The sequence below is a fragment of the Telluria sp. PB2R4 genome, assembly GCF_059685695.1.
Genome location: NZ_JCASIC010000002.1, coordinates 57,672 through 112,929 on the forward strand (window position 1 = coordinate 57,672; position 55,258 = coordinate 112,929).

Here is a 55,258-nt window from a genome sequence, read left to right on the forward strand (position 1 = left end):
GGACGGGGCGCCGCTGGCGGTGCGCAAGAGCGGTTCGGGACAGGTTCGCCTGGCAGGGAAGGTCGACAGCCTGCAGGCGCGCGTGAGCGGCTCGGGCGTCCTCGATGCGGCGGATTTGCGCAGCGCCAGCGCCGACCTGAGCCTGGCGGGTTCGGGCCGCATGCACATCGGCGAGATCCGCGGCGACTACGTGCGCGCCAGCGTGGCCGGTTCCGGCGTGCTGCAGGCCGGCGGCGCGGTGCGTTCGCTGAATGCCCGCGTGGCGGGGTCCGGCAGCGTCGACCTGGCCAAGCTGTTGACGCAGGACGCCGACCTGGCGGCCGACGGTTCGGGCGGGATCCGCGCCACCGTCAAGCAGTCGCTGGTGGCCCATGGCGGCGGGTCGGGCGGGATCCGGGTGTACGGGCATCCGGCGCAGCGCAGCGTCACCGGACGGAACGTGCATTTGCTCGATTGATGTTGCAAGGTGGCCGGCGATGCCAGCCACCGCCAGAGATTACAGCAGGTTGTCCAGCAGGTCCGGCCCGAACACCTCGCGGTGCAGGCGGCTGGCCGGGGCGCCGGCCGCCAGCAGCGCATTCCACTGCGCCTGCATGAAGGGAAGCGGGCCGCACATGTAGACGTCGGTCTCGCCGCGCGGCCACGAGGGCAGGCGCGCCAGTTCCATCTTCCCTTTCAACACGCCTTCCGCTTCGTCTTCCTCATGGAAGCTCACCACGTGCAGGTGCGGCATGCGCGCCTGCGCGGCGGCGATGTCCGCCCGGTGCGCATGGTGCGCCGCGTTGCGCGCGGCATGGGCGAAGATCACGCGGCGTTCGGGATTGACCATCGCGATGCGGTTCAGCGCCGCGATCATCGGCGTGATGCCGACGCCCGCCGACAGCAGCACCACCGGCTCGTTCGATTCGGTATCGGGCAGGAAGTCGCCGAACGGATGGGTCACGTGCAGCACGTCGTCCACGTTGACATTATCGTGCAGCCAGGTCGACACCTCGCCGGCCGGATGGGCGCCGCCGTCCTCGCGTTTCACCGAGATGCGCAGGCTGTCCTTGTCGTTCGCATCCGACAGGCTGTACTGGCGCAGCTGGCGGTGGCCGTCCTTGAAGTCGACCGCCACGCTCACGTACTGGCCGGCCCTGAAAGGCGGCAAGGCGCCGCCGTCCGCCGGGACAAAGCGGATCGAGATCACGTTGTCGCTCTCGCGCAGCACCTCCGTCACACGCATCGCGCGCGTCTCTCCCGGCTGCACGCCGGCTTCGGCATACATCTTCGCTTCCGCATCGATCAACAGGCGCGCCAGCGAGGTATAGGCTTCTTCCCAGGCCTTGAGCAGCGGTTCGGTGGCGGCGTCGCCCAGCACGGTCTTGATCGCGCCGAGCAGGTGGTGGCCGACGATCGGGTAGTGGTCGGCACGGATGCCCACCGAGGCGTGCTTGTGGACGATGCGGCTCACCACCGGGCCGAGCGCGCCGGCGTTGCCGATGTTGGCGGCATAGGCGAATACCGCCGAGGCCAGCGATTGCTGCTGCGCGCCGTTGGCCTGGTTGCCCATGTTGAACAGGTTTTTCAGCTCCGGATGGGCTTCGAACATGCTGGCATAGAAGGTGGTGGTGATGGCCACGCCGTGCTCGCGCAGGACGGGAACGGAAGCGTCGATGTAGGGGCGGGAAGCGCTCGAGATCATGGTGTTTTCCTTAATTGAAGTATTGCTGATGCATGTTTAAGGCCAAAAAAATGGTCCGGACTGGAGGGTGAGTGGGTGCGGACGCAGCTATTCTATCAAAAGATGTTTAAGAAATGCATCTTTGGGCAAACAAATTTATTGGGAAAACACAAGTACAACTATAATCGCTGGTTTTGATTGGCAGCCGAACAAGCCGCCGCCGAAGTCTCCACACAAAGGACACGCCGTGAATCTGACCCTGGGCCAAAAGCTGATCCGCACCAAAACAGCTGAACGTCACCACGACGATGGGGACGGGGCAGGCGGGCTGCAACGGTCGCTGGGCCTGTTCCCGCTGACGATGATCGGCGTCGGCGCCACCATCGGCACCGGCATCTTCTTCACGATGGTGGAAGCGGTGCCGAAGGCCGGTCCGGCCGTGATCCTGTCGTTCTTGCTGGCCGCCCTCACCGCCGGCCTGACCGCGCTGTGCTACGCCGAACTGGCGGGCCGCGTGCCGGCCGCCGGGTCCTCGTATTCCTTCGCCTATGCCACCGTCGGCGAGTTCGCCGCCTTCATCGTGGCGGCCTGCCTGCTGCTCGAATACGGCCTGGCGGGGAGCGCCGTGGCGATCGGCTGGTCGGACTACCTGAATAACTTCCTGGTGAACGCCTTCGGCTGGGAGATCCCGTCCCACCTGCGCTCGCCGATGTTCGTGTCGGACCACCACAACGTCCATTTCACCCCGGGTAACTTCAACCTGCCGCCGGTGATCCTGATCGCGATGTGCTGCATCCTCCTGATCCGCGGCACCAAGGAATCGGCCACCACCAACGCCGTCATGGTGCTGGTCAAGCTGGCGATCCTGATCTTCTTCGCGGTGATCGCCTTTACCGGCTTCGACGCCGCCAATTTCACCCCCTTCTTCAATCCGGCCCCCGACAGCGGGTTCGTGGGCATGGCCGGCGTGACCGCCGCCGCCGGCACCGTGTTCTTCTCCTTCATCGGCCTGGACACCATCGCCACCGCCGGCGAGGAAACCAACAACCCGCGCCGCAACGTGCCGATCGGGATCCTGGCCGCGCTGCTGATCGTGACCGCCTTCTACATGCTGGTGGCGGTGGCCGCGATGGGCGCCCAGCCCGCGCACATGTTCGCGGGCCAGGAGGCCGGCCTGTCGGTGATCCTGCAGAACGTGACCGGCCAGGCCTGGCCGGCGCTGGTGCTGTCGGCCGGCGCCGTGGTGTCGGTGTTCTCGGTGACCCTGGTGACGATCTACGGCCAGACGCGCATCCTGTATGCGATCAGCCGCGACGGCCTGATCCCCAAGACCTTCCAGAAGGTGAACAAGCGCACCCTGGCGCCGGTCAGCAATACGATCATCGTCTGCCTGGTGGTGGGCACGGTGGCCGGCCTGGTCGACTCCGGCTTCCTGTGGGACATGGTGAGCATGGGCACGCTGACCGCCTTCATCGTGGTGTCGATCGCGGTGCCGGTGATCCGCGCCAAGCAGGGCCGCGGCGAGCCGGGCCACTTCCGCGTGCCTTTCGGTCCCTACGTGATCCCGGGCCTGTCGGTGCTGGCCTGCCTGTACATCATGAAGGACCTGTCGCCGGCCACCTTCCGCGTGTTCTTCATCTGGATCGGCGTGGCGGTGGCGACCTACTTCCTGTACAGCGTGCGTCACAGCCGCCTGAACAAAGCCCGGTAAGGTGGAGACGAGTCTGGAACATTTTGAACGGCGGCGCGACCGCTTCGACCTGTTCAACGGCATGGACAGCGCCGCGGTCAACATCTGCTTCCCGCTCGCGCTGCCGGATTTCCGGCCCTGGTGCAAGGAACAGGGCCTGGCGCCTTTCCACGTGCTGCTGTGCGCCGTGCTGCGCGCGGTGCTAAAGGTGGAAAACTTCCGCTACCGGATACTGGACGGCGAGGTGATCCGCATCGACCGCCTGATCCCGTCCTTCACGGTGGTCAACCAGCACAATGACCTGAATTTCGCCCAGTTCGACTGGAGCGACGACCTGCGCGAATTCGTCGCGCGCGGCATCGCGGCGCGCGAGCAGGCCAGCGGCATGGCGGCGCTGAACATGGAGTATGCCGCGCGCACGCCGCTGCAAGCGAAGGAGCAGGTGTTCGTCACCTGCATTCCCTGGCTCGCGTTCACTTCGATCCAGCATCCGAGCGCCTCGCTGGCGCAGCCGGATATTCCTTCGTTCGCCTGGGGGAAGTTCCGCGACCTGCCGGACGGCCGCCTGGAACTGCCTTTCTCGGTGCAGGCGCATCACGGCTTCGTGGACGGTTTCCACATTCATCAGCTGGCGCAGGGAATCGCGGCCGAGCTGGAAGCGATGATCGGCTGAAGCGCCTTAAGCCTCGAGCAGGGACTTCAGGCGTACCAGGGCGCCGCCCCAGGCCTTGCGGTAGCCATCGGCTTCGGGGCGTGTCTGCAGGCGATCGATCGTCACGGTCACCGTGCATTTGTCCGCGACGGACTGGAACTTTACTTCGACCGGCGCGGGGATGCCCAGTGCCGGGTCTTCCCACACCATCCGGATGTTCTTTCCCGGCGTCGCCTTCCTGATGGTGGCGGCATTGCCGTCGCCGTTGGTCCAGCGCCCGCCGGGAGCGACCTCGATCCGGTTGCCAGGGCCAAACCAGCGATCCAGCTGCGCCGCGTCGGCAAACGCGGCGTAGCATGCCTGCGCATCCGCCTTGATGCTCTTGGTGGCGCAGATCGTATAGCCCGCGGGTTTGCCGTCCTTCTCTAACTTGCCGCGCGCACGCTCGTATTCGTTGGCGATGGTCGTGACCCACCACATATCGATCTTCAGCTCGCCGTACATCCAGCGCGCGATGCCATGCCGGCCGAGCGCCAGGCCGCCCTGTGCGTCGATGCGCCCGAACCAGCCGGCCAGCGTGTCGCCCGTGGCCGCCTGCGCGGCCGCGTCGCTGACTTCGTGCTCGGCCTGGAAATCGATCTTCATGTGTCCCCTTCTTGAATGTGTTTATTGCGCGGCGATCATAGCATGTGGATTTTCCGGCCAAGGCATGCGCGATAACGTAATGCTGCGTCCGTTCTTGCCCGGCTTGGACGCGCGCACGGCAAAACCGCGCACCCTGCAAAACCAGAATTGCGTAGTGTCCGAACGAAAAAAAGCCACGCGGCCTTGCGGCGGCGTGGTTTTTTCATGCATGGCGCCCGCAGGCGCCGGCAGAACGCTTTATTGCACGTTCATTTCCTTCAGCAGGTTGTCGGCCTTGTCCACATGCTTCATGTTCCACAGCATGTAGCGGCTGTCGACCTGGATCGAGCGGGTCATGGCCTTGTTGAAGTCCCAGTCCGAGATGATCGAATCCAGGGTGCCGTCGAAGGCCAGGCCGATCAGCTCGCCCTTCGAGTTCAGTGCTGCCGAACCCGAGTTGCCGCCGGTGATGTCCAGGGTCGCCAGGAAGTTGACCGGCACGGTCTTCAGCTTCGGATCGACGTACTTGCCGAAGTCCTTGGACTGGATCGCCGCCAGCTGGGCCGCCGGCGCATTGAACTCGCCTTCGCCGGTGTGCTTGGCCACGATGCCTTTCGGGGTCGTGAACGCGGTCCAGGAACCGGTGCCGTCGGCGCCGACGTCACGGCCCATGATCTTGCCGAAGGTGACGCGCAGGGTGCCGTTGGCGTCCGGGTAGACGGCCTGGCCCTTGCTGTTCATGTAGGCGATCTTGGCGCGCATGTAATTGCCGTAGGCTTGCTGGATCTTGCCAGCCATTTCCTCTTCCTTGGCTTCTTCTTTCATGCCGGCGTCGTACATCGCGACGGCGGCCTTGATGAAGCTGTCGTTCGAGGCCTGGAATTCGGCCGGCGACTTCTTCAGCCAGGTCACGCGCTCTTCCTTGTTGGCCAGCTTGGAACCGGCGTAGATGCGGTCCAGTGCGGCCTTCAGTTCGGCTTCGCTCATGCCGGCGCGGATGCCCAGGGCGGCGTCGAAGGCGGCGTCGTGTTCGGCAGCCGGCTGCGCGTTGTACTTGGTGAGGAAGTTCAGCACCAGCGCCTTGTCGACCTTTTCGTCGTAGGTACGGTCCTGGCCCGTCACGACCGAGGTCCAGCGCGGCAGGTCGCGTTCCTGGAAGCCCGACTTGCGCTCGGCGTCCGGCTTGGTGCGCTCGTTGGCCAGGCGGTACAGCGAACGCGCCGAGGACAGGAACTTCGGCTGGGCGTAGCTCAGGTAGAAGCCTTTCTTGGCGTTGGCGTCGCGCTCGGCGATCAGCTTCTCGGCCTGCTCGATGTCGGCGGCGTACTGCGCCTTGCGGGCCGGGTTGGCGTTGACCCAGGCCTTCAGGGCGTTGTGCTCGGCCGTCTTGCGCTGCAGGAAGTCGCTGCTCGCATAGGAGGTCAGCATGCCCTTGCGGTTCTTGTAGTAGTTGTTGACGCTGGCGATCTGGCCGGCGTACTTGAGCTTGGCGGCCGGGTCGGTCTTGGTCTCGCGCTCGATGATCGCCAGGGTCTCGCCCGATGCGGCAACGAAGGCCGGGTAGTTCCAGTCGAAGGTCGAGGCGACTTCCGACGGCAGGCGGTGGCGGTTGGTGCGGCCCGGGTAGCCCAGCACCATGACGAAGTCACCTTCCTTGGCGCTGGCGCTCGGGTCGGCGATCTTCAGCACGTGCTTCGGCTGGTAAGGCACGTTGTCCTTCGAGAACTCGGCGGCCTTGCCATCCTTGCTCACGTAGGCGCGGTAGAAGCCGTAGTCGCCGGTGTGGCGCGGCCACATCCAGTTGTCGGTATCGCCGCCGAACTTGCCGACGCCGGCGGCCGGTGCATGCACCAGGCGCACGTCACGGATCTCCAGCTGCTTCAGGCGGTAGAACTCGAGGCCGCCGTAGTAGCTGGCCACGGTGCAGCGGTAGCCGGCCGACTGTTCGCAATCGGCCACCAGCTTCTTCTGGTTCTTCTCGATGGCGTCGATGCGTGCCTTGCCGGTCAGCTTGGCGACTTCCGGGGTGATGATCTGGCTGGTGACGTTGGCCACTTCCTCGGTCACGTAGACGCGGCTGCCCGGCGCGGCCGGCAGTTCTTCAGCGAGGGTCTTGGCGAGGAAACCGTTGGCCAGCAGGTCGCGCTCCGGGGTCGAATTGACCGCGATGCTGTTGTACACGCAGTGGTGGTTGGTGACGACCAGGCCCTGCGGCGAAACGAACGACGCCGAGCAACCGCCCAGGCTCACGATCGCGCCCATCGGGAACTCGGTCAGCTTGGTCAGGGTGGACGGATCCAGCTTGAGGCCGGCGGCTTTCAGTTGCTTGGCTACTTGTGGCAGCTGCTGCGGCATCCACATGCCTTCGTCCGCGTGTGCGGCGAAGCTGGTGAGGATGGCCAGCGAGAGGAGGGTCTTTTTCATTCGCGTCTGTCGTGTATGAGGAAGGGAACTCTGGCGCTCCAGAGAGCAGCCAAGAGTATCCGTAATCCACATACGTATCGTCAACCAGTATTTCGTACTGACAAATTGAGTAGTTTCCCCTGAGTAAATCAGCGTTACAGCTGGGCGCTGAATATGGACGCCGCGCCCGTCGTCAGGCGCTCCCACCAGGACCGCTCGCGATGTTCGGCTTTCGTCACCGGGTTCGAGCGCTTCCAGTCGTCCTCGAAGATCGCGGTCTGTTCCCGCGCGAAGCCTTCATGCAGGACATTCAGGTTGGCCTCGTCATTGATGCTGAAGGAGCGGTTGTCGAAATTGGTCGAGCCCACCGACACCAGCAACTGGTCGACGATCAGTCCCTTGACGTGGAACATCGTGGGCTGGTATTCGGCCAGTTTCACCCCGGCCGCCAGCAGTTCGCCCCAGCGCTCGCGCGAGGCGGCCTTGACCAGATCCGAATCGATGAACTTGCCCGGCATCAGGATGCGCACCTTCACGCCGCGTTTTGCCGCCTCGATCAGGGTGCGGATGGTCAGGTCGTCGGGCACGAAGTAGGCCGCCGACAGGTCGATGGTCTTGCGCGCGGAGGTGATCGACATCAGGTACATCAGGTGCATCGACTCGGCGCCGCCAGTTGGCGAGCTCGAAAACATCTGGGCCGGCATGTCGCCCACGGCCTGCAGGGCAGGGAAATAGTCGGCGCCGTCGAGCACCGTGCCGGTCGCCTTGGTCCAGTTGTCGTTGAACACGGCCTGTACCTGGCCGACCACCGGTCCTTCGATGCGGAAATGGGTGTCGCGCCAGTGATTTTCGTCCTGGGCATTGCCGCGCCACAGGTCGGCAATGCCGACCCCACCGGTGAAGCCGACCTTGCCGTCGACGACCAGCAGCTTGCGGTGGGTGCGGTTGTTCAGGCGCGCCAGCTTCCACCATACCGGCTTGTGGTAACGCTGCACCTGCACGCCGGCCGCCTTCATGGCATCGATCTGCGCGAGGTCCAGCTTGATACTGCCCATGAAATCGAGCATCACGTGTACCTTGACGCCGGCGCGGGCCCGTTCCATCAGGGCCTCCGTGAATTCGCGTCCGATCGAGCCGGACCAGTAGATATAGGTTTCGAAGGTGATCGTCTTCTTGGCCGAGCGGATCGCTTCCAGCATGGATGGGAAGATCTGGTCGCCGTTCAGCAAGACATCGACCTTGTTGCCTTCCAGGATAGGCGGGCCCAGCAGGACGCCGAGCGAGCGGCGGAATTGCGGGTCGTTGGTGTCATACAGGCGGGGCAGGCGGGTTTCGATTTGCGTCTCGCTCGGCATAAAATTGAGCGCAAGAACGCCACCGACCAGCGTCAGCGCGGCCGTGACCAGGATTGTCCAGAATCGTTTGGGTGACATGAGAAATGCGGGCGTAAAAAAACCAACGCGTGAAGCGTTGGTTTTTAGAAAGCGCTGTGCTGATTAACGAACACGGCCGCGACGCAGCAGGTTCACGATCGCCAGCAGGATGACAGCGCCCAGGAACGACACCAGCAGCGACGAGACGCTGAAGTCGTCCGAGTTGATGGTGCCCGAGCCAAACAGCGGCGACAGCAGCCAGCCACCCAGGAAGGCGCCGACGATACCAACAACGACGTTGAGAATCATGCCTTGTTCTGCGTCGGTCTTCATGACCATGCTGGCCAGCCAGCCCAGAATACCACCGACAACGATCCAGATGATGAATAACATGGTGAACCTCCTTCAAGTGTAAGAAAACATACCCCCAGGCCCTTGAATTGCCGTGACCATGGAGAAAAGTCTAGAGACCAGTGCTCTTCAAGTCGGTGCGGCAACGAACGTTAGACGGCGAATCTGCAGGCCTGTTTTGGCCTCGCGAATTGTTGAGTAAAAAGAACCCTGCATGGTGCGTCAGCGAACAGAAGAGGTCTGGTGCGGGGCATAAGGTTTCAATACTTGCAATTCTGTTTTGTTTGCAGGACCACAGCACCTGAACCTTCTGAAAGGATTCGCCATGAGCAACTACGATTCGAATAACAACCAGAATTCCCGCATGGTTACCGGCCTGTTCCCTGACCGTGCCAGCGCCGAACGCGCCTATAGCTCGATCTCGACCCGTGGCTACACCAAGGACGACGTCAACCTGATGATGTCCGACGACGCCCGCAAGACCCATTTCAAGGATACCGATACTGAACTGGGCAGCAAGGCTGCCGAAGGCGCCGGTATCGGCGCCGGTATCGGCGGTACCATCGGCGCTGTGCTGGCAGGCATTGCCGCAGTCGGCACCACCCTCGTGCTGCCGGGCGTCGGCCTGGTGGTGGCTGGCCCGCTGGCAGCGGCCCTGGCCGGCGCCGGCGCCGGCGGCATCACCGGCGGCCTGATCGGTGCACTGATCGGCGCCGGCATTCCGGAAGATCGCGCTGCGCACTATGAAGAAGGCATCAAGCGCGGCGGCATCGTGATGGGCGTGAACGCACGTTCGGACGAAGACGCTCGCCACATCGAGCAGTCGTTCACCGACAACGGCGGCAGCCACGTGATCGGTGCCGGTATCGGCGCCCTCGGCGGTGCAGCGGCTGGCGCGGCCATCGGCTCGGCGGCCGGTCCGATCGGTACCGTGGCAGGCGCTGCCATCGGTGCGGTCACCGGCGGCATGGCCGGCAAGGGCGTGGGCGAAGTCGTGAACCCGAAAGCGGGTGACGACCTGTCGGAACACTACCTGGCCAAGGGCACCGGCGCCGGTACCGGCGCTGCAGTGGGCGCCATGGCAGGCCTGGCAGCCGGCCCGATCGGCATGGCCGCGGGCGCCGTGGTCGGCGGCCTGGCCGGCGGCGCAGCCGGCAAAGGTGCGGGCGAAGTCGTGAACCCGAAAGCGGGCGACGACCTGAACGACCATCACCTGGCCCAGGGCGTCGGTGGCGCCGGTGGCGCTGCGGTCGGCGCGGCGGTTGGCTCGGTGGCCGGCCCGATCGGCACCGCTGCGGGCGCCGTGATCGGCGGCCTGGCAGGCGGCGCAGCCGGCCAGGGTACGGGCGAAGTCGTCAATCCGAAACCAGGCGACGAACTGCGTGACCACCACCTGGCAACCGGCGCCGGCGCTGCTGGCGGCGCTGCCGTCGGCGGTGCGGTGCTGGGCGGCGCGGTCGGCGGCCCGATCGGCGCGGTGGCTGGCGCCGGCATCGGCGCGGCAGTCGGCGGCATGGCCGGCAAGGGCGTGGCCAAGATGGTCAACCCGGCCGAGGAAGACGCCCACTGGCGCGGTCAGTACCAGACCCAGCCGTACTACACCCCGGGCTACACCTACGACGACTACGCTCCGGCCTACGCGCTGGGCTACAACTCGGCAGGTCGCTACCCGGGCGGCTACGACATGCACGAGAACGAGCTGTCGAGCGAATGGGAGCGCACCAAGGGCAGCTCGCGCCTGAACTGGGACCAGGCCAAGCACGCTTCGCGCGCCGCATGGCACAAGGTCGAGCGCGCCATTCCTGGCGATTTCGACCGCGACGGCCGCTAAGCAGCTGAACCGGTAAGGAAATAAAGAAGCCCCCGGCGCCTGACGGTGCCGGGGGCTTTCTCTTTGGCGCGTGGATTACTGCTTGACCGCTTCCACCTGGATCGCCAGCTTCACTTCCGGCGAGAATGCCGGCAGGCCGAAGGTGATGCCGAAGTCGCCGCGGTTGAACTGCGCGCTGGCGTCGGCGCCGCACACTTCGCGCTTGAGGCGCGGATGCTCGATGCACTTGAAGCGGTTGATGGTCAGGGTCAGCGGCTTGGTGACGCCGTGCAGGGTCAGCTCGCCCGCTGCCGAGGTCGGCACGTCGCCGGTAAAGGTGATCGACTTGGCCTTGAAGGTCGCGGTCGGGAATTTTTCGACATCGAAGATATCCGCCTTCTTGGCATGCGCATTCATGCCGTCGTGGCCGAAATCGATGGTGGTGGTGTCGATGACGATGTCGATGCTGCCGGTCTTGGCCTTGCGGTCCAGGGTGACGGTGCCTTCGGTCTTGTTGAACTTGCCGCGCCAGACCGAGATGCCCATGTGGTCGGCTTCGAAGCTCGGGTAGGTATGGTTCGGGTCGATCTTGTAGGTGTCGGCGGCGAAGGCGATGCCGGCGCCGAGGGTGCTCGAAGCAGCCAGGGCCGCGATCAGGTGCTTGATTTTCATGGGATTATCCTTGTGTGTTGAGGTGCGTGCTTGATTATGGGGCGGCAGTGACGCGGAACTTGATGACGACCTCATCGGCCACCATGCTCGTATCCTTCCACTCGTCTTCGCCGATGTTGAAGGCCAGCCGCTTGATCGGCAGCTGTCCTTCGAATACCTGTTTGCCCGCTTCCGTCCTGACGCTGAGCGGGAAGCTCACGTTGGCGCTGCGGCCCTTGATGGTCAGCTTGCCGCTGACAGTGAGCTTGCCCGCCGCTGCCGGGACGATGCTCGAGGACACGAAGCTCGCCTTCGGGAATTGCGCGGTGTTGAACCACTCTTTCTTGGTGATTTCCTTGTCGTACTCCGGGTCGCCCATGTCGAGGCTGGCGGTTTGAATCTCGACCGTCGCCTTCGAGGCGGCCGGTTTGGCCGCATCGTAGTCGATCTGGGCGTTGAACTGCTTGAACTTCGCTTCGACCGGCACGCCCATCTGCTTGAAAGTGGCGCTCACGCTGCTTTTCGCCGGGTCGGTCTTGAGGACGGCGGCGCCGGCGAATGTGGCAATCACTGCGCTCGCCATGACAGACGCCAGCAGCACGGACTTGATTGGTTTCATGGTATTTCCTTACGAGAAGAGAAAGGCAGCATGCGTCCCATCACGCCGTCGCGGTCCACGAGCAAGTGCTTGAACGCAGCCGCCACGTGCAGGCCGACAAGCAGCGCCAGCAGCATGTTGAGCCAGTAGTGGACTTCCTTCAGCACGACTTTCAGGGCCGGGTCGGGCCCGATCAGCACCGGCAGTTCGAGCACGCCGAACCAGACGATCGGATAGCCGGTCGCCAGGCTGTAGAAATAGCCGGACAGGGGCACGGCGAACATCAGGATGTACAGCAGCCAGTGCAGGCCGTGGGACGCACCGCGCTGCCAGGCCGGCATCGCGTCGGCATAGGCCGGCGGATGGCGGAACAGGCGCCACAGCAGGCGCAGGGCGGCAAGCAGCAGCACGGTGACGCCGGCCCATTTGTGCCAGTTGAAGTATTTCAGTTTGGTCGGCGTGATGCCCGGGATGTCGGTCATGACCAGCCCGAGGGTGAAGGTCCCGATGATCAGCAGTGCGATCAGCCAGTGCAGGACGATAGCCGGGATGGTATAGCGATGCATAAAGATTGTAATTTGGAAAGTTGTACGCGTTAGAACTAACTATACCAGTGTTTACTTCATGCTGCCGAGGGCTGCCAATTTCAGCTCGATACACTAGCACGGAATGCAACAAATCACAGCCGGGGCAGGTAGAATGTAAAATCCTTTAGAACGCTGTTTATCAGAGATGACTGACGACACCATCTAATGCCATGGGGTAAGACTATGAGATTACGAACGCCATGGGTAGCCTGCCTCGGCATGGCGCTGGCGGTCGGCGCACACGCGGAGCAGCCCGACAGCCGCGCCGACAACCTGGCCGACCTGTCGATCGAAGAGCTGGCCAACATCGACATCACCTCGGTATCGAAGAAGCCCGAGCGGCTGCTCGACGCGCCGGCCTCGGTCTTTGTCATCACCGCCGACGACATTCGCCGCGCCGGTGCGCGCAGCCTGCCGGAAGCGCTGCGCCTCGCGCCCAACCTGCACGTGGCGCAGGGCTCGAGCTACGGCTATGCGATCAGCGCACGCGGCCTGAACGGCAGCAACAACAGCGCCCCCAACAAACTGCTGGTCATGATCGACGGACGCTCGGTGTATGCGCCGCTGTTCTCGGGGGTCTTCTGGGACATGCAGGATGTCATGCTGGAAGATGTCGAGCGCATCGAGGTCATCAGCGGTCCGGGCGGCACGATGTGGGGCGTCAACGCCGTCAATGGCGTCATCAACATCACGACGCGCTCGGCCCATGCGACCCAGGGCAGCCTGGCCGTGCTGCGTGCGGACAGCGACGGCGGCGACGCCGCGTTCCGCCAGGGCGGGAAGCGCGGCGACGCGAGCTGGCGCGTCCACGGCAAAGTGCTGCAGCGCTCGCACAGCGAGACCGACGCCGGCGCCCGGGTCGACGACGCCTGGCGCCAGGCGCAACTGGGCTTGCGCGCCGACTGGGAGCGCGGCGCCGACGCGTTCAGCATCAACGGCAACCTGTTCCGCGGCCGGCTGGAGCAGCCGGAGCCGGGCGCGATCTCGGTCACCGGCACCGCGCTGCGCCTCGGCGACATCGATACCGAAGGCGCCAACCTGACCGCACGCTGGGACCGCGCGCTGGCCGACGGCGGGCGCCTGTCGGCGCAGGCCTACCTCGACCACACACGGCGCGAGGTGCCGCCGACCTTCACCGAATCGCTGCAGGTCGCCGACCTGCAGGTCGAACACACGCTGCCGGCCTGGGGCCGGCACAGCCTGATGTGGGGCGTGAACCTGCGCCACAGCTGGGACGAGGTGCAGAACAGCGAGGTGATCGCCTTCTTGCCGGCCCGTGTGGAGCAGACCTGGGCCAGCCTGTACGCGCAGGATGAGATCGCATTGCGGCCCGACCTCAGCCTGACCCTGGGCGCGCGCGTCGAGCGCAACGACTACACAGGCGCCGAGTTCCTGCCGACCGCGCGCCTGTCGTGGCGCCTGGCGCCGAGCCACTCGGTCTGGAGCGCGCTGTCGCGCACCGTGCGCGCGCCGACCCGCCTGGACGCCGACGCGTTTATCCCCGGCCGTCCGCCTTATCTGCTGCGCGGCGGGCCCCGCGTGCGCTCGGAAGTGGCCAAGGTGTTCGAGCTGGGCTACCGCGGCCAGCCGCTCCCCGGGCTGTCGACCTCGGCGACGCTGTTCCACAACTGGTACGACCACCTGCGCACGCAGGAAATCGACCCGACCCGCACCTTCGTCACCTTCGGCAGCCTGATGGAAGGGGAGGCGACCGGGATCGAGATGTGGGGCAGCTACCAGCTGACAGACGCCTGGCGCATGTCGGCCGGCTTCACCGCGCTGCACGAACGCCTGCGCCTGAAGCCGGGCAGCAATGACCTGGCCGGGCCGGGCACGGCCGGCAAGGACCCCGAGCACACGCTGCAGCTGCGCTCGGACTACGCCTTCGACGACCGGCGCGAACTGGAGCTGGCGCTGCGCAAGGTGGCGGCGCTGGAAAACCCGGCGGTGCCCGGCTACTGGGCGCTGGACGCGCGCTTCGGCTGGCGCCTGGCGCGCAACCTGGAGTTGTCGGTGGTGGGACAGAACCTGAACGGCAGCCACGCGGAATACGGGCCCGTTGCGACGCGTGCGGAGATCGACCGCAGGGTGGGGGTGAAGCTGGTGTGGACTAACTGAGTGGAAGCTGCCAGCGCAGCTGTTCCTGCGCTGGTTGAACGCGCGGACGGGAGACCCGTCCACCCTACGATCAGATCGCTGCGGCCAGTTGCGCAGCCAGGCCGGTGTAGTTCGCCGGCGTCATCTGCATCAAGAGATCCTTGGCTTCCTGCGGAATCGCCAGCTTGCCGATGAACTCCTGCAGCGCTTCGCGGGTAATGCCCTTGCCACGGGTGAGTTCCTTCAGTTGCTCGTACGGGTTCTCGATGCCGTAGCGGCGCATCACGGTCTGCACCGGCTCGGCCAGCACTTCCCAGTTCGCGTCCAGGTCTTGCTCGAGGCGCGCCGCGTTCACTTCGAGCTTGTTCAGGCCGCGCAGGCAGCTGTCGTAGGCCAGCAGCGCATAGCCGAAGCCGACGCCGATATTGCGCAGCACGGTCGAATCGGTCAGGTCGCGCTGCATGCGCGAGACCGGCAGCTTCTCGGCCATGTGGCGCAGTACCGCGTTGGCCAGGCCCAGGTTGCCCTCCGAATTTTCGAAGTCGATCGGGTTGACCTTGTGCGGCATGGTCGATGAGCCGATTTCGCCGGCGCGCAGCTTCTGCTTGAAGTAGCCGAGCGAGACGTAGGTCCAGATGTCGCGGTTCAGGTCGAGCAGGATGGTGTTGGCGCGCGCGATGGCGTCGAACATCTCGGCCATGTAGTCGTGCGGCTCGATCTGGATGGTGTACGGGTTGAACACCAGGCCCAGGCGGTTCTCGATCACTTCCTTCGAGAACGCCGGCCAGTCGAAGCCCGGATAGGCCGACAGGTGCGCGTTGTAGTTGCCGACCGCGCCGTTCATCTTGCCCAGGATTTCGACAGCTTCGATGCGCTTGACGGCGCGCTGCAGGCGCGCGACCACGTTGGCGAATTCCTTGCCGAGGGTGGTCGGGCTGGCGGTCTGGCCGTGGGTGCGCGACAGCATCGGCAGCGCTGCGTTGGTGTGCGCGATGTCGGTGAGCCTGGCGATGATCGATTGAAGGGCCGGCAGCAGCACGCCGTCGCGCGCGGCTTTGAGCATCATGCCGTGCGAAGTGTTGTTGATGTCTTCCGAGGTGCAGCCGAAGTGGATGAATTCGGAAGCAAGCACCAGCTCCGGCACGTCCTTCACCTGCTCCTTGAGCCAGTATTCCACCGCCTTGACGTCATGGTTGGTGACCGCCTCGATCTCCTTGATGCGCGCTGCCTGGGCGTCGCCGAAGTTCGCGGCCATGCTGTCGAGGTGGGCGTTCGCTTCGCTCGAGAATGGCTTGATCTCCGGGAAGCCTGCCTGCGACAACGCCTGCAGCCAGGCGATTTCCACTTTCACGCGGTGGTGCATGAAGCCCGCTTCGGACAGGATCGGGCGCAGTTTGTCGGTTTTCGACGCGTAGCGGCCATCCAGCGGGGACAGGGCCGACAGGGCAGGGGAGGGGACGGTAGAGGTCATGGCGGGCGGTCCGTGCAAAAACGCGGATTTTACCACCGGGCGCGCTACCGGGCCTTGCGCGCGCTGTCGCGGCGGCCGGCCGCCAGGCCCTTCCGGCGCAGACAGGCGCCGGAAGGGCGATGCTATACTGGCATCCAATCTTCTTATTCGGGCATGTATGAAACTCATCGGTTCCCTTACCAGTCCCTATGTGCGCAAAGTCCGTGTCGTGATGGCGGACAAGAAGCTCGATTTCAGCTTTGAGCAAGAAAACGTCTGGGTGCCGGAGACCACCATTCAACAGGTCAACCCGCTCGGCAAGATCCCCTGCCTCGTCATGGAAGACGGCAGCACGCTGTACGACTCGCGCGTGATCGCCGAATACCTCGACACCATTTCCCCCGTGTGCAAGCTGCTGCCGCCGAACGGCCGCGATCGTACCGAAGTCAAGGTCTGGGAAGCGCTGGCCGACGGCGTAGTCGAGGCCGCCATCCTGGTCTTCCTCGAGCGGCGCGAGCGCCCGCCGGAGCAGCAGAGCGCCAAGTGGATCGAACGCCAGATGACCAAGGTGCACGCCGGCCTGCGCGAGATGTCCGTCCGGCTGGGCGACTCGGCCTACTGCATGGGCATCCATTACACGCTGGCCGACGTCGCCGCCGGCTGCACGCTGGACTGGCTCAGCTTCCGCTTCCCCGACATCGACTGGCGCGGCGACTATCCGAACCTGGCGCGCCTGGCCGACAAGCTCGCCGAGCGCGCGTCGTTCCGCGACACCGCGCCCCCTGTCGCGTGAGCGCCCCCGGCTCCCCGGTCGCGCCCACCGCAGTGTTTGGCGAGGCGCTGGTCGACGATTTCAGTACCGAGCAGGTGGTGGGCGGCGCGCCCTTCAACGTGGCGCGCCACCTGGCCGCCTTCATGGCGCCTCAGCTGATGCTCACCCGCATCGGCAACGACCGGCCCGGCCTGTCGGTGCGCGCCGAGTTCGAGCGCTTCGCGATGAGCGAGGCCGGCCTGCAGTTCGATCCCATCGAGGAGACCGGCCGCGTGCTGGTCGAGCGCGGCGCGCGCGGGCACCGCTTCACGATCCTGCCGCACCAGGCCTACGATTTCATCGAGCGCGCGCCGGCCCTGGCGGCGCTCGAGAGCGCGCAGCCGGGCATCTTGTATTTCGGCACCCTGGCCCAGCGCCACGAGCGCTCGCGCACCACCCTGATGGCGCTGTTCGGCGCCACGGGGGCGCTGCGCTACCTCGACCTGAACCTGCGCGACGAGCAGTTCGACGAGCGCGTCGTCACGCGCTCGCTGCAAGAAGCCAACATCGCCAAGGTCAACGAAGAAGAGCTGCAGGTGCTGTTCGGCTGGTACTTCCAGATCAAGCCGGACGATCCGGCGATGGCAGCCGACGAGGTGCACGCCTCGTGCCAGGCGCTGCTCAAGATGTTCTCGCTCGACGCACTCATCGTCACGCTCGGGCACCGCGGCTCGGTGTACTTCGGGGCGGACGGGAGCGTGCTCATGAATCGCGACAACCCGGCGCCGCCGTTCGTCATCGACACGGTGGGGGCGGGCGACGCTTTCTCGGCGATTTTCCTGCTGGGGAAGATGCGCGGCTGGCCGCTCGATGTTTCACTGGCCAGGGCCAACGAGTTCGCGGGTGCGATCTGCGCGATTCCGGGGGCGGTGCCGCGGGATCTGGGGTTTTATGACGGGTGGATGAGGAAGTGGCGCTGAACGGCCGTTGAGGCCGTTCAGCAAGTCAGGCGTCGACTTATTCGCTGATCTGGCTCTGCAGGTAGTTCTGGATGCCGACCTTCACGATCAGGTCCAGCTGCGTTTCCAGCCACTCGATATGTTCCTCGGTATCTTCGAGGATCATCAGGAACAGGTCGCGGGTGACATAATCCGCCGCCGCTTCCGCCGCCGCAATGCCTTCCTTGACCGTCACCTGGGCCGCGCGCTCGAGCTTGAGGTCGCATTCCAGCATTTCCTGGGTCGATTCACCGATGAGCAGCTTGTGCAAGGCCTGCAGGTTCGGCAGGCCATCCAGCATCAGGATGCGGTCGATCAGCTTGTCGGCGTGCTTCATTTCGCCGATCGATTCGTCGTACTCCTTCTTCGCCAGCTTGCCGAAGCCCCAGTGGCGGTACATGCGCGCATGCAGGAAGTACTGGTTGATCGCGGTAAGTTCGTTGGTCAGCTGTGCGTTCAGCAAACGAAGAACGTTCTGGTCGCCTTTCATGTAGAGCCCTTGGTGTTTTTTGAATGGGCTCCATGATAACAAACAAGCCGCCGGATTTCGGCTCACATGACGCCGAAACGCTGAAAAAAGCCCGTCAAATCAGGGAAAAAGAGAGAAATCCGGCCGGAATAAAAACCGTTCTCAGTCCACTCTGAAAACGCTTCTCGTTACCGGACGCAGAGGCGAAAAAAAGCCCCACCGAAAGCGGGGCGGAGGAGACGCGCTAGCGGAGATCAGGCCGCTTGCGGCACGCGGCGCATTTCGGTAATCGTGGTCGTGCTCTCAATGTGTTCGTTCAGCACTTCGCGTGCATAGCTGACGCATTTGCCGCACATGGTGCCGACGCCCAGTTCCTTGTGCAGTTCGGCCACCGAGCTGATGCCCAGGTCGACCGCCTGGCGGATTTCGCGGTCGGAGATGTTGTTGCAGACACAGACGATCATCGTTCGATTCCTTGGGCTGAGAGCGACGCGCTCACACGTTGTTCACTTGGCATTTAAATGAGAATCAATCTCATTCGTGTTCTATTCTCCGTAAACTCGGTCCCGTTTGCAACAAGAATTTGCAGTGTGCGCGCTCTTTCTTTGCCTTTTCTTTGGTGTGTGATCAAAGCGCAAATAGAAATAATTCGCATTTAGGTTTATGATGCTCGATATCTGTCTCATCAGCGCTACACTTACCGGACGCGACCATGACTCTTGCTCCCTCCCTCACCACGCTCGACGCCCTCCAGGCCGGCCAGAGCGCCACCGTGATCCACCTGGCGCCGGCTGCGCAGCAGGGTGGTTTCGACGTCCAGCGCCGCCTGATGGAGCTCGGCTTCGTGCCGGGCGAGCGCATCCGCGTGCTCAAGCGCGTGCTGGGCGGCCCGCTGGCGGTCAAGGTCGGCGAATCCACCTTTGCGCTGCGCCGCTTCGAAGCCGCCCTCGTGTCGATCAAGCCGGAATAATCGAATGGGTGTCATGGAACAACAGGTGGCGTCGCGCACGCCCCTGGTCGCACTGCTCGGCAATCCCAACTGTGGCAAGACCGCACTCTTCAACCGCCTGACCGGCGCGCGCCAGAAGGTCGCGAACTACGCCGGCGTGACCATCGAACGCAAGGAGGGCAGCTTCACCTCGCCCGCCGGCCGCGCCTTCCGCGTACTCGACCTGCCGGGCGCCTACAGCCTCAGCGCCCATACGCCCGACGAAGCCATCACGCGCGACGTGGTGGCCGGCCTGCGCGCCGGCGAAGCCGCGCCGGATGCCGTCCTGTGCGTGGTCAATGCAACCAATCTGCGCCTCAACCTGCGCATGGTGCTGGAGCTCCAGCGCCTCGGCCTGCCGATGGTGCTCGTCTTGAACATGGTCGACGTCGCCAGGAAGCGCGGCATCGCCATCGATACCGCCAGGCTGTCCGCGGCGCTGGGCATGCCGGTGGTCGAAACCGTCGCCATCCATACCGGCGGCGAACAGGCCCTGCTGGCCCAGCTCGACCGCATGGCTTTCGATGTGAAGGTAGAACCCAATCCGCTGTCGGCGATCGATGCGGTGCCGGTCGAGGAAACCCAGCGCGAAGTGCGCCGTATCCTCGAGCTCGCCGTTTCCGCCAGTGGCGACCGCGGCAACCTGACCGAGAAGATCGACAACGTGGTGCTGCATCCGGTGCTGGGCCCGATCATCCTGGCCGCGCTGATGTTCCTGATCTTCCAGGCCGTGTTCAGCTGGGCCGGCGCGCCGATGGACCTGATCGAAGCGGGCGTCGGGCTGCTGGGCGAGCAGGTCGGGCTGCTGCTGGGCGAAGGCGTGCTGCACAGCCTGATCGTGGACGGCATCATCGCCGGCGTCGGCAGCGTGCTGGTGTTCCTGCCGCAGATCCTGATCCTGTTCTTCTTCATCCTGCTGCTGGAAGACGTCGGCTACCTGCCGCGCGCCGCCTTCCTGCTCGACCGCATCATGGGCAGCGTCGGGCTGTCGGGCCGCGCCTTCCTGCCGCTGCTGTCCTCGTTCGCCTGCGCGATCCCCGGCATCATGGCGGCGCGCACCATCCAGAATCCGCGCGACCGCCTGGTGACGATCATGATCGCCCCGCTCATGACCTGCTCGGCGCGCCTGCCGGTGTACGCGCTCCTGATCGCCGCCTTCATCCCGGACCGGATCGTGGCCGGCGGCCTCAACCTGCAGGGCCTGGTGCTGTTCGGCCTGTACATGGCCGGCATCCTGAGCGCCATGGCGGTGGCCTGGTTCATGAAGCGCCGCAGCGACTATAAACAGCAGGCGCTGATGCTCGAACTGCCGGCCTACCACTGGCCGCAGCCGCGCGCGCTGGCTTCCGGCCTGTGGGACCGCGCCAAGATCTTCCTGAAGCGGGTCGGCACCTTGATCCTCACCATGATGATCCTGCTGTGGCTGCTGTCGAGCTTCCCGGGCGCACCGGAAGGCGCGACCCATCCGCCGATCTACTACAGCGTGGCCGGCATGATCGGCCGCGCCCTGGAATATATCCTGGCACCGATCGGCTTCGGCTGGGAGATCGCGATCGCCCTGGTGCCCGGCATGGCCGCGCGCGAAGTGGCGGTGGGGGCGCTGGGCACCGTGTACGCGCTGTCGGGCGGCGACGAAGTCGGCAACACCCTGGCGCCGATGATCGCGCAATCGTGGTCGCTGGCCACCGGCCTGTCGCTGCTCACCTGGTACGTCTACGCGCCGCACTGCCTGCCGACGCTGGCCACCGTGGCGCGCGAAACCGGCAGCCGCCGTTACGCCTGGATCATGGCCGGCTACATGTTCGGCCTGGCCTACGTGGCCGCCTTCATCGTCTACCGCGTCACCCTGTATTTCACGGGAGCCTGAGCATGTGGCAGGAGCTGCTTACCGGGATCATCGTCGCGCTGGCCGTGCTGTACGCCGGCGCGAAGTACCTGCCGGACAGCTGGCGCCGCGCCATCGTGCACCGCCTGTCGCAGGGCGGGCGCCAGTCCAGGTTAGTGAAATGGCTCGATACCTCGGCCAGTTGCGGCAGCGGCTGCAACAGCTGCAAGACCTGTGGGCCGGCCCCGGCCGAGCCGTCGCCCGGCAAGGGCAACGGCAAGGTCATCAAGATCCACCAACGGCGCTGATCAATCGCCCTTGACCACGTGCCAGGCGCCGCCGACGCCGTCGCCGGTCTTGTCTCCCGCTTTCTTGTCCTTGACGAAGGTGTACAGCGGCTTGCCCTGGTGGGCCAGCTGCTTGCTGCCGTCCTCGCGCGTCACGACCGAATACGGCGCGGGTGGCGTGCCCTCGGCCATGACCGGCGGCCAGTTCCTGGCGCAGGCGGCGACGCAGCTGCTCTTGCCGCTGTTCGGCGTGTCCTTGTCGTAGGTATAGACCGTCATGCCGGCGCTATCGACGAGCATGCCGTTCGAGGCCTTCAAGGGGGCGCTGTCGGCAGCGAAAGCGGTGGCGGAAAACAGCAGGGTGGTGATGACGGCGGTACTGACGCGAAGCAATTTCATATAGCCTCCTGGTCGCTTACTGCGTGGGTGGACGACCATTCTAGCCTGCTGGCGCCGTCATGGCATCCACCGCCGCACCCCATGCTAAGCTGGCGGCCTGTCGAACTCTTCGTAGAACAACACCCATGATCGTCGTCCATCACCTGAACAATTCGCGCTCGCAGCGCATCCTGTGGCTGCTCGAGGAGCTCGGGCTCGACTACGAGATCAAGAAGTACCAGCGCGACCCCAAGACCATGCTGGCGCCGCCGGAACTGAAGGCGGTGCACCCGCTCGGCAAGTCGCCGGTCATCACGGACGGCGACACGGTCGTGGCCGAATCCGGTGCGATCGTCGACTACCTGGTCGGCCGTTACGGCAACGGGCGCCTGGTGCCCGCCGCCGGCACCCCGGATCGCCTGCGCTATACCTACTTCCTGCACTTCGCCGAAGGCTCGGCCATGTCGCCGCTGCTGATGAAGCTGGTGTTCGACAAGGTCGAGCATGGGCCGATGCCCTTCTTCGCCAGGCCGATCGCGCGCGCGATCGCACGCAAGGTCAAGGAAGGCTTCATCCTGCCGAACATCCGCAGCCAGCTCGAGTTCCTGGAGGGCGAACTGGGCAAATCCACCTGGTTCGCGGGCGAGGAATTCAGCGCCGCCGACATCCAGATGAGCTTTGCGCTGGAAGCGGCCGCCTCGCGCGGCGGACTGGGCCGCCAGTATCCGAAGCTGTCGGCCTTCCTGCAAACGATCCACGCACGACCGGCCTATGCGCGCGCATTGGCGCGTGGCGGCAAGTATGACTATGCGTGATAAGTATCTTATTAACCACAAGTGCTCATGATTTAATAACTTGATGGTTGTTAGATAATTCTAACGTGCAATAAAATTGAGGCTTCGTCCAACGCCGGAGCTTTCATGCCAAACCACGCATCCCTTTCCCGTACGCGGGCCTGGCTGATTCCTTTCGTCCTGGCGCTTGCCGCCGGGTGCAGCCGCGACGCCGGCCAGCCGGCCGAAGAATTCAGCGCGTCGGCCGGCCAGGTCAAGCCGGCCGTATCGAGTCCGGTCACCCGCTACGCGGCCGCGCGCTTCGCCGACCAGGTCAGTTTCGGCGCCACGCCGGCCCTCGTCGCCGACATCCAGGCCAAGGGGTTCGAACGCTGGATCGACGAGCAATACGCGCTGCCGGTATCGCTCATCGACACCACGCCGATCGCCAGCTACGACAGCCAGGTCCGGGAGCAGGGCGACAAGGCCTACCTGTACATGAACCAGCAGTTGTACGGCTCCTTCCTCAACGTGCCCGACCAGCTGCGCCGGCGCGTCACCTGGTCGCTGTCGCAATTCATCGTCACGGCGATCAACAAGATCGAGCCCTACGGCGGCCTGTCCTACTCGAATTTCCTGCAGCGGCATGCGTTCGGCAACTACGGTGAGCTGATCCGCGCGGTGACGATGAACCCGTCGATGGGCGTCTACCTGGACAACCTCGAGAACCGTCCGACCAGCGACGAGTGCCGCTGGTGCGCCCCCAACGAAAACTATGCGCGTGAACTGCTGCAGCTGTTCACGCTGGGCGTGGTCAAGCTCAACCTGGACGGCAGCGTACAGCGCGACGCGGCCGGCAAGCCGGTCGAGACCTACAGCCAGAAGGACGTGGAAGAGCTGGCGCGCGCGCTGACCGGCTGGCGTGTGAACGGCAATTTCGACCGCACCGACTACCGCCGCTACGACGGCGAACTGGTGCCCGATACCTGGCGTGCGGCGCATGACCGCGGCGCCAAGCAGGTATTGGGCCGCTCCTTCCCGGCCGGGGTCGAGGCGCGCCAGGAGCTCGACACCATCGTCTCGCTCGTGATGTCGCACCCGAACATCGCGCCCTTCGTCAGCCTGCGCCTGATCCAGCACCTGGTCACCAGCGATCCGAGCCCGGCCTACATCGCACGGGTCGCCACCGTATTCAGCAACAACGGCCAGGGTGTGGCCGGCGACATGAAAGCCGTCGTCAAGGCGGTCTTGCTCGACCAGGAGGCGCGTCGAGGCGACCAGCCGGGGAACGACACGGCACAGTTCGGGAAAATGCGCGAGCCCCTGCTCTGGTACACCGGCCTGCTGCGCGGACTCGGTTGCACGCGCCAACTCAAATGGGGCGATGCCGAAACACAGGTCGTGACCGCCGCGTCGCAGAACCCGTTCGATCCAACCAGTGTCTTCAGCTTCTACATGCCGACGGATCGCGCGCCCGGCAGCAACCTGCTGGCGCCCGAACAGCGGCTGCTGAACGCCTCGGAGCTGTCCTGGCGGCTCGGGAACGGAATCGCCGAAGGCGTCCAGCGCGTCGCGGCGAGCTGCCAGGCCGATGAATTCGGACGCGCGTATAGCGCCTCGCCATCGGTCCTGGCCGACCTGATCAGCGAACGCTTCTTCCGCGGCGCCATGCCCGCCGCACTGCGCCAGAACCTGATCGAGCTTGCCCCCACGACCTGGGGCAACACACCTACCCAAAAAGCCGTCAGCCTGGTGCAGTTCGCGCTGGCGACCCCTTACTATGGAGTGATCCGCTAATGGACCGCCGCCACTTTCTCCGTTTTGCCGGCGCCGCGCCGGTGGTCAGCATGCTCGGCGCCTCGAGCCTGCTCGAATCCGGCCCGGCCCACGCGGCCGGCGACGATTACCGCGCGCTGGTCGTCGTGTTCCTCGGCGGCGGCAACGACGGGCTGAACAGCCTGGTGCCGACCGACGGCGCCTACGGCGATTATGCCGGCGCCCGTCCCGAGCTGGCGATCGACAAGAGCGTGCTAGCCAGCCTGTCGGGCAGCAGCGGCGGCCATACCTACGGCATGCATCCGGCGCTGGCGCCGCTGGCCTCGCTGTACAACGGCGGCCGCCTGGCCTGGATCGCCAATGCCGGTCCGCTGGTGCAGCCGGCCACGGCGCGCCAGGTGATCGACCGCGCGGTCGCCGTGCCTTCGTTCCTGCTGTCGCACAGCGACCAGGTGATGTGGCAGCAGGGCTGGCTCGGCGACAGCGACACCAGCGGCTGGGCCGGACGCGCCCTCGAACTGCTGCCGACCTCCCTGCGCAACCCGGTCAATGCGGTCACCATGAACAACGACCGCACCCTGGTCCTGGGCCGCAACTCGCCGGTGTCCTTCCTGAGTCCCTGGGACTCGCGCTACTGGGGCCAGGCCGACCTGGCGCGGCCGGGCGAGCCGGCTGCGCAGGCACTGAACCGCATGGCGCGCTGGCAGTTCGCCAACCAGTACGAAGCGGAGTACGCGCGCACCTTCGGCGGCGCCGTGACCGAATCGACCCTGTTCACCCAGGCCACGCTGGCGGCCAAGGATCCGGCAGGGGACTTCGGCGGCGACGAGCTGTCGCGCGCGCTGCGCAAGCTGGCCTCGCTGCTGCCGGTGTTCAAGCAGCGCGGTTTCAAGCGCCAGGTGTTCCTGGTCCAGTGGGGCCAGTTCGACACCCACGCCGCCCAGCGCGGCACCGGCGCCACCAGCCAGGACGCCCAGCTGGCCACCCTGGCGCGCGCAATGCATGCCTTCGACCAGGCCAACCAGGCCGCCGGCCTGGACCAGAACATCGTGTCGCTGACCATGAGCGACTTCGGACGCACGCTGCGCCAGGCGTCGGGCGGCGGCAGCGACCATGCCTGGGGCAACCACTGGTTCGCCATGGGTGGTCCGGTGCGCGGCGGGCAGGTGGTCGGCACCCTGCCCACCCTGACGCTCCGCGGCCCCGACGATTCCGACCCGAATGGCGGCGGGCGCTTCGTCCCGACCATCTCGACCGACCAGGTGGGCGCGACGCTGATGCAATGGCTCGGCCTGCCGTCGACCGAATTCGACAAGGTGTTCCCGAACCTGGCCAACTTCAGCCAGAAAACCATCAACCTGCTGCACGCGTAAGCGGCCGACGAGACACCATGGATATCAAAGGTACTGCAGGCGACGACACCATTGTCCAGACGGGGAACGCGGACGAATGGCACGACTACCACGGCCTGGACGGCAACGACATCATCCGGATCTACCAGGGCCAGGCGCTCGGGGGGCGCGGCAACGACCGTATCGAGGCCTTACCCTCGGCGGAATGGTGGCGCACGGTGTCGGCGGCCTACTGGGATAGTCCCGCCGGCGTGGTGGTGGACCTCGCCGCCGGCTATGCCGAGGATGGCTGGGGCACGCGCGACACGCTGGTCGGCGTGCATAACATCTCCGGCTCGTGGCATGGGGACAAGCTGTACGGCGACGCCAATAACAATGCCGTCAGTGTCGGCGGCGGCGGCCATACCATCACGGATGGACGCGGTGGAGAGGATGTGGTGTGGCTGCCGAAGTACAGCGACGACACGGCTTTCTCGGAATTCAGGATCGACGTCAGCATCGATGGCCTGCACGCAACGGTTACCCATCCTGGCCAGCCTGGCTTCCGGCTCGACATCAGCAACTACGAGCGGATCGGCATCGGCTGGAACGTCAGCCATGCACTGGCCGACTTCATCTCGCCCGAGCGCATGGCGATCGAAGGCCTGGTCGGCGCCGATGCCAACCGCTGGAATGCCGGGAAGTCCCAGGGCAGCGCCGTCGAGCTGAGCTTCGGTTTCGCCACCAGCGCTCCGGCCAGCGGCCCCGGCGCGACCGGCTTCGCTGCCTTCACCGAGGCGCAGAAGGCAGCGGTGCGCGCCATCCTCGACAGCGCGTCGAAGCTCACCGGCCTCACGTTCCGCGAAACCGCGCCGGACGGCGCCAAGCTGCTGTTCGGCGCCAGCGCACAGGCGGCGACCAAGGGCGTGGCCGCGATGCCGGGCCAGGCCAATGCCGGCCAGGTCTGGATGGACGTCGATTCCCTCAAGGATCTGACGCCGGGTTCGGAAGGCTACGCGGCGCTGCTGCACGAAATCGGCCATGCGCTCGGCCTGCGCCATCCGCGCAACGTCGATGCAGGCGATGCCTGGACCGCCCAATGGCGCGCGCAGGACGACGTCACCAGCTACTCGGTGATGGCGCACGGCGCCAGCCTGGACGGCCTGTTCCCGTCGACCTGGGGCGCGCTCGACATCGCCGCGCTGCGCTACCTGTACGGCACCCGCAGCACGGGCGCCGGTGACACCGTGTACAAGCTCGACGCCGCGCGCTTCGAAGCGCAGACCAGCATCACCGACGACAGCGGCAACGACAGCATCGACGCCTCGGCGTCGGTCATCGGCGTTTCGATCGACCTGACCCCGGGCAGCCTGTCGAGCGTGGGCATCACGAAGAACGGCGCGGTGGCGGTCGACAACCTCGGCATCACGCCGAACACGTGGATCGAATCGGCGATCGGCTCGCAGTACGACGACGTCCTGCTCGGCAATGCCCGCGACAACAGCTTGCGCGGCGGCCTGGGCAACGACTGGCTCGACGGCGGCGCGGGCAGCGACACCGCCGTCTTCGAAGGCAAGCGCGCCGACTACCTGATCAGCACCGGTTTCGGCAAGCTGTTCGTCACCGCGCGCGACGGCAGCGGCGGCTTCGACACCCTGCTCAGCGTCGAGAAACTGAAGTTCGCCGACACCACGATCGCCTTCGGCAGCGCCGGACTCGCTGCCGACACCACCATCGGCGTCGACCAGAACGCGAGCACGTCGGGCAGCCTGCCGGTGTCGAGCGATGGCGCCACGGTGAGCTACAAGGTCAAGAGCGGCCCCGCGCACGGTACCCTGAGCCTGTCGGCGAGCGGCGAGTACGTCTACACGCCGCAGCGCGGCTTCGCGGCGGAAGACCGCTTCACCTACACCGTCACCGATGCCAAGGGCAGCAACGACTACACCGGCTTCATCGCCGTGCGCCAGCTGTCCGCCGCCCCCGGCGGCACCGAGGGCGGCGACAGCCTGGCGGGCAGCGCCGGCGACGATACGCTGGCGGCGGGAGGCGGTAACGACCGCATCGCCGGCAGCGCGGGCTCCGACCACATCGACGCCGGCGCCGGTTTCGACACCGTGCGCTACGAGGGCGCGCGCGGCAGCGTCAAGTTCGCGCGCCACGAGGATGGCAGCACCATCGCCACCAAGGCAGCGGGCGCCGACCACCTGGTGGGCGTCGAGCGCGTGCTGTTCGGCGACGGCAGCGCGGTCGCCCTCGACATCGACGGCGCCGCCGGCCAGACCTATCGCGTCTACCAGGCGGCCTTCGACCGCAAGCCGGACATCCCCGGCCTGAGCTTCTGGATGTTCAACATGGACAACGGCGTGACGCTGGAGGCGGTGGCACGCGGCTTCCTGGAATCGGCGGAGGCGATCAAGCTGTACGGCGCCAACCCGACGGCCGAGGAGTTCGTGTCGAAGCTGTACAGCAACGTGCTGCACCGCGCGCCGGAGCAGGCGGGTTACGACTTCTGGGTCAATGCCATCAAGCTCGGCTTCTCGCGCTCGGAACTGCTGGCCCAGTTTGCCGAGAGCGCCGAGAACCGTGCCCAGGTGATCGGCGTGATCGAAGGCGGGATCGACTACACGCCGTTCGGCGCATGAACGGCTGTGCCATCGTCCTCGCGGCCGCCTGCGCCGCCGCACTGCTGGCCGGCTGCGGCGGCGCCGCGGTGGAAGACCCGGCGCCGCCCGCGCGCACCGCGAGCACCGTGACTGCCGCCCAGGTGGACCACGAGCGCATCGCCCAGCAGCTCTACCTGGCCTATCTCGGCCGCGCCGCCGATCCTGCCGGGCGCGACTTCTTCGCCGGCGCCAGCCGCCAGGCCGGATTGCCGTCGGAGATGGGCGCGATGGTCGGGCGTTACGCGAGCGACCCGGGCGCGCGCCAGGTGCTCGACAGCGTGGCCGGAAGCCCGGAAGCCCTCGCCCTGTATGCGGGGACCGACACGGCCGCGGTGTCGGCCATGTACCGCAACCTGTTCAACCGCGATCCCGACCCCGGCGGCCTGGCCTTCTGGACCGGCGTGCTGTCGAGCGGCGCATTGAACCGCGCCCAGGTGCCGCTGGCGCTGCTGGCGGGCGCCCATTTCTCGGATTTGGCGGTATTCGACCGCAAGACCGCGGTGGCGGCCGCCTTCACCGCCGCACTGGATACTCCTGAGCGTGCCGCCGCCTACCATGGCGAGGGCGCCGCCGCCGCGCTACGGCAGGTGCTGGCGAAAGTGACGCCCACCACGCTGGATGGCGATGTGATCGTGCTGGTGCACGAGGCCCTCGCGGCGGTCGCCGCCTCGCCGGCCTTCCCGAAAGTCCAGGCGATCGTGCGTGCGCGCTGCGTGGCCTGCCATTCGGTCACCCCGACCATGCGCGGCTTTGGCAGCGCGCCGCGCGGCATCCGTTTCGATACCGCGGACCAGATCCGCGCCGACGCGTACCGCATCTACGTCAACGTGGTCCAGACCCAGTTCATGCCCTACGGGAACCAGACCAATATGACGCAGGCGGAGCGTGCGATCGTGCGCGCATGGTATGAGACGGAGGTGCAAGGCGGGGTCCGCTGAAGATCCCCGCTTTGCCGCGCGCGCCGCCCGGTTTATCATGGCGGCGCCGCAACCAATCCCGATAACCGCACCACCATGAGCAAACAGGGAAAGCTGCTGGCGATCGATGGCCTGAACATCGTGCGCCGCGTCTACGAAGCCAGCCCGGAACCGGATTCCGACCTGAAGGCCGGCATCGCGCTGCGCCACGCCTTCTCGTCGTTCCGCAACGTGCTGGAAACGCACGCGCCCACGCACGTGCTGGCGGCCTTCGACTACGGCGGCCCGAACTGGCGCCACGCCCTCTATCCGCGCTACCGCGAGGGGCGCGCTCCCATGCCGGCGCCGCTGCGCGACGCCCTGCCTGAGTTCCATGAACGCCTGCGCCAGGCCGGCCTGCACGTGCTGGCCCTGCCCGAGGTCGAGGCCGACGACGTGATCGCCACCGGCGTCATGCGCTGGCTGCAGGAAGGGCGGGGCGAAGCCATCGTGGCCACCACCGACAAGGACCTGCACATCCTGATCGCGCACGGCGCTCTGGTGTGGGACCACTTCAAGAACGAATGGCACGACGACGCGTGGGTGCGCCAGCGCTTCGGCGTGGCGCCGGAGCTGCTGCACGACCTGCTGGCGCTGATGGGCGACCCGACCGACGGCGTGCCGGGCGTGTCGAAGATCGGCATGAAGACCGCGGCGCGCCTGCTCAATGCCTACGGCAGCCTGGACGCCGTGGTGGCGGGCGCCGGCATCCTCAAGACGCCGCTGGGCGAAAGGCTGCGCGCCGAGCGTGAGATACTCGCGGTGTCGCGCCGGTTGGTCGAGCTCAAGCTGGACGTGCGCCTGGGCGTGACCTGGAACATGCTGGCTTACGAATCACATTGAAAGGGAGGCGATGCTCAAGGCATTGATCGTGGACGGCAGCGCCATCGCGCGCGGCCTGCTCAATACCGTGCTGCTCGATGGCGGCTACGATGTCGTCGCACAGACCCATACCGGCCATCTGGCGCTGGTACTGGCGATGAAGCACCGTCCGCAGATCGTCTGCATCGCGCGCGAGCAGGTCGAGGACGGCAGCCGCGTCGTCGAGGAACTGCGCGCGCAGCTACCCAAGGCAATGATCTTCATGGTCTCCGGCACGCTCGACGCCGCCGCCATCCAGGAGACGCTCGGGCGCGGCGTACACGGCTTCATCGTCAAGCCCTTCAAGGCCGACGCCGTGCTCAAGACGATCCGCGCCACCGTGATCGCGGTGGTCCGCAAGCAGCAGGCCGCATCCGGCGGCGAGCAGTAATTCAACCGCGGCGCTTGATTTCTTCCGAAGCGATCGCCGCCAGCTCGCGCAGCGCCCGCAGTTCGCGCGCGCGCAGACGGCGCGGCTCGCGGTCCAGCACGCACAGGGTGCCGAAGCGGCGCCCCTGCGCGTCTTCCAGCGGCACGCCGGCATAGAAACGCACATGCGGGCCGCGCGTCACCAGCGGATTTGCGGCGAAACGCGGATCGTTGGCGGCATCGCCCACCACGAATTCCTCGCCGCTGGCCAGCGCATGGTTGCAGAATGCCCACTCGCGCGGGGTCTCCCGCAGATCGAGGCCGACGCGCGCCTTGAACCACTGGCGTTCTCCGGCCAGCACAGTGACCAGCGCGATCGGACAGTCCGTCACCTGCGCCGCCAGACGCGCCAGGCGGTCGAAGATTTCCTCGGGGGCGGTGCCGAGCAGGGCGTGGGTGGACAGTGCTTCGACGTCTTGCGGCGGCGCTGGGGCAGGGGCCGTGGCGGCGCCCTGCCGCGTCTGCAGCTGGCGCACCGCGCTGACGCGCACCCGCCTGTGCCCTCCCGGCGTCTTCCATGCCGGCAGTGCTCCGCTCTCCATCCACAGCTGCGCAGTGCTGACGGCAACGCCGAGCATGTGCGCAGCTTCGCGCGTGGTCAGGATCGGATCGTCCTCGCTCATAATCGTGGTAATTTGTAATTGATGCAGGCATTTTACCCGAGTACCGGCAATATTTGACGGAAATGCGCACACTTTTCAGTTAATATTGCCGTAAAGCACAATTGCATCCTAAAATGTCAGTATAATCGTCACTTTTGATAAATGCCTGCGCCTTCGTAGGTGTGCAAAGCCAAGGCCGCTCCATGAATACGCCGCACGATCCCGCGCTCCGCGAAGCCAGCCGCATCGAGGCGCTGCGCCAGCTGGAATTGCTCGACACCGCGCCCGGCGAGGCCTTCGACCGCATCACCCGCATGGCCTCCCAGTTGTTCCAGCTGCCGATCGCAGCGGTCTCGCTGACCGATACCGACCGCCAGTGGTTCAAGTCGAAGGTGGGTGTGGCGCACGACGCCATCCCGCGCGTGAAGGCACCCTGCGCGGCGGTGGCCGACAGCGGCGCGATGCTCGAAGTGCCGGACCTGCTGGAGAGCGAGTGCTTCCGCGACAGCCCTCTGGCCGACAGCGGGATCCGTTTCTATCTTGGCGCGCCGCTGGTGACCAGGAACGGGCACTGCCTGGGGGCGATGTGCGTGCTCGGCACCGAGCCGCGCGCCGTGACCGAGGCCGACCGCAGCACGCTGAGCGACCTGGCGGCCATGGTCATGGCGCAGGTCGAGCTGCAGCACGCCCTGGGCCGGGTCGATCCGGTCAGCGGCCTGCCCAACCGCAACCAGTTCGTCAGCGACGTGCGCGACTTGAGCCTGGTCACCGCCCAGGGCGCGCCCCAGCTCGCGGCCCTGGTCAGCCTGGCCACGCCGGAAGAGCAGAGCGACGCCATGCGGGTAATGGGCAGCACCTGGCTCGACGACATCGTGCGCGACGCCGCACCCGCGTTGCGGGTGCTGGCCGGCGGCGGCAAGGTGTACCACGTCTCGCCGACCCAGTTCGCATTCCTGGCGCCGCTCGGCCTGTCGCTGGTGCGCTTCAGCGGCATGCTGATGGCGTGGCTGGGCGAACGCACGGCGACGGGGCAGGGCGGTTTCCTGACCACGCCCACGGTGGGACTGGTGCGCTTTGCGGTGGGCCAGGACGCGCCGCTCGACGTATTGCGCAACCTGCACAGCGCGGCCCACGATGCGCGCGATGCCGAGTCCGGGCTGCGCGTCTACTCGGCCGAGCAGGACGCCGCCTACCGCCACCGTTTCTGGCTGATCAGCGAACTCGGTCGCGCGCTGGCGCAACCCGACGAACTGCACCTGGTTTTCCAGCCCAAGGTTTCGCTGCTCGACGGCAGCTGCGTCGGCGTGGAAGCCCTGCTGCGCTGGACCCATCCCGAATCCGGCCCGATTGGTCCGGGCGAATTCATGCCGATCGTCGAGAGTACCTCGCTGGCGCACGCCACCACCGAATGGGTGCTTGACGCGGCGCTGCGCCAGCTGGCGGCCTGGCGCGCCGGCGGCGTGTCGCTGCAGGTGGCGGTCAACGTGTCCGCGGTGAACCTCGAGGAGCCGGACTTCTGCGAGCGCGTGCTGGACGGGCTGGCGCGCCACGGCCTGCCGGCCGCCAGCCTGGCCCTGGAGATGACGGAAAGCGCCCTGATGCGCAAACCCAAGGCCGCCCACGACACCATGGCGCGGCTGGCCGCGGGCGGCGTGAAGATCGCCATCGACGATTTCGGCACCGGCTACAGCAGCCTGTCCTACCTGCAGGACATGCCGGCCGACGTGGTCAAGATCGACCAATCCTTCGTGCGCGGGATGGAAAGCGACGAGCGCACGCAAGCGCTGGTGACGACCATGATCAAGCTGTCGCACGACCTCGGCCATCGGGTGGTGGCGGAGGGCGTGGAGACGGAGGAAGTGGCGCAGATGCTGCGCGCGGCGGGCTGCGACGAGGCGCAGGGTTACTACTATGGGCGGCCGATGGCGCCGGCGGCGCTGGGCGAGTGGCTGGCGAATCGTTAATTTGCTGCTGCGATGTCGTTCTTCGTAGGGTGGGCGGCTGCGCCGCCCACGCGTTCAACCAGCGGAAGAACAGCCGCTCAGGCAGCTTTACCGGGATTTGAACGCGTGGGCGGGAGACCCGCCCACCCTACGTCAGGCGACGGTATTCGAATCGATGATCCCGCCACCCAGGCACACGTCGCCGTCGTACAGCACGGCCGACTGCCCCGGCGTCACCGCCCACTGCGGCTCCTCGAAATCGAGCGCGAAACGCTGGATGCCGTCGGCGTGCACGGTGCAGGCCACGTCGGCCTGGCGGTAACGGGTCTTGGCCGACAATGCTTTTCCGCTGACAGGCGGCTCGCCCGCGACCCAGCTGGCCTGTCCGGCCTCCAGGCGCGGCGACAGCAGCCACGGATGATCGTGGCCCTGCACGATGTACAGCGTGTTGCTGGCCACGTCCTTGCGCGCCACGAACCACGGCTCGCTGGTGCCGTCCTCGGTCTTGCGCGACTTCAGGCCGCCGATGCCGATGCCCTTGCGCTGGCCCAGCGTATAGAACGACAGGCCGATATGCTCGCCCACGGTCTCGCCGGTATCGAGCTTCATCGGGCCCGGCTTGTGCGACAGGTAGCGGTTCAGGAAATCGCGGAACGGGCGCTCGCCGATGAAGCAGATGCCGGTCGAATCCTTTTTCTGCGCGTTGGGCAGCTGCAGGCGTTCGGCGATTCTACGCACCTCGGTCTTCGGGATCTCCCCCAGCGGGAACAGCGACTTCGACAGCTGCGCCTGGTTCAGGCGGTGCAGGAAGTAACTCTGGTCCTTGGTGTGGTCGAACGCTTTCAGCAGTTCGAAGCGGCCGTCGTTCTCGCGCACGCGTGCGTAGTGGCCGGTCGCGATCAGGTCCGCGCCCAGCTTCATCGCATGGTCGAGGAAGGCCTTGAACTTGATTTCGGCGTTGCACAGCACGTCCGGGTTCGGCGTGCGGCCGGCCTGGTACTCGCGCAGGAATTCCGCAAACACGCGGTCCTTGTATTCGGCGGCGAAGTTGACGGCCTCGATGTCCACGCCGACCACGTCGGCCACGCTGGCCGCGTCGATCCAGTCCTGGCGCGTAGAACAGTATTCGGAGTCGTCGTCGTCTTCCCAGTTCTTCATGAACAGGCCGATGACTTCATAGCCCTGTTCCTTCAGCATCCACGCCGCGACCGAGGAGTCGACACCGCCCGACATCCCGATCACGACTTTTTTCTTGCTCATTTCTGTTTCCGTATTCTTTAGATTCCACCTTCGAAAACCGAAGGATGGGTGTACAGCAGGTGCAGCGGCGTGCGGTGACCGGCCAGGTAGTCGTCGACGCACTGCAGCACGATCGGGCTGCGGTGGCGCTCGGCGGTGGCAGCGATCTCGTCGCGCGTCATCCACAAGGTGCGCAGGATGCCTTCGTCGAGCGGCTGGTCCAGTTCGCGGCCGGCGTGGCCGCAGAAGGTGAAGCGCAGGTACGTAACGTCGGCGCCGCGCGATTTCGAATGGTAGCGCGACATGTACATACCCACCAGCGCGGTCGGGATGAATTCGTGCGCGGTTTCCTCCAGCGACTCGCGCACCACCGCCTGCTCGAGCGACTCGTGGGGGTCGAGGTGCCCGGCCGGCTGGTTCAGCTTCACGCCTTCGCTCGTCTCTTCCTCGATCAGCAGGAAGCGTCCATCGCGTTCGATGATCGCGGCGACGGTCACGGATGGTTTGAAGATATCGGTCATGCGCGTCCTTGAAAATGAGCCGACATTCTACCTTGACAGGCGGCATCTTTGCTCGTCCACCCCAGCTACGGTGCGCTTGCCTGTCGTTAAATGGCCTTGATCTATTGCAAACATCTGAGCCGTGGCGCTGGTGCCGCACCCGGCTTTTCGCGACAATCAGAAATTGATTTTTTAGTATTTGTTGTTGAGCAATAGTCGTAATTACATGTTAGATTGTGGACAGATGTGTCCACTGAACGGAGGATTCATGAGAATTGGCATACCGGCCGAGACCAGGCCGGGCGAGACCCGCGTCGCTGCAACGCCCGAAACGGTCAAGAAGCTGGCCGCGCGCCACCAGCTGCTGGTGGAAGCCGGCGCCGGGGTGCGGGCCTCGATTCCCGACGCGGCGTATGAAGCGGCCGGCGCCACCATCGTCGACAGCGCCACCGCGCTGGGCGCCGACATGGTGCTCAAGGTGCGCAGTCCCGACGCCGCAGAGCTTGCCCGCATGCGGCCCGGCACCGTGCTGGTCGGCATGCTCAATCCCTTCGATACCGAGAACCTGGCCCGGCTTGCCGGCGCCGGCCTGAGCGCCTTCGCGCTGGAAGCCGCGCCGCGTATCACGCGCGCCCAGTCGATGGACGTGCTTTCCTCACAGGCGAATATCGCCGGCTACAAGGCCGTCATGCTGGCCGCGAACACCTACGGGCGCTTCATGCCAATGTTGATGACGGCGGCCGGCACGGTCAAGGCGGCGCGGGTGCTGATCATGGGTGTCGGCGTGGCCGGCCTGCAGGCCATCGCCACCGCCAAGCGCCTCGGCGCCGTGATCGAGGCCTCCGACGTGCGCCCGCCGGTGAAGGAACAGGTGGAGTCGCTCGGCGCGAAGTTCATCGACGTGCCCTACGAGACCGACGAGGAGCGCGAGATCGCCAAGGGCGTGGGCGGCTACGCGCGGCCGATGCCGGCCGGCTGGATGCAGCGCCAGGCGGCGCTGGTGCACGAACGCGCCAGGCAGGCCGACATCATCATCACCACCGCCCTGATCCCGGGCCGCAAGGCGCCGGTCCTGATTTCGGAAGACACGGTCAAGGCCATGAAACCGGGCTCGGTGATCGTCGACATGGCGGTCGAGCAGGGCGGCAACTGTCCGCTGACGGAGCTGGGCCGCACGGTCGTCAAGCACGGGGTCCACATCATCGGCGAGCCGAACCTGGCCGGGCTGGTGCCGGCCGACGCCTCGGCGCTGTACGCCCGCAACGTGCTGGACTTCCTCAAGCTCGTCATCGACAAGGACGACCAATTCGTGATCGACCGCGAGGACGAGATCGTGCGCGCCACGCTGGTGTGCGCGGACGGCGCGGTGTTAAAGGCATAAGAACCACGAACAGGAGCGGAGCATGGAAATCAGCCACACCGTCATCAACCTGATCATCTTCGTGCTGGCCATCTACGTCGGCTACCACGTGGTCTGGAACGTCACCCCTGCGCTGCATACGCCGCTGATGGCGGTGACCAACGCGATCTCGGCCATCATCATCGTCGGCGCCATGCTGGCTGCCGGCCTCACCGAAGGACTGACAGGGCAGGTAGCCGGCACCCTGGCGGTGGCGCTGGCCGCCGTCAACGTATTCGGCGGCTTCATGGTCACGCGCCGCATGCTCGAGATGTTCAAGAAGAAGGAACCGAAACGGTCCGTCGACCAACCTGTTGCGAAAACCACGGCGGAGGAGCGGGCATGAACTTCATCAGCATGAATGTCGTGACGATGCTCTACCTGGTGGCCTCGGTCTGCTTCATCCAGGCGCTCAAGGGCCTGTCCTCGCCGTCGACGGCGCGGCTCGGGAATACCTTCGGCATGGCCGGCATGGCGATCGCCGTCGTGACCACCATCGCTCTCATGCTCAAGCTGCAGGCCGAGCTGGCCACCGGTAGCGGCATGGGCTTCACCCTGGTGCTGCTGGGCGTGGTGGTGGGCGGCGGCATCGGCGCGGTGGCCGCAAAAAAAGTCGAGATGACCAAGATGCCGGAACTGGTCGCGGCGATGCATTCGCTGATCGGCCTGGCCGCCGTCTGCATCGCGATTGCCGCGGTGTCCGAGCCCTGGGCCTTCAATATTGCCGAGCGTGGCGGCGCGCTGCCCTTCGGGAACCGGCTGGAGCTGTTCATCGGCACTTTCGTCGGCGCAGTGACCTTCTCGGGTTCGGTGATCGCTTTCGGCAAGCTGTCGGGCAAATACAAGTTCCGCCTGTTCCAGGGCGCGCCGGTGCGCTTCGCCGGGCAGCACATCCTCAACCTGGTGCTGGCGATCGCGATCATCGCGCTGGGATTGATGTTCTGCTTCGACGACAACGTGGCGCCGGCCTGGACCCCGTTCATCGTCATGGCCGCGCTGTCCTTCGTGCTGGGCGTCCTGATCATCATCCCGATCGGCGGCGCCGACATGCCGGTGGTGGTGTCGATGCTGAACTCCTACTCTGGCTGGGCGGCGGCCGGTATCGGCTTCTCGCTGAACAACTCGATGCTGATCATCGCCGGTTCGCTGGTGGGGTCGAGCGGCGCCATCCTGTCGTACATCATGTGCAAGGCCATGAACCGCTCCTTCTTCAACGTGATCCTGGGCGGCTTCGGCGGCGAGGCGGTCGTGGACGATGGCGGTACGAAGGAGCAGAAGCCGGTGAAATCCGGCTCGGCCGACGACGCCGCCTTCATCCTGCAGAACGCGGAATCGGTGATCATCGTCCCGGGCTACGGCCTGGCGGTGGCGCGCGCCCAGCACTCGGTAAAGGAACTGGCCGACAAGCTGACCGAGCACGGCGTGCAGGTACGCTACGCGATCCATCCGGTGGCGGGGCGCATGCCGGGCCACATGAACGTGCTGCTGGCCGAGGCCGAGGTGCCTTACGACCAGGTGGTCGAGATGGAAGACATCAACGGCGAGTTCGGCCAGACCGACGTGGTGCTGGTGCTGGGCGCGAACGACGTGGTGAACCCGGCCGCCAAGGACCCGAAATCGCCGATCGCCGGCATGCCGATCCTCGAGGCCTACAAGGCCAAGAGCATCATCGTGAACAAGCGCTCGATGGCTTCCGGCTATGCGGGCCTGGACAACGACCTGTTCTACCAGCCGAACACGATGATGGTGTTTGGCGATGCGAAGAAGGTGATCGAATCGATGGTGAAGGCCGTCGAATAGTCAACTCCCTGCACACCCATTAGGGTCAGCGTTGAATTGTTTTCCGTGATTTCGCGATCGGTCGCGCTCCAGGCAATCATGGCGCCTCCTCAACTGATCCGGGATGCTGGGCGAATAATTCGACGCTGACCCTCATTTCTCAACGATGAACGCACACCGATTCAACGTGTTCGGCAAACTGGTTGCCATCAGCGGCAAGCCCGGTGCCTGGGAGGCCTTCTATCCTGGGAACGATGGAAAGCGCCGGCCAGCCGATTTCGTCGTTCCTGCCGATATCGCCGAAGACGCTCTGGCCGACTACCTGGGCGACCTGTTCCACGAAGACGCCACCCCACGACGCAACACGGTCGAGCGCCTGCCTACCGATCAGGGTTCAACGGCGGCCGAACATCATCAGGTCGGCCAGCAGCAGGCGGGCGGGTTTGACGACGTCGAGGGCGGCCAGGGACAGGCCGAGTAGCGGCTGCAGCGGGCCGCCGCCAATGAAGGCGCGGGCCATGCTGTCGGTCAGGGAGATCGTCAGGCGGCGGTCCCGCCCGCGCTCGGTCATGAAGGCGCCGACGGCATCGGGCGTGGCGCCTCTCGCCAGCTGGCGTGCCAGGACGGCGGCGTCGCGCAGGCCGAGGTTCAGGCCCTGGCCGGCGACCGGGTGCAGGGTCTGGGCGGCATTGCCGATCGCGACCGTGCGGGCAGTGGCGCGGGCTTCGGCGTTCAGGCCGAGGGGGAAGGCCACACGCGGCGAGGCGGCGGTGAACTTGCCGAGGCGGGTGCCGAAGGCCTTGCCCAGTTGCGCGAGAAAGCCGGCATCGTCGAGCAGCTGGACGTCCACCGCACGTTCCGGCCGCATGCACCACACCAGCGCGTACTGGTGGCCATCGCCGCCATCCTGCGGCAGCAGCGCCAGCGGGCCTTCGTCGGTGAAGCGCTCGAAGGCGCGGTGGGCGACAGGATCACTGACGCTCACGCGCGCGATCAGGGCGGTCTGTCCGTAGTCGCGCTGCTGCGCTTGGCCAGCCTGCTGGCCGAACACGCCGCCCTCGGCCTGCACCGCCACCTGCGCGAACACGCTGCGGCCGTCGTCCAGGCGCAAATGCACCCCATTGTCTTCTTCGTCGAACGAGTCGACGCGCGCCGGACGCAGCGTGGCCACGCCGGCCTTGTCGCAGGCGCGCGCCAGCGCGTCGACCACGTCGCCGTAGCGCGCCACATAGCCCAGCGCCGGCAGGCGGTGCTCGGCGCGGTCCATCAGGCTGCGGCCCAGCTGGCCGCGGCGCGACACGTGGATTTCGTGGATCGGCGTGGCCGGCAGCGGCCAGGCCCGGACTTCTTCGAGCAGTTGCACGCTGCCCCAGGACAGCGCGATCGAACGCGGGTCGGTGATCGCCTGGCCAAGCGACTTGCCGTCGATGAGCACGATGCGCTTGCCCTCCACGCCGCGCCGCACCAAAAAGGCGGCCAGCGCCAGGCCCACCGGGCCGGCGCCGCAGATCGCCACATCGACATCGATCCCTTGGTCCGTCATCAGCGCTTCTCCATCAGTTCTTCGATCCCGGCCACGCTCTTCGGCGCGTCCGACGACAGCACCCGGCAGCCATCCTCGGTGACGATCACGTCGTCCTCGACCCGGATGCCGATGTTCCAGAACTGCTCCGGCACGCCCTCCGCCGGGCGCACGTAGATGCCCGGCTCCACCGTCAGGGCCATGCCCGGCAGCAGTGGGCGCGAAGGCTTGTCCGCCTGCGCCAGGTCGCGGTAAGGGCCAACGTCGTGCACGTCCATCCCGAGCCAGTGGCCGGTGCCGTGCATGTAGAACTGCAGATGCGCCTTGTCGGCGATCGCATCGTCGGCCGAGCCGTATCTGGCCCGGTCGAGCAGGCCCACATCCAGCATCCCTTCGGCCAGCACCCGCACCGCTGCCTCGTGGATGCCGCTGTAAGGCCGTCCCGGGACGATCGCGGCAACAGCCGCTTCCTGCGCCCGCAGCACCAGCTCATACAGCAGCTTTTGCGGCGCGCTGAAGCGGCCACTTACCGGCCAGGTGCGCGTTATGTCCGAGGCGTAGCCATCCAGCTCGCAGCCGGCATCGACCAGCACCAGCTCGCCCTCGCGGCACTGCCGGTTGTTCTGGCTGTAGTGCAGGACGCAGGCGTTGGCGCCAGAGGCGACGATGGCCGGATAGGCCGGGAACTGGGCGCCGTTGCGGCGGAATTCGTGCAGCAGCTCGGCTTCGATCTCGTATTCGAACACGCCGGGCCGGGTAAAGCGCATCGCGCGCGCGTGGCTAGCTGCGGCGATGCCGGCGGCGCGAAGCATGATCGCCTGTTCGCCGGCGTCCTTCAGCAGGCGCATCTCGTCGAGCATGCCGGGCAGGTGGTGGGTTGAGCTTGGTGCCGTGATGCCGCTGCGGCCCTGCGCGCGCACCGCCTTGAGCCAGCCGCCGACCTGCGCATCGAGCGCGGCGCCGTGGCCGAGCGCGTAGTACAGCGCCGGCACATTGGCCAGCAGCTTGCCCATCTGCGCATCGAGTTCGTCGATCGGAAAGGCCTGGTCGAAGCCGAATGCGATGCACGCCGCTTCCGGGCCATGGCGGTAGCCGTCCCAGATCTCGCGTTCCAGGTTCTTCTCGCGGCAAAACAGGATCGAGCGCGCCGGCGCATCGCCGGCAGCGGCGACCAGCACCAGCACGGCTTCCGGCTCGGTGAAGCCGGTCAGGTAGTAAAAATAGCTGTCGTGCCGGTAGGGATAGTCGCTGTCGCCGTTGCGCAGCACTTCCGGCGCGGTGGCCAGCACCGCGACCGATCCCGGCTGCATGCGCGCCGCCAGGCGCGCACGCCGTTCGATGCAGGACGCAACAACCGACGAGACGGCCGCCGTCATGACCCCAGACGCAGTCATGAACCTGTTTTGGCCGCGCGCAGCGGCGCGTTCAGTTCTTCCAGCTGGCCCGCGGTGCCGACGTTGACCCACTGGCCCGTATACAGTTCGCCGCCGACGCGGCCCTGCTCGATGAACTTGCGCATCAGGGGGCCGAACTTGACGAATTCGCCTGCCTGGATCCCGGCGAACATCTCGGGACGGTAGACGCCGATGCCGGCGAAGTTGAACTTCTCCGGTCCGTCGTTACGCAGGGTGTACATGTCGAGGGCGAAGTCGCCGTCCGGGTTGTGCCAGGGATTCGGCGTCAGCCACAGCCAGGCGATGTCGCGCTTGTCCGGCGGGTAGGGAACGCCCACCATGTCCTTGTCCTTCAGGACGTCGAACACCTGCGCGAAATCGAAGTAGGGCGCATAGATGTCGCCCGATACCGCGAGAAACGGTTCGTCGCCCAGCAGGTGCAGGGCGTTGGCGATGCCGCCCGCGGTCTCGAGCGGGGTCGGCTCGTGCGAATACTGGATGCGCGCGCCGTACTTTCTGCCGTCGCCCAGCTCTTCCTCGATCATGTGGCCGAGGTGCGAATGGTTGATGACGATGTCGGTGATCCCTGCGCGCACCAGGTTCAGCACGTGGTAGGTGATCATCGGACGTCCGCGCACCTTGAGCAGCGGCTTGGGGCAGGCGTCCGTGAGCGGGCGCATACGCTCGCCACGGCCGGCGGCGAAAATCATGGCTTTCATGAGAAGGGACCCGTCGTCAGAAGGTGTAGCCGACCGCCGGCGCCTTGTCCTCGAGCGCGTCGAGAAGGCGGATCAGCGGTTTCAGTTCGATGTAGCGGTTGGCGGTGCGGCGCACGTAATCCAGCACCGTCGGCAGGTCGCCCATGTAGATCGGCTTGCTGTCGCGGTAGTTCAGGCGGCAGAAGATGCCGAGGATCTTCAGGTGGCGCTGCAGGCCCATGAATTCGAAGTCGCGGTAGAAGGCGTCGATGTCCGGGTTCACCGGCAGGCCCACCTGCTTGGCGCTCTGCCAGTAGCGCACCACCCAGTCCAGCACCATCTCTTCGTCCCACTGGATGTAGGCGTCGCGCATCAGCGAGGCCAGGTCGTAGGTGACCGGGCCGTAGACGGCGTCCTGGAAGTCGAGCACGCCCGGGTTGCCCGCCTCCAGCCACATCAGGTTACGCGAGTGGAAATCGCGGTGCATGTAGACCTGCTGCTGCGCCAGCACGTTGGCGGTGATCGCCTCGAACACCTTGTCGAGCTGTTCCTGCTGCTTCGCGTCCAGCGTCACGCCGAGGTGGCGCTGGAGATACCACTCGGGGAACAGGTTCATTTCGCGCAGCACGAAGGCGCGGTCGAATTCCGGCAGCTTGCCCGGCTCGCTGGCCAGCTGGAATTTCAGCAGGGCGTCGACCGCGCTCGAATACATGAAGGCGGCATTGTCCGAATCGAGGCGCTGCAGGTAGGTGGTCACGCCAAGATCGGACAGCAACAGATAGCCGCTCTCGACCTTGCGCTCGACGATGGCCGGCACCGTGACCCCGGCGTCCATCAAGAGGCCCTGCACATGGATAAAGGCCGGCACGTTCTCGCGCTCGGGCGGGGCGTCCATGGCGACCAGGGTCGCACCCAGCTTGTCACGCATCCCGGGGACGACGTCATAACGGAAATAGCGGCGGAAGCTCGCATCCGAGGATGCCGGACGGCCGGTTTCCACATCCACCAGGCCGGTCGAGGCCAGCCATTCGGTCAGGCCCTGCAGACGAGCATCCTTGTCGGCGGAAGTAGAAGAATTTTGATACAAAGAAGACATGAAGCGGCCTGGTGAATCGGGTTGGTCGAGGTAATTCCCATATAATAAGGGATTCATTCCAAAAATACCGCCCTTTATGGCGCACGCAGATTCTCCATGAGCTGGTTTTCGGCCCACCCATTTCCCCCGCGTCAGGTGTTCGCATTGTATGTACTGGCTGCAACTGCTGCCGGTGTGGCTCTGCCGCTGCATGCGCAGACCGTAGCTCCCGCGCCACAGCCGCCCGCGCCGGCCACATCCGCCGATGAACAAGACCTGCCGATCACGATCCGCGCCGAGGACATCAGCGGCCGTCCCGACCGCCAGATCAACCTCGAACGCAATGTCGAACTGACACGGGGCCAGACACGCCTTACCGCCGACAGCGCATGCTACCTGCGCGTCGAAGACCAGGTCACCGCGACCGGCAACGTGAACATGTGGCGCTTCGGCGACCGCTACAAGGGCGACGAGCTGCAGCTGAACATGGAGACCGGCAAGGGCTACCTGCTGCGCCCCGAGTACCGCCTGCAGCTGAATAACGCGCAGGGCAATGCCTCGCGCATCGACTTCCTGGGCGAGAACGTGGCGCTGGTGCGCGACGGCACCTACAGCACCTGCGAAGGCCCGGACCCTGACTGGTACCTCAAATCGAGCACGCTGCGCCTGGATAGCGGCCGCGACGTCGGCCTGGCCGGCAAGACCGTCATCTATTTCAAGGACGTGCCGATCATCGGCACCCCGGCCCTGTCGTTCTCGCTGTCGGGCGCGCGCCGCTCCGGCTGGCTGGCGCCCACCGTGGGCTTCGGCTCCAAGGGCAAGGCCGAGGTGATGGTGCCGTATTACTTCAACATCGCCCCGAACCGCGACCTGACGCTCTACCCGCGCCTGATGCTCGACCGCGGCCTGCAGCTCGGCGCCACCGGGCGCTACCTGGGCGTCACCGGCCTGGGCGCCTATGCCGGCGAGACCCACCTCGAAGGCCTGCGCAAGGACCGCGAGACCGGCGAAGACCGCTGGCGCGTCGACTCGGTCCATACCCAGGGCCTGGGCAAGAACTGGTCCTACGGCTGGAACCTGCACGGCGCGTCCGACGACGAATACCCGAGCGATTTCTCGCGCACCGTGGCCGCCAGCGCCGAGCGCCAGCTGCTGCGCGAGGTGCGCACCGACCTGGTCGGCCAGTACTGGACCCTGAGCGCGCGCGCCCAGAACTACCAGGTGCTGCAAGACCCGGCCGCGGCCACCAACCCGAGCCTGACCGTGCCGCGTCCCTACGACCGCCTGCCGCAGATTAATTTCCACGCCGGCCGCTACGACGTCAAGGGCTTCGACTGGGCGGTGGATGCCGAGGCGGTCAGCTTCTGGCACCCGGATCTGTTGCGCGGCAACCGTGCCGTGGCCGTGGCCCAGGTCAGCTATCCGATCGTGCGCCCGGGCTGGTTCGTCACGCCGAAAGTCATCAGCCACCATACCAAGTACGACCTGGACCGCGCCAACGGCTATACCGGCCCGACCAAGCTGTCGCGCAGCCTGAACACCTTCTCGCTCGACAGCGGCCTGGTGTTCGAGCGCGAGACCACGCTGTTCAAGAGCGCCATGACCCAGACCCTGGAGCCGCGCCTGTTCTACGTGTACACGCCGTACAAGGATCAGAGCCTGTTCCCGAACTTCGGCACCGGCCGCGCCGGCTTCAACTACGCCCAGCTGTTCAGCGAGAACCGCTACGTCGGGCTTGATCGCGTGTCGGACGCCAACCAGATGACGGCCGCCGTGGTGTCGCGCTTCATCCAGCAGGACGGCGCCGAGCGCCTGCGCATGGCCTTCGGCCAGCGCATCTACTTCGACGAGCCGCGCGTGCGCCTGCCGGGCGAGCCGGTGCACCAGAGCCGCTCCGACGTGCTGCTGGCGGCGTCCGGCCGCATTTCGGAGACCTGGAGCTTCGATAGCGGCGTACAATATGACGCGACCGGCAGCAACCTGTACAGCTCGAACCTGAGCACGCAGTGGCGGCCGGGCCGGATGAAGGTCCTGAACGCCGAATACCGCTACCAGCGCGGCAGCTTCCGCAACGTCGACCTGTCGGGGCAGTGGCCGCTGTCCTCGCGCTGGTACGGCGTCGGGCGCGTGAGCTATGCGCTGCGCTCGTACACGGTGGGCAGCCTGGAGCCGGGCAAGGGCAAGCTGCTCGAGAGCCTGATCGGTCTCGAGTACAAGGCCGATTGCTGGGTGTTCCGTTTCGGCGCGCAGCGCTTCGTGACCGCCGCCCAGACGACCTCGACGCCGATCTTCTTCCAGCTCGAACTCAATGGCCTGTCGCGCCTGGGGTCGGGCAACCCGCTCGAAGCGTTCAACAAGAGCGTACCGGGCTATACGCAGCTGAATACGAACATGGGGCGCCTCTGATATTTAAGGGCGCCTTAACCGCCGTGGAGTACACTCCCGGCGGACAATTGAATGTTGAATGATTCTTCACCCTGAATGAGTGCTTTCCAGATGATGCGTTCCACCCGTTTGCACACTACCAAGCTCGCCGCAGCCCTGCTGTGCGCGCTGACCGCGGGCCAGGTGCTGGCCCAGGCATCGAGCGCGCCAGCCGCCGCTCCCGCGACCAAGCCGGGCAGCGGCTTCCTGCCGCCGGCATCGAGCAGCGCCACGGTGATCGACTCGATCCACGTGGTGGTCAATGACGAAGTGATCACCAAGAACGAGGTGCGTGGCCGCGTGGCCCAGACCGCGCAGAACCTGAAGGCGCGCAACGTGCAATTGCCGGACCAGACCACCCTGGAGCGCCAGGTGGTCGAGTCGATGATCGCCGAACGCGCCCAGCTCCAGCTGGCCAAGGAAATGGGCGTGCGCGTCGACGACCGCAGGCTCGACGCCACCATCGTCCGCATCGCCGAGAACCAGAAGATGTCGGTGCAGGAAATGCGCAACCAGATGGAAAAAGAGGGCATGGCCTTCGGCCAGTTCCGCGAAGACATCCGCAACGAAATCATGCTGCAGCAGCTGCGCGAGCACGAGGTCGATTCCAAGATCCAGGTCTCGGAAGCCGAGATCGACACCTACCTCGCCGCCTCCAAGGCGCTGGCCGCCGAGCGGGTCGAGATGAACCTGTCGCAGATCCTGGTGGCGGTACCCGAAAACGCCTCGCCCGAGCAGATCGCGGCGCGCCGCGCACGCGCCGACGAGGTGGCGCGCCAGCTGCGCACCGGCGCCGATTTCAGCAAGATGGCCGCGACCTATTCCGACGCACCCGACGCCCTCAAGGGCGGCGAGATCGGCTGGCGCGACCCGGACCGCCTGCCGGAGATCTTCGCGAACGAACTGCGCAAGCTGAACCCCGGCCAGGTCACCGCGATCATCAAGACCAACGTCGGTTTCCACATCCTCAAGATGGCGGAGAAGCGCAGCCTGGCCGAGGCCGCCGCAGCCGACAGCGCCGTGGTCCAGCAGACCCGCGTCAGCCACATCCTCATGAAGCCGACGCCGACCATGAATGCGGCCGAGGTCAAGAAGAAGCTGCTCGAACTGAAGGAAAAGGTCGTTAACAAGACCGCCACCTTCGAAGACCTGGCGCGCCAGAACAGCCAGGAACCGGGCAGCGCGGCCAAGGGCGGCGACCTGGGCTGGCTGGAACCGGGCGACGCCGGTCCGGAATTCGACCAGGCCCTGGCTACCCTGAAGCCGGGCGAGATGTCGGACGTGATCGAGTCGGCGTTCGGCTTCCACATCCTGCGGGTCACCGAGCGCAAGTCCGAAGACCAGAGCAAGCAGAAAGAGCGCAACGCGGCACGCCAGGTCCTGCGTGAGCGCAAGCAGCAGGAAGCGCTGGAAGACTGGATGCGCCAGGTGCGCGACCGCGCCTACGTCGAGTTCCGCGAGGAGCAGTAATCCATGACCGCGGGTGATTTGCGTCGGCCATTCGTGGCCCGGCCAAGCCTCGCGGTCACGGTCGGCGAGCCGGCCGGCATCGGCCCCGAAATCTCGATCCGCGCGGCCTGGGCGCTGCGCGAATCCGCCAACTGCGTGCTGGTCGGCGACGCCGCCTTCCTGGCGCTCACCGCCAGCCTCGTCGACCCGTCCATCCGCCTGTCGGCGCTGTCGATCCAGGCCCTGCGCAACGGCGGCCTGCCGCACTTCGGCAAGGATCGCCTGGCCGTGATCGACGTGCCGCTCGCCGCGCACGTGGTGCCCGGCACCCTCGATGCGGAAAACGGGCGCGCCGTGCTGGCTACCCTCGACCTCGCGATCGAAGGCGCCCTGTGCGGCTGGTTCGACGGCATCGTCACCGCGCCGCTCCAGAAAAGCACGATCAACGACGCCGGCGTGGCCTTTTCGGGCCATACCGAATACCTGGCAGAGAAAACGAACACGCCGAAGGTCGTGATGATGCTGGCGGGGCAGCCCGCCGGCGATCAAGCCTACCTGCGGGTGGCGCTGGCCACCACCCACCTGCCGCTCAAGGATGTTCCCGCCGCGCTGACGCGCGACAACCTCACCCAGGTCATCGACATCATCGACGCCGACCTGAAGAGTAAGTTCGGCATCGCCGCGCCGCGCATCCTGGTCACCGGCCTGAACCCGCACGCGGGCGAGAACGGCTACCTGGGACGCGAAGAGATCGAGGTCATCGGCCCGGTGCTCGAAGAAGCGCGGGCACGCGGCATCGACGCGCGCGGCCCCTATCCGGCCGACACCCTGTTCCAGCCGAAGTATTTGCAGGATGCCGACTGCGTGCTGGCGATGTACCACGACCAGGGCCTGCCGGTTCTCAAGCACGCCACCTTCGGGCGCGGCATCAATGTCACGCTCGGCCTGCCGATCGTGCGCACCTCGGTCGACCACGGCACCGCGCTCGACCTGGCGGCGCGCGGACTGGGCCTGGCCGACTGCGGCAGCATGGAAGAGGCGATCCGCGCCGCCATGCAGATGACGTCGGCGCGCAGCAAGTAAACAAAGAAGAAAGCACCCATGAAACACGTCGCACGCAAGCGCTTCGGCCAGAACTTCCTGACCGATAAACTCGTCCTTGGCAACATCATCGACGCCATCGCCCCGCAACCCGGCCAGGCGATGGTCGAGATCGGCCCGGGGCTGGCCGCCATGACGGCGCTGCTGCTCAAGTCACTCGACCACATGCACGTGGTCGAGCTCGACCGCGACCTGGTGGCGCGCCTGGAAAAGGCCTACCCGCGCGAAAAGCTCACCGTCCATTCGGGCGATGCGCTGAAATTCGATTTCGGATCGATCCCGGTGCCGGAAGGGCAGAAGCTGCGCATCGTCGGCAACCTGCCGTACAACATCTCGAGCCCGCTGCTGTTCCACCTGGCCGAGTTCGCGCCGCTGGTCGAGGACCAGCATTTCATGCTGCAGAAGGAAGTGGTCGAGCGCATGGTGGCCGAGCCGGGCACCAAGGCCTACAGCCGCCTGTCGGTGATGCTCCAGTGGCGCTACGACATGGACCTGATGTTCATCGTCCCGCCGACCGCCTTCGACCCGCCGCCCCAGGTGGAGTCGGCGATCGTGCGCATGATCCCCAAGCGGCAGATGCTCGAGGTGGACGGCGCCACGCTGGAGAAAGTGGTGGCCAAGGCCTTCTCGCAGCGCCGCAAGGTGATCCGCAACTGCGTGGCGGGGATGTTCACCGAAGCGCAGCTGGTCGAAGCCGGCATCGACCCGGGGGTGCGGCCGGAGGCGGTGGGCCTGGAGCAGTATGTGGCGCTGGCCAAGCTGCTCTAGAGCTTTCGGATGACGCTGCGTCGTCGCGTATTGTAGGGTGGGCGGCTCCACCCGGAATCAACATGATACGCACAATGGATGCCGCCCGCGCGTTCAAGTCCCCGTTGAGTAGGACGGGCATTCATGGTCGGGTTGAACGCGTGGGCGGCTTTCAACGCACGACTGATCACATTCCCCGGTGGAGCCGACCACCCTACGAAACCCGCCCACATCCCGCTCTGCATTGCGCTGCACAATGACCGCGCATCGCGCATTTCGTCCCTTCATCCGCCCGTTCCCGCAGTCCGTCGCAGTCCGCTGGAGCCTGAGAGCCCCATTGGCTAAAGTGCATCCATCGACAACCGGATACGCAAGGAGCACGACAATGAACACCCTCAAGCACATGGAAGCCATCTTCCTCGCAGCCGTGGTACTCGCCGGCGTCAGCAGCTATGCGCAGGCCGCCAACAGCCGCGCGGCCGATGCCTGTAACGCCCAGGTGTCGGTCGGCGCCGCCCAGGTCGCCGTGGTGCACGTGACGGCCAAGCGTCCGGCCTGATCCGGCAGGCGAAAAAAAAGCCCGCGGTGAGGCGGGCTTGAAATCCAATTCTTTTCTGAGGAGAGTTGGAGGAGACAGATTCAGTATGCTGCGTCACAGCATATAAATCCAATTTCCATTTCAAATACTCGACATACGGTTTTTGTATATCTCAGGTCGGGGTGCACACGATGTTGATGTTGGTGACATCCACGTCACCCACGACGCCAGTCGGGTTCTGCACGGTACAGAAGCGGCCGGTCGGCTGGGTCACGATGGTCACCCCATAGGTCTGGGCATACGGGACCCTGACCGACATCGCATACTTGAAGGCGGCGCCGGTGGTATCGGTCGTGGACGGCACGATGACGGTGGTGCCGGTGGTGCTGCCGTTGGCCAGGACCAGGCCGGTATTGTCCTTGGTCAGCCCGGTGACTTCACCGCCGATCGCGTGGTCTTCGATGCCGCACTGGAAGCGGACATTGATTGCAGCCAGGCGGCCGGCCGTGTCGGCATTGCTCAGCGGGGCCTGCTGGTGGATGTCGCACACCTGGTGCAGCGGCTCTGTCTTGATCTGCACGTTATAGGTGTCGCCGTACTCGAGCTTGTCCGGGAAGGCGAACGAGACCGGGTCGCCGGCCCTGGCCGGCGGCGCAATCGTGATGTCGACGCCGTTGTTGGTCAGCACCATGCCCGGGTAGACGACGCCTTCGACGCTGCCGGCCACCGTGAAATCATCGTCGCCGCCGCCACCGCAGGATGCCAGGGCCAGGGCCATTGCCAGCATGCTTGCCGGACGGATCAGGGAAAACTTCATGAAAGTTGCTCCAGGGTAATTAGTGCGTTCAAGTGCGCGGGCCGCAGGTGACCGCGACGTTGGTGACGTCGGTCGCGCCCATCACGCCGGTGCCGTTGGCGACCGTGCAGGTCTGGTTGTCGGGCTGGGTCAGGACGACGACGCCGTAAGGCGCATCCTCGTTGATCTTGGCCATGCTGAACGACGTGGCGCCGGCCCCCACCGGGACGCGGTCCGCGCCGTTGACCAGCACCAGGTTGGCGCCCGTCAGGCCGCTGACCGTTCCCTTGAGCTCATGCTGGCGGATGGTGCAGGTGATATAGATGTTGGTGACGTTGAACGCCACCTTGCCCGACCCATTGGTCACCTTGCAGTCTTCCGCATTGCTTGGACGGCTCTTGATCGTGACGTTATAGTCGTCATCGGTTTCCGCCAGATCAGGGAAATAGAATTCGCCGAGGCCGCCGTTGGTCGGAGCGATCACCAGCTCGGCGCCGCCATTGTTTTGCAGGACCAGGCCGGGCTTGGTGACGCCGGCGAACGAGCCGCCGATCAGCATGTCGCCATCGCTGCCGCCGCAAGCGGACAGCGCCAGCGCGCACGCCAGCGCAGCACCGGCACGCAGGTACGAACTCTTCATAATCTCTCCAAAAAATCTGACTGGTGAATGTGCAAAGCGTGTGTCTTGATTCACGGGCTAGTGACTCATGGACACGCCGAAGGCGAATTGTCGCCACATTGATAGCCCAGCATTTTAGTGCATTTGGCAAGGAGCTGGACGGTTTGCCTTTGTATCACGGTGTAACCGTGGGTATCAGGGGGCGCCGGATTGATTTCCACTGGCGTGCTCGCTATCCTTGGGTGGAGCGCCACCTTTCCGATCTGCCCGACCATGACCCTTCGCCGCGCCTGGCCCAAAGCCGTACTGTTCGACCTCGACGACACCCTGTGGCCGATCGCCCCGGTGATCCTGGAGGCCGAGCAGATCCTGTTCGCCTGGCTGCGCACGCACGCGCCGCGGGTGGCGCAGCAATTCAGCATCGACACGCTGCGCCAGGCCCGGCTCGAGCTGCTGGCGCGCCGGCCCGAATTCCAGCTCGACCTGGGCGCCTTGCGCCGGGCCGGCCTGATCGCCGCCTTCGAGCAGGCCGGCGAAGACGCGGCCAAGGTGGAACTGGCAATGACCGAGTTCTTTGCGGCCCGCAATGCGGTGATCCCTTACGACGACGTGCTGCCCGGCCTGCTGCGCCTGAAGGGCAGGGTGCGGATCGGCTCCGTCACCAACGGCAATGCCGACCTGCAGACGATCGGCCTGGCGCGTCATTTCGACGTCTCCGTGGCGGCGCCCGGCTTCGGCGTGGCCAAGCCCGACCCGCGGATCTTCCTGGAAGCCTGCGCCCTGCTGGGCGTAGCGCCGCACGAGGCGGTGTACGTGGGCGACGACCTGCTGCTCGACGTCCACGGCGCCCGGCGCGCCGGCCTGCGCGCGGTGTGGATGAACCGGGTGGGCAAGGTCAACGACCTGGCGAGCGACATCCAGCCCGACGCCGAGGTGAACAGCCTGGACGGCCTGCTCGACTGGCTCAAGCGCGAGCACGCCTGACTGGCGCCGCCGCCGCCATCGCGTGCATAATAAGAGCATGCAACTCGAACCCCGCGCCCAGACCCTGCTCAAAGCCCTCGTCGAGCGCTATATCGCCGACGGCCAGCCCGTCGGCTCGCGCGCGCTGTCGAAGATATCCGGCCTCGACCTCTCGCCGGCCACGATCCGCAACATCATGGCCGACCTCGAGGAAATGGGGTACGTCTCCAGCCCGCACACCTCGGCCGGCCGGATCCCGACCCCGCGCGGCTACCGGCTGTTCGTCGACACCCTGCTCACCGTGCAGCACCTCGACGAACATACGGTGGGCGCACAGACAATGCGGCTCCCGAGCCAGCAGCCCCAGAAGCTCATCGCCAACGCGGCCCAGATGCTGTCCTCGCTGTCGACCTTCGCCGGGGTGGTGCAAAGTCCGCGGCGCGAGTCGGTGTTCCAGCAGATCGAGTTCCTGCGCCTGTCCGAGAAGCGCATCCTGCTGGTCATCGTCGATCCGCGCGGCGACGTCCAGAACCGCCTGCTGCTGACCGACGTCGACTACACCCCGGGGCAACTGGTGCAGTCGGCCAACTACCTGAACCAGAACTACGCCGGCCTGACCTTTGACGAAGTACGCAAGCGCCTGGGCGGCGAACTGCGCCAGCTGCGCGACGACATGGGCCAGCTGATGCAGGTGGCGGTGGAGGCGGGCAGCGAAGCGATGGCCGAGGGTGACGACATGGTGATCTCGGGCGAGCGCAACCTGCTGCGGGTAGAAGACCTGTCGTCCAACATGAGCTCGCTGCGCCAGATGTTCGAGATGTTCGAGCAAAAGACCGGCCTGATGCAGCTGCTCGACATGTCGAGCAAGGCGGGCGGGGTACAGATCTTCATCGGCGGCGAGTCGAAGCTGGTGCCGATGGACGAAATGAGCGTCGTCACCGCACCCTACGAAGTGAACGGCCGCATCGTCGGCACGCTGGGCGTGATCGGTCCGACGCGCATGGCCTACGAGCGCGTCATTCCGATCGTGGATATCACGGCCAAGCTGTTGTCGAATGCCCTGAGCCAGTCGTGAGGACGGTTTTGTAGGGTGGGCAGGTTTCCTGCCCACGCGGTCAAATCACGGTAATGCTGCCTGCGCGGCTATTCAGAGCCAAACTATCACCGCGTGGGCGGGGGACCCGCCCACCCTACGATTAAACACGGTCAATGCCGGTGCGGGCAGGCTGGCTTGACGCAGTTGCCGTAGATCGCCAGTGAGTGCTCGGCGATCTTGAAGCCGCGCTCCACCGCGATCTTGTGCTGGCGCGCTTCGATTTCTTCGTCGTAGAACTCTTCGACGTGGCCGCAGTCGAGGCAGACGAGGTGGTCGTGGTGGGAGCCGGCGTTGAGCTCGTAGATGGCCTTGCCGGTCTCGAAGTGGTTGCGGTTCAGCAGGCCGGCCTGTTCGAACTGGGTCAGCACGCGGTAGACCGTGGCCAGGCCGACGTCCATATTGTCGGCCAGGAGGATTTTGTAAACATCTTCCGCCGTCAGGTGCCGGACGGAGCTGTTCTGGAAGATTTCCAGGATTTTCAGGCGCGGCAGGGTAGCCTTCAGGCCGCTTGCCTTCAGGTCGGTGGGGTTATTACTCATGGCGGTTGCTCACGTTGATACTCACGTTTCTTGCTCGTAATTTGGCATAGTGCTTTATGATATAGCGTTTTGGAGCTCCCGCTCAAACGTTTTGAGGTTACCCATGCGCGTCAAACAAGCCGTTCTCCACCGATTCTCGAGCCGGGCCGCCATCGCGGCAGGCCTGGCATGCACGCTGATGCTGTCCGGCTGCGCCGCCTGGCGCAACCAGACGCGTCCCGCGCCGCCGGTGAGCACGGATCCGGCGGCAATCGCGGCCGACGCACAGAAATCGGCCGCCGCCGCCAACGCCGGCGCCCAGACCGTCCAGGCCAGCAAGCTGCAGAAGTTCATGTGGATCTTCTCGCCCTACCGCCCCGACATCCAGCAGGGTAACTTCGTGTCGCAGGAAATGCTCGACCAGCTGAAGGTCGGCCAGTCGCGCGACCAGGTGCGCTTCCTCCTCGGCAGCCCGCTGATGAACGACATGTTCCACCAGGACCGCTGGGACTACCCCTTCTATCTCGCGCGCGGCAACGGCGAGCTGACCACCAGCCGCGTCAGCGTGTTCTTCAAGGACGACAAGGTCGAGCGCTTCGAAGGCGGCAACCTGCCGACCGAGCGCGAATACATCGACCGCATCGCCGGCCCGTCCAAGGCAGGCACCAAGGCCAAGCCTGCATCGCGTCCGGTCGAGCCGGCCAAGGTGGGCGGCGCCCCGGCCGTCCAGCCATGAGCACCGTGAAAATCGCCGTCGCCGGCGCCAGCGGGCGCATGGGCCGCATGCTGGTCGAGGCGATCCAGGCCGCGCCCGACGCGCAGCTGGCGGGCGCCCTCGACGTCGCAGGTTCGCCCTCGATCGGCATGGACGCCGGCGCGTTTGCCGGCCAGCTGACCGGCGTGATCATCGGGTCCGACCTCGAGGCCGCGCTGAAGGGCGCCGACGTGCTGATCGACTTCACCCGTCCGGAAGGCACGCTGCGCCACGTCGACTACTGCGCCGCGAACAATGTGCAGCTGGTGATCGGCACCACCGGTTTCGACGAAGCCGGGAAGGCCGCCATCCGCGCCGCTTCCGACAAGGTCGGCATCGTGTTCGCCCCAAACATGAGCGTGGGCGTGAACGTGACCCTCAAGCTGCTGGAAATGGCGGCGAAAAGCTTTAACGAAGGCTACGACATCGAGATCGTCGAAGCCCACCACCGCCACAAGGTGGATGCGCCGAGCGGCACCGCGCTGAAGATGGGCGAAGTCATCGCCGACGCGCTGGGGCGCGACCTGAACGAATGCGCCGTCTATGGCCGCGAAGGCGTCACCGGCGAGCGCGATCCATCGACCATCGGCTTCGCCACCGTGCGCGGCGGTGACGTGGTGGGCGACCACACCGTCATGTTCCTCGGCACGGGCGAGCGCATCGAGATCAGCCACAAGTCGAGCAGCCGCGTGACCTATGCCCACGGCGCCCTGCGCGCGGCGCGCTTCCTGTCGGGCAAGCCGAATGGCCTGTTCGGCATGGACGACGTGCTGGGGCTGAAGGCTTGATCATGGCAACGGCTGAACTGAACGGCGCGGCCATCGTCGACGAGGCCTCCTTCCACCGCGAATCCCGGGGCGCCTTCGGTTTTCCGGCGTCATACGCCGACAGCATCGACGCCTGGGTCGACTGCATGAGCTACCTGCGCGACGAGGAAAACATGACCAAGTTCCGGCTCAAGCCGGACGAGGTGCTGGAAATCGTTATCGTCGATGCCGAGAAAATGAAGGCCGCGGCGCCTGATCTGCTGGAAGAACTCGCGTTTTGCGTGGGCGGCATCAACGAGCGCTATGAGGATTACGGCGAGAGGCCGGCGCTTGAGCTGGTGCTGCGCTGAAGCCCTGCGATCTCTTGAGCCGCCATCCCTGCTACCGCAGGCATGGCGGTTTTTCATTGTGGCCCTGCCTTTCGCCGCAGTGCAATACGACACAGTATAATGTCCGGTTCCACCCCTCATTACGTCTGCAGAAATCATGCAAGAAAAATATAGTCCAGCCGAAGTAGAACAGGCCGCCCAGGCCTACTGGAAGTCGATCGACGCCTATAAAGCCGTCGAACACGACCCGCGTTTCCCAAAAGGCAAGTATTACGCCTGCTCGATGCTGCCTTACCCGTCGGGCAAGCTGCACATGGGTCACGTGCGCAACTATACGATCAATGACGTGATGTACCGCTACCTGCGGATGAACGGCTACAACGTCCTGATGCCGATGGGCTGGGACGCCTTCGGCATGCCGGCCGAGAACGCGGCGATGGCGAACAACGTGCCGCCCGCGGAGTGGACCTATTCGAACATCGCGCACATGCGCGGGCAGATGGAATCGATGGGCCTGGCCATCGACTGGTCGCGCGAGATGACCGCCTGCAAGCCGGAATACTACAAGTGGA

The 55,258-nt window shown here is 65.7% G+C and carries 54 protein-coding genes and 2 pseudogenes (2 of these 56 only partly in view); 33 read left to right on the forward strand and 23 right to left on the reverse strand.

Going from position 1 to position 55,258, the window contains the following annotated elements:
* Window positions 1-457, forward strand: partial view of a GIN domain-containing protein gene (locus tag AC56LU_RS03705; protein ID WP_497174258.1) — the 3' portion only. The gene continues 425 nt to the left of window position 1, outside the view; 457 of the gene's 882 nt are visible here — the last part of the coding sequence; its start codon lies off the left edge, out of view; it ends in the stop codon at window positions 455-457.
* 39 nt (window positions 458-496) lie between these two features.
* Here the strand turns inward: AC56LU_RS03705 and hmpA are convergent, their stop codons facing one another.
* Window positions 497-1,684: an NO-inducible flavohemoprotein gene (hmpA, locus tag AC56LU_RS03710; protein WP_497174259.1), complete on the reverse strand. Its 1,188-nt coding sequence runs from the start codon at window positions 1,682-1,684 to the stop codon at window positions 497-499.
* 226 nt (window positions 1,685-1,910) lie between these two features.
* On the opposite strand from hmpA, the gene AC56LU_RS03715 reads away from it, so the two are divergent.
* Together AC56LU_RS03715 and AC56LU_RS03720 are read left to right on the forward strand one after the other, a co-directional pair.
* Entirely contained in the window at window positions 1,911-3,374 is a 1,464-nt protein-coding gene (locus tag AC56LU_RS03715) for an APC family permease (RefSeq protein WP_497174260.1), read from the forward strand.
* Between the two features lies 1 nt (window position 3,375).
* On the forward strand, window positions 3,376-4,026 hold the full coding sequence (locus AC56LU_RS03720) for a CatA-like O-acetyltransferase (RefSeq protein ID WP_497174261.1): 651 nt from the start codon (window positions 3,376-3,378) through the stop codon (window positions 4,024-4,026).
* A 6-nt stretch (window positions 4,027-4,032) separates the two neighbouring features.
* Here AC56LU_RS03720 and AC56LU_RS03725 read toward each other — a convergent pair whose 3' ends face one another.
* The 5 genes from AC56LU_RS03725 to AC56LU_RS03745 all read right to left on the reverse strand — a co-directional run bounded on the left by AC56LU_RS03725 (window position 4,033) and on the right by AC56LU_RS03745 (window position 8,798).
* Window positions 4,033-4,650, reverse strand: coding sequence for an SRPBCC family protein (locus AC56LU_RS03725; RefSeq protein ID WP_497174262.1), 618 nt, complete (start codon window positions 4,648-4,650; stop codon window positions 4,033-4,035).
* A gap of 21 nt (window positions 4,651-4,671) precedes the next feature.
* Window positions 4,672-4,860 (reverse strand): hypothetical protein, encoded by a 189-nt coding sequence (locus AC56LU_RS03730; protein WP_497174263.1) that lies wholly within the window; start codon window positions 4,858-4,860, stop codon window positions 4,672-4,674.
* A gap of 27 nt (window positions 4,861-4,887) precedes the next feature.
* On the reverse strand, window positions 4,888-7,053 hold the full coding sequence (locus AC56LU_RS03735) for a S46 family peptidase (protein WP_497174264.1): 2,166 nt from the start codon (window positions 7,051-7,053) through the stop codon (window positions 4,888-4,890).
* Between the two features lie 134 nt (window positions 7,054-7,187).
* A complete protein-coding gene (gene cls / locus AC56LU_RS03740) occupies window positions 7,188-8,465 on the reverse strand; it encodes a cardiolipin synthase (protein ID WP_497174265.1) in 1,278 nt (425 codons plus the stop codon).
* A 63-nt stretch (window positions 8,466-8,528) separates the two neighbouring features.
* The gene (locus AC56LU_RS03745; RefSeq protein WP_020656446.1) at window positions 8,529-8,798 is read right to left on the reverse strand and encodes a GlsB/YeaQ/YmgE family stress response membrane protein; all 270 of its coding nucleotides are present in this window, start codon (window positions 8,796-8,798) and stop codon (window positions 8,529-8,531) included.
* A gap of 283 nt (window positions 8,799-9,081) precedes the next feature.
* Here AC56LU_RS03745 and AC56LU_RS03750 point away from each other — a divergent pair, with 283 nt between their 5' ends.
* Window positions 9,082-10,587, forward strand: a complete 1,506-nt coding sequence (locus AC56LU_RS03750; protein WP_497174266.1) for a hypothetical protein — start codon at window positions 9,082-9,084, stop codon at window positions 10,585-10,587.
* Window positions 10,588-10,662: 75 nt separating this feature from the next.
* Here the strand turns inward: AC56LU_RS03750 and AC56LU_RS03755 are convergent, their stop codons facing one another.
* The 3 genes from AC56LU_RS03755 to AC56LU_RS03765 are packed head-to-tail and all read right to left on the reverse strand — an operon-like array spanning window position 10,663 to window position 12,381.
* Window positions 10,663-11,238 (reverse strand): YceI family protein, encoded by a 576-nt coding sequence (locus tag AC56LU_RS03755; RefSeq protein WP_497174267.1) that lies wholly within the window; start codon window positions 11,236-11,238, stop codon window positions 10,663-10,665.
* Window positions 11,239-11,272: 34 nt separating this feature from the next.
* Window positions 11,273-11,836, reverse strand: coding sequence for a YceI family protein (locus tag AC56LU_RS03760; protein ID WP_497174268.1), 564 nt, complete (start codon window positions 11,834-11,836; stop codon window positions 11,273-11,275).
* A complete protein-coding gene (locus AC56LU_RS03765; RefSeq protein ID WP_497174269.1) occupies window positions 11,833-12,381 on the reverse strand; it encodes a cytochrome b in 549 nt (182 codons plus the stop codon). The genes AC56LU_RS03760 and AC56LU_RS03765 overlap by 4 nt, the downstream gene beginning before the upstream one ends.
* 204 nt (window positions 12,382-12,585) lie before the next feature.
* Here AC56LU_RS03765 and AC56LU_RS03770 point away from each other — a divergent pair, with 204 nt between their 5' ends.
* Window positions 12,586-14,520, forward strand: coding sequence for a TOL_0244 family TonB-dependent receptor (locus tag AC56LU_RS03770; protein WP_497174270.1), 1,935 nt, complete (start codon window positions 12,586-12,588; stop codon window positions 14,518-14,520).
* A gap of 70 nt (window positions 14,521-14,590) precedes the next feature.
* On the opposite strand, the gene purB is transcribed toward AC56LU_RS03770, so the two are convergent.
* Entirely contained in the window at window positions 14,591-15,970 is a 1,380-nt protein-coding gene (gene purB / locus AC56LU_RS03775; protein ID WP_497174271.1) for an adenylosuccinate lyase, read from the reverse strand.
* A gap of 157 nt (window positions 15,971-16,127) precedes the next feature.
* On the opposite strand from purB, the gene AC56LU_RS03780 reads away from it, so the two are divergent.
* Window positions 16,128-16,742, forward strand: a complete 615-nt coding sequence (locus tag AC56LU_RS03780) for a glutathione S-transferase N-terminal domain-containing protein (RefSeq protein WP_497174272.1) — start codon at window positions 16,128-16,130, stop codon at window positions 16,740-16,742.
* The gene (locus AC56LU_RS03785; protein WP_497174273.1) at window positions 16,739-17,680 is read left to right on the forward strand and encodes a PfkB family carbohydrate kinase; all 942 of its coding nucleotides are present in this window, start codon (window positions 16,739-16,741) and stop codon (window positions 17,678-17,680) included. Before AC56LU_RS03780 ends, AC56LU_RS03785 begins: the two co-directional genes overlap by 4 nt.
* Window positions 17,681-17,717: 37 nt before the next feature.
* On the opposite strand, the gene bfr is transcribed toward AC56LU_RS03785, so the two are convergent.
* Entirely contained in the window at window positions 17,718-18,188 is a 471-nt protein-coding gene (bfr, locus tag AC56LU_RS03790) for a bacterioferritin (protein WP_027866505.1), read from the reverse strand.
* A gap of 233 nt (window positions 18,189-18,421) precedes the next feature.
* Window positions 18,422-18,631 carry a (2Fe-2S)-binding protein gene (locus tag AC56LU_RS03795; RefSeq protein WP_497174274.1) on the reverse strand — a complete coding sequence of 70 codons (210 nt, stop codon included), beginning with the start codon at window positions 18,629-18,631 and terminating at the stop codon, window positions 18,422-18,424.
* A 248-nt stretch (window positions 18,632-18,879) separates the two neighbouring features.
* Between AC56LU_RS03795 and AC56LU_RS03800 the strand changes: the two genes are divergently transcribed.
* The 3 genes from AC56LU_RS03800 to AC56LU_RS03810 are packed head-to-tail and all read left to right on the forward strand — an operon-like array spanning window position 18,880 to window position 21,288.
* Window positions 18,880-19,137 carry a FeoA family protein gene (locus tag AC56LU_RS03800; protein WP_497174275.1) on the forward strand — a complete coding sequence of 86 codons (258 nt, stop codon included), beginning with the start codon at window positions 18,880-18,882 and terminating at the stop codon, window positions 19,135-19,137.
* 4 nt (window positions 19,138-19,141) lie between these two features.
* Window positions 19,142-21,022 carry a ferrous iron transporter B gene (gene feoB, locus AC56LU_RS03805; protein ID WP_497174276.1) on the forward strand — a complete coding sequence of 627 codons (1,881 nt, stop codon included), beginning with the start codon at window positions 19,142-19,144 and terminating at the stop codon, window positions 21,020-21,022.
* Window positions 21,023-21,024: 2 nt separating this feature from the next.
* Entirely contained in the window at window positions 21,025-21,288 is a 264-nt protein-coding gene (locus AC56LU_RS03810; protein ID WP_497174277.1) for a DUF6587 family protein, read from the forward strand.
* On the opposite strand, the gene AC56LU_RS03815 is transcribed toward AC56LU_RS03810, so the two are convergent.
* Entirely contained in the window at window positions 21,289-21,666 is a 378-nt protein-coding gene (locus tag AC56LU_RS03815) for a COG4315 family predicted lipoprotein (protein WP_497174278.1), read from the reverse strand. It lies immediately after the preceding gene.
* A gap of 125 nt (window positions 21,667-21,791) precedes the next feature.
* Between AC56LU_RS03815 and AC56LU_RS03820 the strand changes: the two genes are divergently transcribed.
* From AC56LU_RS03820 to AC56LU_RS03850, 7 genes are all read left to right on the forward strand, one after another.
* Entirely contained in the window at window positions 21,792-22,460 is a 669-nt protein-coding gene (locus tag AC56LU_RS03820; RefSeq protein ID WP_497174279.1) for a glutathione S-transferase family protein, read from the forward strand.
* Window positions 22,461-22,565: 105 nt separating this feature from the next.
* Window positions 22,566-24,215, forward strand: coding sequence for a DUF1800 domain-containing protein (locus AC56LU_RS03825; protein WP_497174280.1), 1,650 nt, complete (start codon window positions 22,566-22,568; stop codon window positions 24,213-24,215).
* The gene (locus AC56LU_RS03830; protein WP_497174281.1) at window positions 24,215-25,567 is read left to right on the forward strand and encodes a DUF1501 domain-containing protein; all 1,353 of its coding nucleotides are present in this window, start codon (window positions 24,215-24,217) and stop codon (window positions 25,565-25,567) included. Before AC56LU_RS03825 ends, AC56LU_RS03830 begins: the two co-directional genes overlap by 1 nt.
* A 17-nt stretch (window positions 25,568-25,584) precedes the next feature.
* Complete coding sequence (locus tag AC56LU_RS03835; RefSeq protein WP_497174282.1) at window positions 25,585-28,167, forward strand: DUF4214 domain-containing protein; 2,583 nt, start codon at window positions 25,585-25,587, stop codon at window positions 28,165-28,167.
* Complete coding sequence (locus AC56LU_RS03840; protein ID WP_497174283.1) at window positions 28,164-29,126, forward strand: DUF4214 domain-containing protein; 963 nt, start codon at window positions 28,164-28,166, stop codon at window positions 29,124-29,126. Before AC56LU_RS03835 ends, AC56LU_RS03840 begins: the two co-directional genes overlap by 4 nt.
* Before the next feature lie 75 nt (window positions 29,127-29,201).
* Window positions 29,202-29,987, forward strand: coding sequence for a 5'-3' exonuclease (locus AC56LU_RS03845; protein ID WP_497174284.1), 786 nt, complete (start codon window positions 29,202-29,204; stop codon window positions 29,985-29,987).
* 10 nt (window positions 29,988-29,997) lie between these two features.
* Complete coding sequence (locus AC56LU_RS03850; protein WP_497174285.1) at window positions 29,998-30,396, forward strand: response regulator; 399 nt, start codon at window positions 29,998-30,000, stop codon at window positions 30,394-30,396.
* A gap of 1 nt (window position 30,397) precedes the next feature.
* Here the strand turns inward: AC56LU_RS03850 and AC56LU_RS03855 are convergent, their stop codons facing one another.
* Complete coding sequence (locus tag AC56LU_RS03855; protein ID WP_497174286.1) at window positions 30,398-31,057, reverse strand: GAF domain-containing protein; 660 nt, start codon at window positions 31,055-31,057, stop codon at window positions 30,398-30,400.
* A 182-nt stretch (window positions 31,058-31,239) separates the two neighbouring features.
* On the opposite strand from AC56LU_RS03855, the gene AC56LU_RS03860 reads away from it, so the two are divergent.
* Window positions 31,240-33,000 (forward strand): sensor domain-containing phosphodiesterase, encoded by a 1,761-nt coding sequence (locus AC56LU_RS03860; RefSeq protein ID WP_497174287.1) that lies wholly within the window; start codon window positions 31,240-31,242, stop codon window positions 32,998-33,000.
* 132 nt (window positions 33,001-33,132) lie between these two features.
* Here the strand turns inward: AC56LU_RS03860 and mnmA are convergent, their stop codons facing one another.
* Window positions 33,133-34,404: a tRNA 2-thiouridine(34) synthase MnmA gene (mnmA, locus tag AC56LU_RS03865; protein WP_497174288.1), complete on the reverse strand. Its 1,272-nt coding sequence runs from the start codon at window positions 34,402-34,404 to the stop codon at window positions 33,133-33,135.
* Between the two features lie 14 nt (window positions 34,405-34,418).
* Window positions 34,419-34,739, reverse strand: a pseudogene (locus AC56LU_RS03870) (NUDIX domain-containing protein); the annotation flags it as partial.
* A 247-nt stretch (window positions 34,740-34,986) separates the two neighbouring features.
* Here AC56LU_RS03870 and AC56LU_RS03875 point away from each other — a divergent pair.
* The 4 genes and pseudogenes from AC56LU_RS03875 to AC56LU_RS03890 all read left to right on the forward strand — a co-directional run.
* Window positions 34,987-36,099 (forward strand): Re/Si-specific NAD(P)(+) transhydrogenase subunit alpha, encoded by a 1,113-nt coding sequence (locus tag AC56LU_RS03875; protein WP_497174289.1) that lies wholly within the window; start codon window positions 34,987-34,989, stop codon window positions 36,097-36,099.
* Between the two features lie 22 nt (window positions 36,100-36,121).
* Window positions 36,122-36,463, forward strand: coding sequence for an NAD(P) transhydrogenase subunit alpha part 2 (locus AC56LU_RS03880; protein WP_497174290.1), 342 nt, complete (start codon window positions 36,122-36,124; stop codon window positions 36,461-36,463).
* Entirely contained in the window at window positions 36,460-37,917 is a 1,458-nt protein-coding gene (locus AC56LU_RS03885; protein ID WP_497174291.1) for an NAD(P)(+) transhydrogenase (Re/Si-specific) subunit beta, read from the forward strand. The genes AC56LU_RS03880 and AC56LU_RS03885 overlap by 4 nt, the downstream gene beginning before the upstream one ends.
* A gap of 145 nt (window positions 37,918-38,062) precedes the next feature.
* A pseudogene (locus AC56LU_RS03890) lies at window positions 38,063-38,275 on the forward strand (DUF7661 family protein); the annotation flags it as partial.
* A 15-nt stretch (window positions 38,276-38,290) separates the two neighbouring features.
* Here AC56LU_RS03890 and AC56LU_RS03895 read toward each other — a convergent pair.
* From AC56LU_RS03895 to AC56LU_RS03910, 4 genes are read right to left on the reverse strand one after another with little or no spacing between them, the layout of a single operon-like run.
* A complete protein-coding gene (locus tag AC56LU_RS03895; RefSeq protein WP_497174292.1) occupies window positions 38,291-39,439 on the reverse strand; it encodes an FAD-dependent monooxygenase in 1,149 nt (382 codons plus the stop codon).
* Window positions 39,439-40,812, reverse strand: coding sequence for an aminopeptidase P N-terminal domain-containing protein (locus AC56LU_RS03900; protein WP_497174293.1), 1,374 nt, complete (start codon window positions 40,810-40,812; stop codon window positions 39,439-39,441). Before AC56LU_RS03900 ends, AC56LU_RS03895 begins: the two co-directional genes overlap by 1 nt.
* Window positions 40,809-41,531 carry an N-acetylmuramate alpha-1-phosphate uridylyltransferase MurU gene (gene murU, locus AC56LU_RS03905; RefSeq protein ID WP_497174294.1) on the reverse strand — a complete coding sequence of 241 codons (723 nt, stop codon included), beginning with the start codon at window positions 41,529-41,531 and terminating at the stop codon, window positions 40,809-40,811. Before murU ends, AC56LU_RS03900 begins: the two co-directional genes overlap by 4 nt.
* A 16-nt stretch (window positions 41,532-41,547) precedes the next feature.
* Window positions 41,548-42,606 carry an aminoglycoside phosphotransferase family protein gene (locus AC56LU_RS03910; RefSeq protein WP_497174295.1) on the reverse strand — a complete coding sequence of 353 codons (1,059 nt, stop codon included), beginning with the start codon at window positions 42,604-42,606 and terminating at the stop codon, window positions 41,548-41,550.
* Window positions 42,607-42,702: 96 nt separating this feature from the next.
* Between AC56LU_RS03910 and AC56LU_RS03915 the strand changes: the two genes are divergently transcribed.
* The 5 genes from AC56LU_RS03915 to AC56LU_RS03935 all read left to right on the forward strand — a co-directional run bounded on the left by AC56LU_RS03915 (window position 42,703) and on the right by AC56LU_RS03935 (window position 48,865).
* Entirely contained in the window at window positions 42,703-44,991 is a 2,289-nt protein-coding gene (locus AC56LU_RS03915) for an LPS-assembly protein LptD (protein ID WP_497174296.1), read from the forward strand.
* 90 nt (window positions 44,992-45,081) lie between these two features.
* Window positions 45,082-46,479, forward strand: coding sequence for a peptidylprolyl isomerase (locus tag AC56LU_RS03920; RefSeq protein WP_497174297.1), 1,398 nt, complete (start codon window positions 45,082-45,084; stop codon window positions 46,477-46,479).
* A gap of 3 nt (window positions 46,480-46,482) precedes the next feature.
* Window positions 46,483-47,541, forward strand: a complete 1,059-nt coding sequence (gene pdxA / locus AC56LU_RS03925) for a 4-hydroxythreonine-4-phosphate dehydrogenase PdxA (RefSeq protein WP_497174298.1) — start codon at window positions 46,483-46,485, stop codon at window positions 47,539-47,541.
* 18 nt (window positions 47,542-47,559) lie between these two features.
* On the forward strand, window positions 47,560-48,327 hold the full coding sequence (gene rsmA, locus AC56LU_RS03930; RefSeq protein ID WP_497174299.1) for a 16S rRNA (adenine(1518)-N(6)/adenine(1519)-N(6))-dimethyltransferase RsmA: 768 nt from the start codon (window positions 47,560-47,562) through the stop codon (window positions 48,325-48,327).
* 364 nt (window positions 48,328-48,691) lie between these two features.
* Window positions 48,692-48,865 (forward strand): hypothetical protein, encoded by a 174-nt coding sequence (locus tag AC56LU_RS03935; RefSeq protein ID WP_497174300.1) that lies wholly within the window; start codon window positions 48,692-48,694, stop codon window positions 48,863-48,865.
* 151 nt (window positions 48,866-49,016) lie between these two features.
* On the opposite strand, the gene AC56LU_RS03940 is transcribed toward AC56LU_RS03935, so the two are convergent.
* Together AC56LU_RS03940 and AC56LU_RS03945 are read right to left on the reverse strand one after the other, a co-directional pair.
* Entirely contained in the window at window positions 49,017-49,661 is a 645-nt protein-coding gene (locus AC56LU_RS03940) for a hypothetical protein (RefSeq protein ID WP_497174301.1), read from the reverse strand.
* Between the two features lie 28 nt (window positions 49,662-49,689).
* Window positions 49,690-50,280, reverse strand: coding sequence for a hypothetical protein (locus AC56LU_RS03945; RefSeq protein WP_497174302.1), 591 nt, complete (start codon window positions 50,278-50,280; stop codon window positions 49,690-49,692).
* A gap of 252 nt (window positions 50,281-50,532) precedes the next feature.
* Here AC56LU_RS03945 and AC56LU_RS03950 point away from each other — a divergent pair, with 252 nt between their 5' ends.
* Both AC56LU_RS03950 and hrcA read left to right on the forward strand, forming a co-directional pair.
* A complete protein-coding gene (locus AC56LU_RS03950; protein ID WP_497174303.1) occupies window positions 50,533-51,243 on the forward strand; it encodes an HAD family hydrolase in 711 nt (236 codons plus the stop codon).
* Between the two features lie 37 nt (window positions 51,244-51,280).
* On the forward strand, window positions 51,281-52,297 hold the full coding sequence (gene hrcA / locus AC56LU_RS03955; protein WP_497174304.1) for a heat-inducible transcriptional repressor HrcA: 1,017 nt from the start codon (window positions 51,281-51,283) through the stop codon (window positions 52,295-52,297).
* Between the two features lie 131 nt (window positions 52,298-52,428).
* Here the strand turns inward: hrcA and fur are convergent, their stop codons facing one another.
* Window positions 52,429-52,857 (reverse strand): ferric iron uptake transcriptional regulator, encoded by a 429-nt coding sequence (gene fur / locus AC56LU_RS03960; RefSeq protein ID WP_027866534.1) that lies wholly within the window; start codon window positions 52,855-52,857, stop codon window positions 52,429-52,431.
* A 103-nt stretch (window positions 52,858-52,960) separates the two neighbouring features.
* Between fur and AC56LU_RS03965 the strand changes: the two genes are divergently transcribed.
* The 4 genes from AC56LU_RS03965 to leuS form a co-directional block, all read left to right on the forward strand.
* Entirely contained in the window at window positions 52,961-53,572 is a 612-nt protein-coding gene (locus tag AC56LU_RS03965; RefSeq protein WP_497174305.1) for an outer membrane protein assembly factor BamE, read from the forward strand.
* Window positions 53,569-54,378 carry a 4-hydroxy-tetrahydrodipicolinate reductase gene (gene dapB / locus AC56LU_RS03970; RefSeq protein WP_497174306.1) on the forward strand — a complete coding sequence of 270 codons (810 nt, stop codon included), beginning with the start codon at window positions 53,569-53,571 and terminating at the stop codon, window positions 54,376-54,378. Before AC56LU_RS03965 ends, dapB begins: the two co-directional genes overlap by 4 nt.
* A 2-nt stretch (window positions 54,379-54,380) precedes the next feature.
* Complete coding sequence (locus AC56LU_RS03975; protein WP_497174307.1) at window positions 54,381-54,707, forward strand: barstar family protein; 327 nt, start codon at window positions 54,381-54,383, stop codon at window positions 54,705-54,707.
* Window positions 54,708-54,843: 136 nt separating this feature from the next.
* Window positions 54,844-55,258, forward strand: the 5' portion of a protein-coding gene (gene leuS, locus AC56LU_RS03980; protein WP_497174308.1) for a leucine--tRNA ligase. Its footprint extends 2,228 nt past the window's final position; 415 of the gene's 2,643 nt are visible here — the first part of the coding sequence; the start codon lies at window positions 54,844-54,846; its stop codon lies off the right edge, out of view.

Excerpts from the sequence above, each read along its gene's own strand:
- dapB (WP_497174306.1), top strand. The coding sequence starts at position 53,569 with ATGAGCACCGTGAAAATCGCCGTCGCCGGCGCCAGCGGGCGCATGGGC.
- AC56LU_RS03895 (WP_497174292.1), bottom strand. The coding sequence starts at position 39,439 with ATGACGGACCAAGGGATCGATGTCGATGTGGCGATCTGCGGCGCCGGC.
- pdxA (WP_497174298.1), top strand. The coding sequence starts at position 46,483 with ATGACCGCGGGTGATTTGCGTCGGCCATTCGTGGCCCGGCCAAGCCTC.
- AC56LU_RS03965 (WP_497174305.1), top strand. The coding sequence starts at position 52,961 with ATGCGCGTCAAACAAGCCGTTCTCCACCGATTCTCGAGCCGGGCCGCC.
- AC56LU_RS03975 (WP_497174307.1), top strand. The coding sequence starts at position 54,381 with ATGGCAACGGCTGAACTGAACGGCGCGGCCATCGTCGACGAGGCCTCC.
- AC56LU_RS03730 (WP_497174263.1), bottom strand. The coding sequence starts at position 4,860 with ATGCATGAAAAAACCACGCCGCCGCAAGGCCGCGTGGCTTTTTTTCGT.
- AC56LU_RS03760 (WP_497174268.1), bottom strand. The coding sequence starts at position 11,836 with ATGAAACCAATCAAGTCCGTGCTGCTGGCGTCTGTCATGGCGAGCGCA.
- AC56LU_RS03765 (WP_497174269.1), bottom strand. The coding sequence starts at position 12,381 with ATGCATCGCTATACCATCCCGGCTATCGTCCTGCACTGGCTGATCGCA.
- AC56LU_RS03920 (WP_497174297.1), top strand. The coding sequence starts at position 45,082 with ATGATGCGTTCCACCCGTTTGCACACTACCAAGCTCGCCGCAGCCCTG.
- AC56LU_RS03950 (WP_497174303.1), top strand. The coding sequence starts at position 50,533 with ATGACCCTTCGCCGCGCCTGGCCCAAAGCCGTACTGTTCGACCTCGAC.
- AC56LU_RS03745 (WP_020656446.1), bottom strand. The coding sequence starts at position 8,798 with ATGTTATTCATCATCTGGATCGTTGTCGGTGGTATTCTGGGCTGGCTG.
- AC56LU_RS03875 (WP_497174289.1), top strand. The coding sequence starts at position 34,987 with ATGAGAATTGGCATACCGGCCGAGACCAGGCCGGGCGAGACCCGCGTC.
- AC56LU_RS03900 (WP_497174293.1), bottom strand. The coding sequence starts at position 40,812 with ATGACTGCGTCTGGGGTCATGACGGCGGCCGTCTCGTCGGTTGTTGCG.
- AC56LU_RS03910 (WP_497174295.1), bottom strand. The coding sequence starts at position 42,606 with ATGTCTTCTTTGTATCAAAATTCTTCTACTTCCGCCGACAAGGATGCT.
- AC56LU_RS03735 (WP_497174264.1), bottom strand. The coding sequence starts at position 7,053 with ATGAAAAAGACCCTCCTCTCGCTGGCCATCCTCACCAGCTTCGCCGCA.
- AC56LU_RS03725 (WP_497174262.1), bottom strand. The coding sequence starts at position 4,650 with ATGAAGATCGATTTCCAGGCCGAGCACGAAGTCAGCGACGCGGCCGCG.
- AC56LU_RS03770 (WP_497174270.1), top strand. The coding sequence starts at position 12,586 with ATGAGATTACGAACGCCATGGGTAGCCTGCCTCGGCATGGCGCTGGCG.
- rsmA (WP_497174299.1), top strand. The coding sequence starts at position 47,560 with ATGAAACACGTCGCACGCAAGCGCTTCGGCCAGAACTTCCTGACCGAT.
- AC56LU_RS03880 (WP_497174290.1), top strand. The coding sequence starts at position 36,122 with ATGGAAATCAGCCACACCGTCATCAACCTGATCATCTTCGTGCTGGCC.
- AC56LU_RS03750 (WP_497174266.1), top strand. The coding sequence starts at position 9,082 with ATGAGCAACTACGATTCGAATAACAACCAGAATTCCCGCATGGTTACC.
- AC56LU_RS03830 (WP_497174281.1), top strand. The coding sequence starts at position 24,215 with ATGGACCGCCGCCACTTTCTCCGTTTTGCCGGCGCCGCGCCGGTGGTC.
- AC56LU_RS03800 (WP_497174275.1), top strand. The coding sequence starts at position 18,880 with ATGACTCTTGCTCCCTCCCTCACCACGCTCGACGCCCTCCAGGCCGGC.
- AC56LU_RS03755 (WP_497174267.1), bottom strand. The coding sequence starts at position 11,238 with ATGAAAATCAAGCACCTGATCGCGGCCCTGGCTGCTTCGAGCACCCTC.
- AC56LU_RS03935 (WP_497174300.1), top strand. The coding sequence starts at position 48,692 with ATGAACACCCTCAAGCACATGGAAGCCATCTTCCTCGCAGCCGTGGTA.
- AC56LU_RS03885 (WP_497174291.1), top strand. The coding sequence starts at position 36,460 with ATGAACTTCATCAGCATGAATGTCGTGACGATGCTCTACCTGGTGGCC.
- AC56LU_RS03810 (WP_497174277.1), top strand. The coding sequence starts at position 21,025 with ATGTGGCAGGAGCTGCTTACCGGGATCATCGTCGCGCTGGCCGTGCTG.
- AC56LU_RS03915 (WP_497174296.1), top strand. The coding sequence starts at position 42,703 with ATGAGCTGGTTTTCGGCCCACCCATTTCCCCCGCGTCAGGTGTTCGCA.
- AC56LU_RS03850 (WP_497174285.1), top strand. The coding sequence starts at position 29,998 with ATGCTCAAGGCATTGATCGTGGACGGCAGCGCCATCGCGCGCGGCCTG.
- hrcA (WP_497174304.1), top strand. The coding sequence starts at position 51,281 with ATGCAACTCGAACCCCGCGCCCAGACCCTGCTCAAAGCCCTCGTCGAG.
- AC56LU_RS03815 (WP_497174278.1), bottom strand. The coding sequence starts at position 21,666 with ATGAAATTGCTTCGCGTCAGTACCGCCGTCATCACCACCCTGCTGTTT.
- cls (WP_497174265.1), bottom strand. The coding sequence starts at position 8,465 with ATGTCACCCAAACGATTCTGGACAATCCTGGTCACGGCCGCGCTGACG.
- AC56LU_RS03835 (WP_497174282.1), top strand. The coding sequence starts at position 25,585 with ATGGATATCAAAGGTACTGCAGGCGACGACACCATTGTCCAGACGGGG.
- AC56LU_RS03780 (WP_497174272.1), top strand. The coding sequence starts at position 16,128 with ATGAAACTCATCGGTTCCCTTACCAGTCCCTATGTGCGCAAAGTCCGT.
- fur (WP_027866534.1), bottom strand. The coding sequence starts at position 52,857 with ATGAGTAATAACCCCACCGACCTGAAGGCAAGCGGCCTGAAGGCTACC.
- feoB (WP_497174276.1), top strand. The coding sequence starts at position 19,142 with ATGGGTGTCATGGAACAACAGGTGGCGTCGCGCACGCCCCTGGTCGCA.
- AC56LU_RS03840 (WP_497174283.1), top strand. The coding sequence starts at position 28,164 with ATGAACGGCTGTGCCATCGTCCTCGCGGCCGCCTGCGCCGCCGCACTG.
- AC56LU_RS03795 (WP_497174274.1), bottom strand. The coding sequence starts at position 18,631 with ATGATCGTCTGTGTCTGCAACAACATCTCCGACCGCGAAATCCGCCAG.
- murU (WP_497174294.1), bottom strand. The coding sequence starts at position 41,531 with ATGAAAGCCATGATTTTCGCCGCCGGCCGTGGCGAGCGTATGCGCCCG.
- AC56LU_RS03940 (WP_497174301.1), bottom strand. The coding sequence starts at position 49,661 with ATGAAGTTTTCCCTGATCCGTCCGGCAAGCATGCTGGCAATGGCCCTG.
- AC56LU_RS03860 (WP_497174287.1), top strand. The coding sequence starts at position 31,240 with ATGAATACGCCGCACGATCCCGCGCTCCGCGAAGCCAGCCGCATCGAG.
- AC56LU_RS03820 (WP_497174279.1), top strand. The coding sequence starts at position 21,792 with ATGATCGTCGTCCATCACCTGAACAATTCGCGCTCGCAGCGCATCCTG.
- AC56LU_RS03945 (WP_497174302.1), bottom strand. The coding sequence starts at position 50,280 with ATGAAGAGTTCGTACCTGCGTGCCGGTGCTGCGCTGGCGTGCGCGCTG.
- hmpA (WP_497174259.1), bottom strand. The coding sequence starts at position 1,684 with ATGATCTCGAGCGCTTCCCGCCCCTACATCGACGCTTCCGTTCCCGTC.
- purB (WP_497174271.1), bottom strand. The coding sequence starts at position 15,970 with ATGACCTCTACCGTCCCCTCCCCTGCCCTGTCGGCCCTGTCCCCGCTG.
- AC56LU_RS03855 (WP_497174286.1), bottom strand. The coding sequence starts at position 31,057 with ATGAGCGAGGACGATCCGATCCTGACCACGCGCGAAGCTGCGCACATG.
- AC56LU_RS03845 (WP_497174284.1), top strand. The coding sequence starts at position 29,202 with ATGAGCAAACAGGGAAAGCTGCTGGCGATCGATGGCCTGAACATCGTG.
- AC56LU_RS03825 (WP_497174280.1), top strand. The coding sequence starts at position 22,566 with ATGCCAAACCACGCATCCCTTTCCCGTACGCGGGCCTGGCTGATTCCT.
- bfr (WP_027866505.1), bottom strand. The coding sequence starts at position 18,188 with ATGAAAGGCGACCAGAACGTTCTTCGTTTGCTGAACGCACAGCTGACC.